Raw genomic sequence first — 57,671 nt, 5'->3', positions numbered from 1 at the left:
CTGGCCGGGAATGATCAAAGACAAAACATACACCCATGCGCACAAACCGCTCGCTGAACAGCATGAAGCGGTCGGTCATGCAGTGCGGTCGGTGTATCTGATGACCGGATTGGCGCACATTGCCCGTATCACCCAGGATGAAGAGAAGCGCCAAACCTGCCTGCGCATCTGGAACAATATGGTGCAGCGGCGGATGTACATCACCGGCGGTATCGGCTCGCAGGGCATCGGCGAGGCCTTTACTAGCGACTACGATTTACCGAACGACACCGCTTACGGCGAAAGCTGCGCCTCCATCGGCCTGATGATGTTCGCCCGCCGCATGCTGGAAATGGAAGGTGATGCGCACTACGCCGACGTCATGGAGCGTGCGTTTTACAATACGGTGTTGGGTGGAATGGCGCTGGACGGGAAGCACTTCTTCTACGTCAATCCGCTGGAGACGTACCCGAAAAGTATTCCACATAACCATATTTACGATCACATTAAGCCGGTGCGCCAGCGCTGGTTCGGCTGCGCCTGCTGCCCACCGAATATCGCCCGCACGCTGGTCGCCATTGGTCACTATATTTTCACCCCGCGACCGGACGCACTGTTTATCAACTTCTACGCCGGGAGCGAAGCGCAGTTCAGCGTAAAAGACCAGACCCTGGCGCTGAACATTAGCGGTAACTATCCATGGGATGAGCGGGTCACTATTCACTTTAGCCAGCCAAAGACCGTTGAACATACCGTCGCGCTACGTCTACCGGCGTGGTGCGAAACACCGCACGTGCAGGTCAACGGAGAAACGGCACAAGGCAGAGTGATTAAGGGCTATCTGCATCTGCGTCGTCAGTGGCAGCAAGGTGACATCATTACCCTGAACCTGCCGATGACGGTCCGTCGCGTTTACGCCAACCCACTGGTGCGCCACGCTGCGGGCAAGGTCGCTATTCAGCGCGGGCCGCTGGTGTACTGTCTGGAACAGGCGGATAACGGCGCTGAGTTGCATAACCTGTCGCTGCCAAAAGCAAGCGAGCTGCGTGAAATTCAGGGCGTCGGAGTGCTGAAGGGCAAAGTGTTGCTGCAAGCTGAAGGGCTGCGCGTGTTGACCGCTGAGAGTGACAAGCCGCTGTACAGCTTTGATAACCGTCAGACAACGGTCGAAAAGCAGACCTTAACGTTTATTCCGTGGTTTAGCTGGGCCAATCGTGGCGAAGGTGAAATGCGGATTTGGGTCGACGAGGCGTAACATAAAAATGCCGGATGGCGGCTACGCCTTATCCGGCCTACAACGATGGTGGACTGTAGGCCGGATAAGACGCAAAGCGTCGCCATCCGGCATGCCCTGACTTACCCTTCGTTGTGCATCTCGAGGTTTTCCGCTTCATTCTGACGCAATACCGCTTTAGCGTCATCATTGCGCAGGGAGTCGAGGAAATCGAGGTACTGTTGGTCAACGTCTTTGGTGACGTACACGCCGTTGAACACGGAACATTCAAACTGCTGAATATCCGGATTCTCTGCGCGGACGGCTTCGATCAGATCGTTCAGATCCTGGAAGATAAGACCGTCAGCGCCGATGATTTGGCGGATCTCGTCAACTTCGCGGCCATGAGCGATCAGCTCCGTCGCCGTGGGCATATCAATACCATAGACGTTCGGGAAGCGTATTTCCGGTGCCGCAGAGGCCAGGTACACTTTCTTCGCCCCGGCTTCACGCGCCATCTCAATAATTTGTTCAGAGGTGGTCCCGCGCACGATGGAATCGTCTACCAACAGCACGTTCTTATCGCGGAATTCAGCACGGTTGGCATTCAGCTTACGACGCACGGATTTACGACGCAGTTGCTGACCCGGCATGATAAAGGTACGGCCGACGTAACGGTTTTTCACAAAGCCCTGACGGTACGGTTTACCGAGAATCCGGGCAATTTCCAGCGCGATATCGCACGAGGTTTCCGGAATAGGGATCACCACATCGATGTCCAGATCTTCCCACTCACGAGCAATTTTTTCGCCAAGCTTGGTGCCCATATTCACGCGGGCGCTGTAGACGGAAATCTTGTCGATGAACGAATCAGGACGCGCAAAGTAAACGTACTCAAACAGGCACGGGTTGCTGACCGGATTATCCGCACACTGACGGGTAAACAAGTTGCCTTTTTCAGTGATATAGACCGCTTCACCCGGCGCAACGTCGCGCAGAAATTCAAAGCCAAGGGTATCCAGCGCCACGCTTTCAGAAGCCACCATATACTCGGTGCGGCCATCACCAATATCGCGTTTACCCAGCACCAACGGACGGATACCGTTAGGGTCGCGGAAGGCAACCATACCGTGGCCGATAATCATCGCTACACAGGCATAGGCACCACGGATCTGGCGGTTCGTCGCGGCGATCGCGGCAAAAATATTGTCCGCTTCCAGCGGGTAGTGGCGGAAGTTATCCAGCTCACTGGCGAAAATATTCAGCAGGATTTCTGAATCGGAAGTGGTGTTGATGTGGCGGCGCTTTTCTTCAAACAGCTTTTTACGCAGCTCATGGGCGTTGGTCAAGTTGCCGTTGTGGGCAAGCGTGATACCGTACGGTGAGTTGACATAAAAAGGTTGAGCTTCGGAGGCGCTGGAGCTGCCAGCAGTTGGATAACGCACATGACCGATGCCCATATTGCCCTGCAAACGCTGCATATGGCGAGCTTCAAAAATGTCGCTCACCATGCCGTTCGCTTTTCGCAAGCGGAAGCAGTTGTTGGCATCAATGGTGATGATGCCAGCGGCATCCTGGCCACGATGCTGGAGCACCGTTAACGCGTCATAAATCGACTGGTTTACCGGCATAACACCGGCGATACCGACAATACCGCACATACGTCTTTTCCTCGTTCAGCAACGACCCAAAATTTATACTTTGGGCAAGAAACTTGACGAGCTTTGCAGATAGTCAAAGAACCATCTGATGATGAAACTGAACTGCGGGATCAGCTGCGACTTACTCCAGTCTTCACTTTTCGACACACCGGTAAACGTATCGAGAAAGAACAGTATGGCGGCGACGATCAACGCTCCGCGCAAAGCACCGAAGCAGATCCCCAACACCCTGTCGGTACCCGACAGACCTGTTTTCTCCACCAGTTGGCCTATCACAAAGTTAACGATAGCGCCGACGATAAGTGTCGCGATAAACAGTATCGCGATAGCAATCCCATTTCGAACCAGTTCGTCTTCAAAGCCCGTAAACCAGACAGACAGGTAAGTGTAGTAATGGCTGGCGACAAAGAAAGCACAACCCCAAGTCACCAACGATAATGCTTCACGAACAAAGCCACGGATCAGGCTAACCAGACAGGAAAAACCAATCACCGCGATAATGGCGTAATCAATCCAGACCATATATGTCCCACGATTTTACGCCCTGTCGTCCTGTTCGGGGCGCATTCTAACAGAAAAAGAAAACGTTTGCGTAGGGATTTCCTTTCCACGCGTAAATAAAAATGGCGCTGAAAAAATCTTCAACGCCATCTAACTTTTTGCCTCTTTGGGCACTGCCGGATGGCGGTGTAAACACCTTATCCGGCCTACCTAAGCGTAGCGCCGTAGAGCGCAGCGCCATCAGGCAACGTCCCCTTAATTAGGGGTATACCCCATCACGACCCCACTCAAGCCGGAGATCTTCTGCAGTTCGCCAAGCGAATTTTTCAGCTTATCTCTGGAGGCGTCAGGCCCAACGAGAATACGGGTTATTTTACCCTGTACCGGCGTGGACGGGGAAGTAAATACCCGGAAACCCGCACCGCGAAGTTTACCCACGATCTCATTGACCTTGTCCGCATTTTTCAGCGCACCCAGTTGCACAACATACGCTTTGCCGGTCGGTGCCGGCGCTTCTGCGACAACCGGTTTCGGTGCAGGTGCAGCCGGTGTTGGCACTGGCGTCGCAACAACAGGTTGTGGCTTCGGTTTAGGTTTAGGTTGCTCGACCGGCGCAGGAATAGGATCAAACTCCGCGCCGTTAGCCACCGGCAGGCGCGACGGATCCAACGACGGCGCGGCAGCATCGCCCGCACGCACCTCTTCTGCTGCACCTTCCGGCGGCTGCGTCGGCAGCGCCTGCGTGGCAGCAGGCATCATATCCGGTTCATCGCGGTCACCAGGTTTTGGCACCAACGGAATGGCCGCGAACTCATCCTGATAATGTTTTTTCTGCCCGTCAAGCAACCCAGGAAGCACAATCACCCCGAGCGCAACCAGCACAATCGTGCCGACTAATCGATTCTGAAACTTACTCGCCACCGCTTCTCCCCACGTCTATCACTTCCATGACATGTGCGACAGTGTGAAACGATCCACACACCAACACGGTATCTTCTGGTTTTGCATCTGCCAACGCCGCACGCCATGCCTGCGCCACGCTATCATAGGCTTCACCTGTTCCCAGATGTTCCAGCAGTTGTTCTGCCGTCGCGCCTCGCGGCCCTTCCAGGGGCGCACAATACCACGCGTTTACCACACTTTTCAGCCAGGCCAGCGTACCAGCAATGTCTTTATCATGTAGCATACCGATAACCGCAAGCACGCGCCCGTTTTTCACTAACTTTTTCAGACGCCCGGTCAGATATTCTGCTGCATGAGGATTATGTGCGACATCAAAAATAACGCGCGGCGATTCGCTCACAATCTGGAAACGCCCCGGTAAAATGGCCTGCTCAATCCCCTCACGAATTGCTTGCCCGCTAACATCAAGTCCGCTTGCCCGTAGCGCAGCCAACGCCGTGGCGGCATTAGGTTGCGGCACCTGAGGTAACGGAAGATGCGTCAGCGTACCGTGACTGTCGGTGAAGGACCAGTCGCTTTCCGTCACCGTATAGCGCCAGTCGACGCCACAGCGCTGCAAAATAGCCCCGGTCTCTTGTGCCACATCGGCAATGGTGTAAGGCATTTCCGGTTCACCGACAATGGCCGGTTTTTCAGCGCGGAAGATCCCAGCCTTCTCACGACCAATGCTTTCGCGATCCGGCCCCAGCCAGTCAGTATGGTCAAGCGCAATACTGGTGACTACGGCGACATCAGCATCAACGATATTGGTAGCATCAAGGCGCCCGCCCAGGCCGACTTCCAGAATCACCACATCAAGCTTAGCCTGCTTAAATAACCACAGCGCCGACAGCGTACCGTATTCAAAATAGCTCAGCGAAATATCACCGCGTGCGGCTTCAATCTCGGCAAACGAGGCAGTATGGGCAGATTCCGCGAGTTCACGCCCCTGCACGCGAACACGTTCCGTGTAGCGCACCAGATGAGGAGAACTGTATACCCCGACTTTATATCCCGCCGCGGTCAGTACGGATTCCAGCGTACGGCAGGTTGTACCCTTACCGTTGGTGCCTGCCACCGTGAAAACAAACGGCGCGGGTTTCAGCACACCCAGATTTCGTGCAACCTGGCTGACGCGCTCGAGGCCGAGATCGATGGTTTTACTGTGCAGGTTTTCCAGATAAGAAAGCCACGACGCCAGGGGCGACGCGGCTTGGGGAATACGTTTATTGTCCATGATGCCTGTCAATTCGTCACGTTAATAAAAGCAAAAGGGCAGCGCCAACCGGCCTGCCCTTTTCTACTCGTCGTCTTTCACGTTGCAGGCGCGTTGGCTGTGCTCGCTCCCCCGAATCACTTAGCGGTGTAAGCTCATCGGGAATCACTCACCGTCTTCCTGCGACGCGAAATCCATAGAGTCCGTTATCAGGCCTCTGATTCCTGATCGGGTACCGGAGGTACCACTACGCCTTCAGTCGGCTCATCCGGATTCGGCGCCGGAAGATTCATCAGCTTCGCCAGAACGCTCGCCAGTTTCAGGCGCATTTCCGGACGGCGGACGATCATATCGATAGCGCCTTTTTCAATCAGGAATTCACTGCGCTGGAATCCCGGCGGCAGTTTTTCACGTACGGTTTGCTCGATAACACGTGGACCGGCAAAGCCAATCAGTGCTTTCGGTTCAGCAATGTTGAGGTCGCCCAGCATCGCGAAACTTGCAGAAACACCGCCCATGGTTGGGTCAGTCAGTACAGAGATATACGGTAAACCGCGTTCCTGCATTTTTGCCAGCGCCGCAGAGGTTTTAGCCATCTGCATCAGTGACATCAGCGCTTCCTGCATGCGCGCCCCGCCGGAAGCGGAGAAGCAGATCAGCGGACAATTGTCTTCCAGCGCCTGCTCAACGGCACGAACAAAACGTGCGCCAACCACAGAACCCATGGAGCCGCCCATAAACGCGAACTCGAATGCGGCTGCAACGACCGGCATACCGTGAAGCGTGCCTTTCATTACTACCAGCGCATCTTTTTCGCCGGTTTCTTTCTGCGCAGAAGCCAGTCTGTCTTTATACTTCTTGGAGTCACGAAACTTCAGCAGGTCTTTCGGCTCAAGCTCGCTACCCAACTCCACAAGAGAACCTTCATCTAACAGGCTATGCAGGCGATTGCGCGCCGACATGCGCATATGATGGTCACACTTCGGACAGACCTCAAGATTACGTTCCAGCTCAGCACGGTATAATACCTGACCGCAGCTATCACACTTGGTCCACACCCCTTCAGGAATGCTTGCCTTGCGGGTGGGAGTAATATTGCTTTTAATTCGTTCAATCCAGCTCATTGGTGACCTTTCTGCCTGAACCTTAGTCAGCTTTGTTATAAGGGGCGCATAATGCCATTTTTGCCCCCAACAGACCATGAATGTTGCACATTAAAACATAACAGCCCGAAACTTTGGACAAAAAAGTGGTCGAACCGCTGAGTTACTTTCTATTTTTGCGCCCTTGATGCTGCGCGTTTGTGACGAATCACTTCGATAACACCAGGCAATACGGAGAGGACGATAATCGCCACAATCAATAATTTCAGGTTTTCCTGCACCACCGGCAGATCGCCAAACAGATAGCCTGCGTAGGTGAACAGTAATACCCACAGCAGCGCGCCCGCTACGTTAAACAGTGCAAAATGACGGTAGGACATGTGTCCCATACCGGCAACAAACGGTGCAAATGTGCGTACGATAGGGACAAAACGCGCCAGAATAATGGTTTTACCGCCATGACGCTCATAGAACGCGTGGGTTTTATCCAGATAGCTGCGACGGAAAATTTTCGAGTTCGGATTGCTGAACAGCCTTTCGCCGAACACCCGACCGATAGTGTAGTTCACCGCATCGCCCACGATTGCCGCCACGATCATTAACGCCACCATCAGATGGACATTTAAATCATTAGTGGGCAATGCAGAAAGCGCGCCTGCGACAAACAGCAGCGAATCTCCCGGCAGGAACGGCGTAACCACCAGTCCGGTTTCACAGAACAGGATCAGAAACAGAATGGCATATACCCAGACACCGTATTCTGCGACCAACTCCGCCAGGTGCACATCAATGTGCAGGATAAAATCAATAAGAAAGTAAATCAGTTCCATAGTATGCCTTTATACGACTCAAATTAGTCCGCCAGAAATAGCGGGCCCATCGGCGGTTTTGGCAGGTCAAACCGGTCGGGGTAATCTACCGCCACCAGATACAAACCTTCCGCTTTCGCCGTTGCCGCTGCCAGCGTTCTGTCCTTCGCCGCTAACAGTTCTGCTATCCAGCTCTCCGGCTGGTTGTGGGCACCTACTTCCATCAGGCTGCCAACAATATTCCTGACCATATGATGTACAAAGGCATTCGCTTTAATATCTACCACCACATAAGGACCATGACGCGTCACGTTAATGTGCATCACGTTACGCCACGGTGTGCGCGACTGGCACTGCACTGCCCGAAACGAGGTGAAATCATTCTCCCCAATCAGGCATTGGGCCGCGCGATGCATACGTTCAGCATCCAACGGCTCATAGTAATGCGTCACGCCTTTACCCAGAACTGCTGGGCGCAACCGATGATTGTAGATGATATAACGGTAGCGGCGCGCCGTGGCGCTAAACCGCGCATGAAAATCATCCGGTACAGCTTTCACCCAACGCACGGCAATGTCACCAGGTAAATTCGCATTTACCCCCAGCGTCCATGCCGCATCTTTACGTTGCGCGGTGGTCTCAAAGTGCACCACCTGGCCCGTACCATGAACGCCAGCATCGGTACGCCCGGCACAAAATACCGTGATGCGTTCATTGGCGACCTGCGAAAGTGCTTTTTCCAGCTTTTCCTGAACGCTGCGAACTTCGTTCTGGCGCTGCCAGCCATAATATTTGCTGCCATCATACTCAATACCCAGCGCAATTTTATGGACGGGCAGCTGTTGCAGGTCAGACATTAGTACATATACTCCTGCACCAGTTTTTCAGCGATTTTCACCGCCATCAACGCGCCGCCAAAGCGTACGTTGTCTGCTACAGACCAAAACTGTACCTGTTCTGGCATACCGTAATCATTGTGCACGCAGCCTACCGAAAGATGTGGGCTACCCGACGCATCGCTGACCTGGGTTGGGAAATCGGTCGCTTCTGAAAGCACAATGTCCTCGCCGCGCTCAAACGCATCGCGCGCTTCTTCTGCTGCCAGCGGACGTAATGCTTCAAAGCTCACCATTTGCGCATGACCGTAGAACACCGGCGACTGTACGATGCTGGCGGAGATCATCAGCCCCTCGTCCTGCATGATTTTACGCACTTCATCAACGATACGACGCTCTTCACGCACACTGCCTTCGCGGTCTGGCAGCAACGGCAGCATGTTGAACGCCAGTTGACGGCCAAAGAAATCGTCGTCATCAACCGGAATACCGTTGAGCAGTTTCGCACTTTGCCCGGCCAGCGCATCTACCGCTTTTTTGCCATGAGCGGAAGCTGAGATAATATTGGTCACCGTAATACGCGAAAGGCCACCGTCGTCAATCAACGGTTTCAATGCAGACAACAGTTGGCTGGTCAGGCTGCCAGGGACCGCAATCACGTTGCGGTTGCGGTAATCTGCCAGTACGAACGGGTTCACGTCCGGTACCACCAGCGGGACGTCCGGCTCAAGCGCAAACAAACCGCTGCTGTCAATCACCAGGCAACCCGCATTGGTGGCTTCTTCTACCCATGCTGCGGTGGCTTCCACGCCCGCGACAAAAAAGGCCAGCTGCGCTTGAGTCCAGTCAAAGTCAGCGACGTCCTGGACAATGATTGATTTACCGTTAAAACGCAGGTGCTCACCCGCGCTTTCATTACGAGCCAGCGCATAGATCTCACCGACCGGGAACTGGCGTTCCGCCAGCGTGTCGAGCAGGGCTTCGCCTACGGCGCCCGTTGCGCCCAGAATGGCAATATTCCAGCCTTCAGACATGGTGATTTACTCCAGAAATACGTAAGCGTCCCTGTCGTATTATTCGACAGGGAGCATTAAGAAGACATTAATGTGCCGGGTGATGAACGGCGTTAAAACCCAGCTTACACAACAAGGTAGCGGCAGCGGCGTCGTCACACATGACGTACAAAGACGACCATTCACGGCGCTCAAGGTAATTTTTACGCAGTTTATCAAACTCACCCGGAATTCCAGCGACTTTACGCAGGGGCGCATCGTCGCGGCGCACATCATACACTAAATGCACCAGCCTTTTCAGCGTTGGCTGATCCAACGGGCCATGCAGCGTGATGCGTCCAAATTCCGGGGCAGGTAACAGGGTGCTCAGTGCAACGTGCTGTTCGTGGCCAATAAACTTGCTATAGGCCTCAAAGACCTGCGTGGTTCCCCGAGCCTTCCCTTCAAGGGTGTATCCTGCAATATGCGCCGTACCGATATCCGCTTTCTCGAGCAACGCGACATTCAGGTCCGGCTCGCCCTCCCAGACATCCAACACTACGCTCAGATGTTGCCCGGCATTAAGGCGGGACAGCAACGCGGTATTGTCGATGACCGGCCCACGGCAGGCGTTAATCAGGATGGTGCCCGGCTTCAGTCGGCCAATTAGTGCTTCATCAGCCAAATGCAGAGTCTTGTACGGACCGTCTTTAAACAACGGCGTATGGAAAGTCAGTACATCGGCGTGCTCAACCAGTTCGTTCAGCGAGCGGAAATCGCCCTCGTCTCCCCGGTCAGCACGCGGCGGATCGCAAAGTAACGTGCGGATCCCTAATGCTTCCAGTCGCGCCTGCAAACGCGCGCCCACATTGCCGACACCAACAATACCCACGGTGCGATCGGCTAACGCAAAACCATCGCGCTCCGCCAGCATCAGCAGTGCTGAAAAGACATACTCAACAACCGCAATCGCATTGCAACCGGGCGCGGCAGAGAAGCCAATCTCAGACTGTGCAAGCCAGGCTTCATCCACATGGTCAGTGCCCGCAGTTGCCGTCCCGACAAACTTAACCGGTTTTCCGCCAAGCAGTGCTTCATTGACCTTCGTCACCGAGCGCACCATTAAGGCGTCCGCATCATCCAGTTCTGCGACGGGAATCGGACGACCGGGAACCGCTTTTACCTCCCCCAAACGACTGAACAGTTCGCGGGCATAGGGCATATTTTCATCAACGAGGATTTTCACGTCTTTCGCACCTGTTTGAGAACGAGAGTTAACCGGGCAAGTGTGCCATAATCTCGCCGCCAGGCATACTGCGAGACCTGGCTAGCACAGTTTTAAGGAACAGAGATGATGCAGCCCATTTCAGGTACGCCCGCGCGCCCTCCCGGTGAAGGCCAAAACGCCCCTTCCGTTACGGGCGAACAACCGTTATCCACGCAACAACGTACCGTGCTGGAACGACTGATTACCCGTCTGATTTCACTTACCCAACAGCAGAGCGCTGAGGTGTGGGCCGGAATGAAGCACGATCTGGGCGTCAAAAGTGATACGCCGTTACAGTCACGTCACTTTCCTGCTGCAGAACAAAACCTGACCCAACGACTTGGGGTTGCTCAACAAAAGCATGTCAATCGTCAGGTGCTGGCGCAGCTTACGGAACTGCTGAGTCAGGGGAATAATCGTCAGGCAGTGAGCGATTTTATCCGTCAACAGTACGGACAAACGGCACTCAGCCAGCTCACGCCCGATCAGTTGAAAAATGTGCTGACGCTATTGCAGCAGGGGCAGCTTTCTATTCCGCAGCCGCAGCAACGCCCGGCAACCGCTCGCCCTCTGCTACCCGCCGAGCACAACACGCTGAATCAACTGGTTACAAAAGTAGCGGCCGCTACAGGAGAATCCGGCAAGCTGATCTGGCAGTCGATGCTGGAACTGTCTGGGGTAAAAAGCGGTGAGCTGATCCCGGCAAAACAGTTTACGCACCTGGTCACCTGGCTACAGGCACGCCAGACGCTGAGCCTGCAAAATGCCCCGACGTTGCAAACGTTGCAGGCGGCGCTCAAGCAGCCGTTAGAGCCAAATGAACTTGTGGCCATCAAGGACTACGCGCAGCAAACGTATCAGATCCAACCGCAAACGATTCTTACCACCGTGCAGATACAGGATTTGCTCAATCAAATCTTCCTGCGCCGCGTTGAGCGTGACAGGGAGCAGGAATTAAGCGATCCGCGCCACCTCCAGCCGATTTACAGCCCGTTCACGCCAGTGATTGAAACCGTTAAATCACTGTCGGCGCGACCGGGACTGCTATTTGCGGCTCTACTGGTTGTGTTAGCTATATTCTGGCTCGTCGTTTAGCTTTTGCGCAACGTCAGCAGCGTCACAACAATCCCCACCACCGCGGAAATCGCCCCGGCAAGGAATACCGAGGAATAGCCGTACGCGGTGGCCAGAACGCCCGCGACAGGACCGCTTACGCCGTAGGAGATATCCTGAAATGCGGCGTAACCACCGAGTGCAGTACCGCGTACCTGTGCAGGAACGCGCTTCACCACCTCTACGCCCAGCGCCGGGAAGATCAGCGAGCATCCGGCCCCGGTTAATGCTGCACCCAGCAGCGCAATCCAGGCCGTTGGCGCCTGCCAGAGCAGCAGCAGCCCCACGGTTTCAACCAACAAAGAAACCACCGCCACCTTCACGCCGCCAAACCGATCCGGCATCCAGCCAAATAGAATGCGCATGAGCACAAACGCACCGCCGAACGCGGTCAGGGTAAAACCTGCCATCGTCCAGCCGTTGCTGACAAAATAGAGCGAAATAAACGTGCCGATCACCGCAAACCCCACGCCCTGCAGCGCTAACCCCAGCCCCGGTTTCCAGATAAGCCCAACCACGCTCCATAGCGAAGGACGTTCCCCCGCATGGGCGGGCACTTTACGCACGGTGCCATTGAATGCCCATGCCAGCAGCGGCAATGCCATGGTGGTCGCCGCCAGCGCTGCAAAGCCAAAATGGCTGTGGATCAGCAGACCCAACGGCGCACCGGCCGCCAGGGCGCCGTAAATCGCCATCCCATTCCACGACATCACCTTGCCGGAACGCGTTGGCCCAACCAGCCCCAATCCCCAGGTCAGGGTGCCGGTCAACAACTGACTTTCGCCAAAGCCGAGGATCAGACGTCCGACAATCAACAACGCAAACTTTACTGGAACGGAAACGGGTAAAAGTGCCGCTAATAGCCACGCGACTCCCGCCAGTGCACAGGCCAACATCCCCTGCAGCACCGAACGTTTGGCACCGTATTGATCGGCTAAGCGCCCGGCGTAGCCACGTGTTAAGACCGTTGCCAGAAACTGGATGCCCACGGCAATGCCGACCATGGTGTTGCCATAGCCTAGCTCCTGGTGCACAAACAGTGGGATGACGGGTAAAGGTAGCCCGACCGTCATATAGGTCAGGAAAACGGCAAAAGCGATACGAAACAGCGACACATTCGCCGACGGTGTTTTTTCTTGTTGGGTTACTGCTGTCATGCGTTACTCCAGAATGCAGAGTAAGGCGAGGAATGCCCACGCCCCCCTCTACCTGACGATCAGGATTAAGGTGCGTTGGATAACGTTAAACGCTTACGCATTATCATGAGGATAATGTTGAACCTGGAGTCTGCCTGTGAGCGTCTTAACTTGTCAACCGGGAAGTTAATTAACCAGGATACAGAATTAACCCTCAGTTCAATAATATTAAATAATATTCAAGCTCAACACATTATTAAATTTTATAGCATTAACAGCAATTTAAATAGATACAGAGCAGGATTATAATACTCGGCAGTTATGCTCAATAACATACAAAATATATTTACAACTACACAGTGTCGACTACCTTGCATACGTCAATTCAGGTGGCTAAGCCGTCATACACTATTTACAGGAAGCAGTAATGAAAACGTTCTCGTTTATTGCTCTGATCCTGCTGCTGTGCGGTTGCGCCACAACCCACCACGACAGTACCGAGGATGTTAAACAGTTCTATCTCGCGTGGATGTCCGCATACACACAAGACCGGGATACATCCGCACTCATGCAACGCTATGTGGCTAAAGACGTTATCAACCGTCTGGCGATGATTGATACGCTGTATGAACAGGAGATTCTGGATGCAGACTACTTTATGTATGTGCAGGATTACGCCCCGGAGTGGATCCCGCAGTTACGGGTTGGGCAAGCTCGGCCCTTTCTTGGCGGTGAAAAAGTTGACGTTCAGTTAGGTACTGAGTCGGCACCTGTTTGGTTGGAGGTATATACACGCCGGGAGGACGGTCGCTGGAAAATTTATCGCGTCCAGGATGCAGGCAGTCATTTCGAATACCCGATCTACAGCGCCGGAGATATTACGTGGGCCAAAGCATGGTCTGCTGAAATCGCCCCGGAATACGAAAAAATGAATAAATAAAAGGGAGCCTGATGGCTCCCCTTCGATTCTGCGTTGCAGCCGGATAGCGGTATAACGCCTTATCCAGCCGACAAAGTCAGACTTACGCTTTCAACTTACGCTTTCAACTTACGCATAACCAGCGTGGCATTCGTGCCGCCAAAGCCGAAGCTGTTGGACATGACGGTCGTCAGCGCTTTTTCAGTCGGTTCGGTCACGATGTTCAGACCCGCCGCCTGCTCGTCCATCTCTTCGATGTTGATGCTTGGTGCGATAAAGCCGTGTTCCAGCATCAGCAGGGAGTAGATAGCTTCCTGCACGCCAGCCGCGCCCAGAGAGTGACCAGTCATCGCTTTGGTTGCGGAGATCGCCGGGCTGTTGTCGCCGAAGACTTCACGGATAGCGCCCAGTTCTTTCACGTCGCCTACCGGAGTAGAGGTACCGTGGGAGTTCAGGTAGTCGATTGGCGTATCTACGCCGTTCATCGCCATCTGCATGCAACGCACTGCGCCTTCACCTGATGGAGCCACCATGTCTGCGCCATCGGACGTTGCGCCGTAGCCAACGATTTCAGCATAGATATGCGCGCCACGTGCCAGAGCGTGTTCCAGCTCTTCAACCACAACCATACCGCCGCCGCCTGCGATAACGAAACCGTCACGGTTCGCATCATAAGTACGGGATGCTTTTTCCGGGCAGTCGTTATATTTGGTAGACAGTGCGCCCATGGCGTCGAACTCACAGGCCATTTCCCAGCACAGCTCTTCGCCGCCGCCAGCAAAAACGATATCCTGTTTGCCCAACTGAATCTGCTCAACCGCATTACCGATACAGTGCGAAGATGTCGCACAGGCGGAGCTGATGGAGTAGTTCACACCGTGGATTTTAAACGGGGTTGCGAGGCAGGCAGACACACCTGAGCCCATCGCTTTTGTGACCACATACGGGCCAACCGCTTTCAGGCCACGCGGGCTACGCATTGCGTCAGCGCCGAACACCTGAAAACGTGGGGAGCCGCCGCCGGAACCTGCAATCAGGCCAACGCGCGGGTTATTCTGGTAAACTTCTGCAGAGAGGCCGGCGTCAGCCACTGCCTGCTCCATAGAAAGGAATGCATAGATGGATGCGTCGCTCATAAAGCGCACAACTTTACGGTCAATGAGTCCAGTGGTATCCAGTTTTACGTTGCCCCAAACGTGGCTACGCATGCCGGAGTCCTTCAGCTCCTGAGAGAAAGTGATCCCTGAACGTCCTTCACGCAGAGATGCCAGGACTTCCTGCTGGTTATTACCGATGCTGGAAACGATGCCCAAGCCAGTAATCACTGCACGTTTCATTCAATACCTCTGTAAGTCGCACTATTTTAAAGTTTCGAGTGGCACAATAGCGTACACTTGTACGCCGAACAAGTCCGATCAGCCATTTTATGTGGAAATTTGCGCACTCAGGCACTCATCGTTAAGATCGAGACACAGCAAGCCAGACGAGTAACTTACGTGAAACAATACGCGATACAACCTGCCAACCTCGAATTCAACGCTGAGGGTACACCTGTTTCCCGAGATTTTGACGATGTCTATTTTTCTAACGATAACGGGCTGGAAGAGACGCGTTATGTCTTTCTCGGCGGCAATCATCTCGCGGACCGATTCCCCACCCATTCACGCCAGTTATTCATAGTGGCGGAAAGTGGTTTTGGCACTGGGCTAAACTTCCTCACACTCTGGCAGGCATTTACGACTTTTCGCACTGCGCACCCTGACGCTACCCTGAAAAGATTACATTTCATCAGTTTTGAAAAATATCCGTTGACGCGTGACGACCTGAAGTTGGCCCATCAGCATTGGCCGGAACTGGCTCCGTGGGCTGAGCCATTACAGGCTCAGTGGCCGCTACCGTTAGCAGGTTGTCATCGACTGCTGTTGGATGAAGGTCGGGTTACGCTGGATTTGTGGTTCGGCGATATTAACGACCTCACCAGTAAGTTGGATGAATCCCTGAACCAGCAGGTCGACGCCTGGTTCCTTGACGGTTTCGCGCCGGCAAAAAATCCCGATATGTGGACGCCAACGCTGTTTAACGCCATGGCCCGGCTGGCCCGTCCGGGCGGCACGCTGGCAACCTTCACCTCCGCAGGTTTTGTCCGGCGGGGCTTGCAGGACGCCGGTTTTACAATGCAGAAATGCAAAGGCTTTGGGCGCAAACGTGAAATGCTGTGCGGCGTGATGGAACAACACCTCACGTTCCCGTCACCCGCACCGTGGTTCTCACGCGCCAGCACGGAAAAACGGGAAGCGGCTATTATCGGGGGCGGTATTGCCAGCGCACTGCTGTCGCTGGCTCTCTTACGTCGTGGCTGGCAGGTAACGCTGTATTGCGCTGACGATAAGCCTGCGCAGGGCGCATCCGGTAATCGTCAGGGCGCACTTTACCCTTTACTCAGTAAACATGACGCCGCCATTAATCTCTTTTTCCCCACCGCATTTACCTTTGCCCGACGTCTGTATGACGCCCTGCCGGTGGATTTTGCCCACGACTGGTGCGGCGTAACGCAACTTGGTTGGGATGAAAAAAGCCAACAGAAAATCACCCAGATGTTGTCGCTTGCCTTACCCGACGACCTCGCGCTGGCCGTTGATGCTGAGCAGGTTCTGCAAACAACCGGCGTCGCAACCAACTGCGGCGGGATTCAGTATCCTGGCGGAGGATGGCTGTGTCCGGCGCAGCTCACCGCCGCCGTACTGGATTACGCCACGACGCTGGGATTACGCACCCATTACCAACATACACTGGCATCACTTGTACAGCAGGAAAACAGCTGGCAGCTTCAGTTTGCGACTGGCGAAACCGTCGAACACGAGGTAGTGGTGCTGGCGAATGGTCATCGCATAAATCGCTTTGATCAGACCCAACCGTTACCGGTTTATTCTGTCGGCGGTCAGGTGAGCCATATCCCCACCACGCCTGCACTATCGGCCCTACATCAGGTGTTGTGTTACGACGGCTACCTCACGCCGCAAAATCCGGCCAATCAGCATCATTGCATCGGTGCGAGCTATCGTCGTGGTGAGGAAGAGACAACGTATCGCGAGGAGGATCAGCAGCAAAACCGCCAGCGTTTACTCGACTGCTTCCCGCATGCCGCATGGGTAAAAGAGGTGGATGTCAGTGGGCAATCGGCACGCTGTGGCGTTCGCTGCGCCACCCGCGATCACTTACCGATGGTCGGCAATGTGCCGGACTATGAGGCAACGCTCAGCCAGTACGCCAATCTGTCAGAACACAAAGAGACCGCCGCGCGCGCACCGGTTTACCGTGACGTCTTTTTGCTGGGCGCGCTGGGCTCGCGCGGACTGTGTTCCGCCCCGCTGTGTGCAGAGATCCTGGCCGCGCAAATGAGTAATGAACCCATCCCAATGGATGCAGAAACCCTTGCCGCGTTAAATCCGAACCGTTTATGGGTGAGAAAATTAGTGAAGGGAAAAGCGGTAAAATCCTGAGGTCATCATTGCGGGCCGCATGAGTCGTTAACGGCATCCGGCCCGCAAGGCAATTATTGTTGTGTCGCCTTCTGGAACAACGTGTCCCACATCTCTTTTACTAACGCCTGGTCACGCGGCGAAAGTTCGCCCGCGCTGATGGCTTTTTCCAGGCTGCTGGTAACATTGGCGTACAGTGCCTCAGCGGAATGGTCATCGCCGCCGTCCAGTTCTGCCACAGCCAGCGTCAAGTGTCCACGCAAGTACCCACTGGCAAACAGCTCATCATCGCTGGCATGTTCTACCATATCGTCGATTAGTACCAGAATGCGTGATTCAAACTCCGCGATCATCTTATTTCCTCATTGTAAACGTGGCAGCCGCTTCAGTTGAGCGCTTCGGGCCACGGGAATTGTTCCGCCTTAAGTTCAGGCGTGTGATAATAATTCTGTAACGCACGAATAAAACGCGCCGGACGTTCAGGAATGCCGTTTTCCAGATACGCCATCACCTGAGCATGAACACGGCGCTGGAACACCACGCGATCCGGTTCAAAGTCCCCTTCCAGGTTGTCGCAGCTAACGTTAAACGGATAGCCCGCCGCCATGCAGAACAGCCAGTCAAATGCCTGGGGCTTCACTTCCACGTCTTCAAACTGACATTGTGTTTTAGCGTCACGCCCGTCTGGGCAGTACCAGTAACCAAAGTCGACCAGTTCACGGCGCGCTTTACCGGCAATGCACCAGTGTGAAATTTCATGTAGTGCACTGGCGTAGTAGCCATGGGCAAAAACGATCCGGTGATACGGCAATTCTGTATCTGCAGGAAGGTAGATCGGTTCGTCATCGCCTTTAATCAGACGGGTATTAAATTCATCGGCAAAGCAGCCGTTAAAAATATCAATTAACTGTTCATAGTGATGGGTCGTATTCATTAGTTCATCCCCAGCCAGTGGAGAATCTCCTGTCCATGATTATCATAAAGTAGCTTGGCGCTCATCACTGCGGAGACAATGACGATCATTGGCCGAATCAGTTTTTGTCCTTTGCTGAGGACCAGTCGTGACCCCATTCGTGCGCCAATAAATTGGCCGATGAGCATCACAAAACCGGTGGCCCAAATCACTTTGCCCCCCAGCGCGAACAGCAGCAGCCCGCCGATATTCGAGGTGGCATTCAAGACTTTGGCGTGCGCCGTGGATTTCGCCAGGTTGTAACCGCACAGCATGACAAAGGCCAGCGCGTAAAACGATCCGGCTGCCGGGCCAAAAAAGCCATCGTAAAAACCGACGCAGCCCCCGGCGACCAGCGCAAAAGGCAGGCCGTACAGCCGACGCTGTCGGTCTTCTTCACCCAGCTTAGGCATTAACAGAAAGTAGAGACCGATACAGATAACCAGAATCGGCAGGATCTGGCGCAAAATGTCCGACTGCACATGCTGGACCAGCAGCGCGCCGCTCATTGAGCCGATGAAGGTCATGGCGATATTAAGCTTCTGGTCGGCCAGGTTCACCACGCCACGGCGGATAAAATAGAGCGAAGCGGAGATGGACCCTCCGCAGGCTTGCAGTTTATTCGTTGCCAGCGCCTGAGCTGGCGGCATGCCTGCTGCCATCAGCGCAGGAATGGTGAGTAAGCCGCCGCCACCCGCCAGGGAATCAATAAATCCCGCCAGAATGGCCACAAAAAAAAGAACGCCCAACAGCAGCGGAGACACCATAAACAGATCGGCAAAATTATCCATTAAAGTACATGCTCATCCAGTAGCGCCTGGCAGGAAGGCGGCAACGGAGGCGGTGTCTTCTTCTCAGGCTTAGTGGTTCCCGGTTTAGGAGGTTCGAACCAGCTTTGCAGCTCCGCGCCACAGCCATCACCCGGTGGAGGTAACGGTTGATCTTCGCACTCAAGACTGTCGGCAGGACAACGTAACCGGACATGCATATGTGCACGGTGTTGGAACCATGGCCGCACTTTACGTAACCAGTCCCTGTCGCTCCCTGCATCCAGACAAAGTTGCTGTTTAATTGCCGGATTCACGAAAATACGCGTTACATCATTATCTTTTGCCGCCAGCCTGATCAGACTGAAAATCTCCGGCTTCCACAGTGACGGTACGACACGTTTGCCATCCTGAGCGACCAGATCCAGCGCCTGTGGTCGCAGCAGTTGCGACTGCGTCCAGCGCGTCTTTGGCAGTTGCAGGAAAATATCGACATCCAGCCCCGTCTGGTGGCTGGCGTGTCCGCCGTTGAAACGTCCACCGGCCGGCATACCCATATCGCCGATTAACACCGTCCCCAGTCCCAGATTATTGGCCTGGGTACTCAGACGCTGGATGAACGTCACCAGGTCAGGATGACCAAAATAGCGACGTTGATCGGTGCGCATCACCTGATAGTGTTCGGACTGTACGGGCAGCGTCTCTGCCCCCACAATGCAGCCATTGGAAAACGCGCCGATAGACTGCGCGCTACCTGCCACCGGGTGGGTAATTTTCTGCCAGGGCGTCGCCGCCAGGCAGGCCGAACTGGCAAACAGTGCCAGCGCCGCAAGTGCCGTTTTTTTCATTTCTTACCAGCGTGGAATGTCAGTCTTTACATCCGCATTCTGCGCCCGCTGACGCAGCAGGTGATCCATCAGCACAATCGCCAGCATGGCTTCTGCGATCGGCACCGCGCGGATCCCAACGCACGGATCGTGACGTCCTTTGGTTATCATCTCGACTTCTTCGCCAAAGCGGTTAATAGTGCGCCCGGGAACGGTAATACTGGAAGTCGGTTTCAGCGCCATATGTGCAACAATTTGTTGCCCGCTGCTGATGCCCCCCAGAATGCCGCCAGCATGGTTACTCTGGAAACCCTCTTTGGTGATTTCATCACGGTTCTGACTACCGCGCAACGCAACAACGTCGAAGCCGTCGCCAATCTCCACGCCTTTCACCGCATTAATGCTCATCAACGCATGGGCGATGTCAGCATCCAGACGGTCAAAAACAGGTTCGCCGAGACCGGCCGGTACACCGCTTGCAACCACGGTCACTTTTGCACCGATGGAGTCACCCTCTTTCTTGAGTGCGCGCATCAGTTCATCCAGCGCGGTGATTTTGTCCGGATCCGGGCAAAAGAACGGGTTTTGTTCGACCTGAGACCAGTCTTTAATTTCCAGCGGAATATTGCCCATTTGGGTCAGGCATCCGCGGATTTCTACGCCGAATTTTTCCGCCAGGTATTTTTTGGCAATCGCCCCGGCCGCCACGCGCATTGCCGTTTCGCGCGCGGACGAACGCCCGCCGCCACGGTAGTCACGCACGCCGTATTTCTGCTCGTAGGTGTAGTCGGCATGGCCTGGACGAAAAACATCCTTAATGGCGCCGTAATCCTGCGAACGCTGATCGGTATTTTCAATCAACAGGCCAATACTGGTGCCGGTGGTGACGCCGTCAAACACGCCGGAAAGGATTTTCACCTGATCCGGCTCGCGACGCTGCGTGGTGTAACGCGAGGTTCCCGGACGACGTCTGTCGAGATCGTGCTGCAGATCAGCTTCTGTCAGCGGAATACCCGGCGGAACACCATCAACGATACAGCCGAGCGCCAGCCCGTGTGATTCACCGAAGGTCGTTACGCGAAAGAGTTGTCCAATTGTGTTTCCTGCCATCACCGCTCCGTTATCGTTGTTGTGTGTGCGCGTGTCGTTAATCTTTATAGATGCTGAAATGTTCACGAGCGGCAATCAGCTGCGCTTTGGTCAGCATGAATACGCCATCACCGCCGTTGTCGAATTCCAGCCACGTAAACGGCACGTCCGGATATTGTTCCATCAGATGTACCATGCTGTTACCGACTTCACAAATCAGAATACCGTTGTCTGACAGGTAGTCCGGCGCATTGCCAAGAATGCGACGGGTCAGCTTCAGCCCATCACTTCCGGACGCCAGGCCCAGCTCAGGTTCGTGGCGATACTCATTAGGCAGATCGGACATATCTTCCGCATCCACATACGGCGGGTTGGTCACAATCAGGTCATACTGTACTTTCAGCAGGTCACGGAACAGATCGGAGCGGATCGGTGTCACGTGATTGATCAGACCATGCTCTTCAATATTGTGCTCGGTCACCGCCAGGGCGTCAGTGGAAATATCCACCGCGTCCACTTCGGCTTCCGGGAAGGCATACGCACAGGCAATAGCAATACACCCGCTGCCGGTACACATATCGAGAATGTGCTGCGGCTGCTCGCTGATAAGACCGGCAAAGCGATTATTGATCAGCTCGGCAATCGGTGAGCGCGGCACCAGCACGCGTTCATCAACATAGAATTCATGACCGCAGAACCAGGCTTTGTTGGTCAGGTAGGCAACCGGGATACGCTCGTTAACGCGGCGAATCACGCGCTCAACAATACGGTGGCGTTCGCTGGAGGTCAGGCGCGCAGTGCGCATATCTTCAGGAATATCCAGCGGCAGGTAGAGTGACGGCAGCACCAGTTGTACCGCCTCATCCCATGGGTTATCCGTCCCGTGACCATACCAGATATTCGCCGCGCTAAAACGGCTGACCGCCCAACGCAACATGTCCTGAATGGTATGCAGTTCACTCACTGCTTCATCAACGAAAATTTTATCCACGTATTCCTCCAGGGCATGCTCGTATTAAATTCGGCGGCTAGTTTGCCACGAAGACGGCGATAAATCAGCATTCACGCCGAGCCTGAGCGCGAAAATTGCGTTTTAAGCGATCGGATGCCCATCGAGTCGGGTTAAACTAACGGAAAATAAAAGATGAGACGCTCAAATGAAAAAGAAAACATCGCTCAGCGAGGAGGATCAGACGCTGTTTCGCCAGTTGATGACCGGCACTCGTCAAATTAAGCAGGACACGATTGTCCATCGACCACCGCGTAAAAAAATCACCGAGGTGCCGGTTAAAAGGCTGTTGCAGGAACAGGCTGATGCCAGCCACTATTTCTCTGATGAGTTTCAGCCGCTGTTGAACACAGAGGGTCCGGTCAGATATCTGCGGGCCGACGTCAGCCACTTTGAACTGAAGAAAATGCGCCGTGGTGACTACTCCCCGGAACTGTTTCTTGATTTACACGGGCTGACGCAACAGCAGGCTAAACAGGAACTCGGGGCGCTGATTGCCGCCTGTCGTCGTGAACACGTCTTCTGCGCCTGCGTCATGCACGGCCACGGAAAGCACGTTCTGAAACAGCAAACGCCGCTTTGGCTGGCGCAACATCCGCACGTGATGGCTTTTCATCAGGCGCCTAAAGAGTACGGCGGCGACGCCGCGCTGCTGGTGCTGATTGAAGTGGAAGAGTGGTTACCGCCCGAACTTCCCTGAGAACGGAAAACAGAAAGAGCCGCAGTTGCGGCTCTTTTTATTGCAGGCTCATGTCAAAGACGTTTTACCGGATGGCTGCGCTCGCGCTTGATCCGGCCAACGAAACGACTATATCGCTTTCGCCATCTTCAGATTACACGGGCTCATCTGCCAGTTGAAAACGCCCTTTCCGCTCTCATCAAGCGTGACGCTGGCAATCGCAGATGTGGTAAACATCGGCGGCGTTTCACCCGGACACAGCTCGGACACCAGATATCCCACCAAAGGCAGGTGAGAAATGACCAGCGCCGTAGCGACACCTTCATTGGTCAGTGCCTGTAAATAGGCGCTGACCAGACCGACATCGCCGCAGGGAGTCAGCTCCGGTAAAACATCCACACCGGTTGGCAGGTTCATACATTCCCCGACCACATCCAGCGTTTGTTCGGCTCGCAGGAACGGGCTCACCAGAACACGTTCGATATCCACTTTTTGACCTTTCAGCCAGTTCGCCATCAGGCGAGATTCGTCACAACCGCAGGAGGTTAAGGGACGAACCGAATCACTGGCGGCATCGAGGGCCGCGTCGCCGTGACGCATGATAAAAACTTGCATATTGCACCGCTTTTGTTAACCAGAAACACCAACACCTTTAGCCAACGCCCCTATTGGCGAGGGTAAATGTGTGGTGGCCGGCATTGTGCCTTATCCATTCACCGAATGAAACGCTGTTTTTTACCTTAATGGCGTAAGTATAGTCAATCTCTGTTTACATTTTGAGCTTAACTCGTACATTCGGTGCGGATTCATCTTACCTTTGACCTCATGAATTCAGGTCAGTTTCCCCGTGCTTCCAGAAACTATCTCCGCGTTCCGCCATCTGCAGTAACGGTTCACACGGCGTAAACCGGGAACCATACTGTGTAGTCAGTCGTTGCAGAACCGCAACCACTTCACCCGCCCCGAGGGAGTCCATATACCGGAACGGGCCGCCGAGGAATGGCGGAAAACCAATACCAAACACAGCGCCGATGTCACCATCGCGTGCGCTGCGGATAATCTTCTCATCGAAACAGCGTGCCGCTTCGTTGAGCATTAACATGACACACCGCTCTGCAATCTGCGGGCCAATGAGTTTGCTCTGCCCCTGGACGCCAATAAGCGTATAAATTGCAGGGTCGACCTGTTTTTTGCTTTTACGCCCTTTCGCACCATAAAGATAGAAACCCCGACCATTTTTTCTACCTTTGCGATCATCATTCAAAATTGAAGCAACAACATTTGCAGGTGCGCTAAAACGTTCACCGTAAGCGGCTTCCAGTACAGGTATAATTTTAGTGCCTGTATCAATTCCGACCTCATCCAAAAGTTGGATTGGCCCTACCGGAAAACCAAACTTTACCAGCGCAGCATCAATCTGCTCAACGCGCTCGCCCTCGGTCAATAAGCGGATAGCTTCGTTGATGTACGGAGCAAGAATGCGATTTACATAGAACCCGGCCTTATCCTGCACCACAATCGGCGTTTTCCCCTGTTTTTTCGCCAGTTTAACCGTGGTGGCAATAGTGCGTTCGGACGTAGTTGTATGAGGAATAACTTCCACTAGCGGCATTTTTTCTACCGGACTAAAGAAGTGCAAACCAATGACCTGCTCAGGTCGCGCCGCATTGGCCGCAATGTCGCCAATGGGTAGAGATGAGGTGTTGGAGGCAAAAATGGTATGAGGCGCACAATTGTGCTCAACATCTGCCACCATCTGTTGTTTCAACGCCAGATCTTCAAACACTGCCTCAATTACCAGATCTCGATGCGCAAAACCGCGAAAATCGGTGGTGCCTGAAATCAGCGCCAGCTGTTTGTCACGCTCGCCGGCTTTGAGATGGCGGCGGCGAACTTTTGTTTCAAGCTGATCCCAACTGTATTTCAGCGCGTGGTTGATTCCCTTAGCATTGATATCTTTTATACGCACCGGCAAGCCGCCTTTGCAGGCCGTCACGTAGGCAATCCCCCCGCCCATCAGCCCCCCGCCCAGAACCCCGACGCTGTTTAGCGGACCGGGTTGTACCTCGCTACCGGGATCTTTTTTCACGTCGGTGTTTGCAAAAAAGACGTTACGCAGAGCCTGAGACTGCGGCGTCATCGCCAGCTCACCAAACGCGCGGGCTTCGGCGTCATAGCCGCTGCTGCTGCCCTGCGCCAGACCAGTCTCGATCACCTCAAGAATACGATGGGTTGCGGGGTAATTTCCCTGCGTTTTCTGTGCGGTCTTTTTACCGACCATACGGAACAGCAGCGCCCGCCCCAGCGGTCCGGCCAGAATGCGTTCCCGTACCGGCAGGCTATGGTGTACCGAACTCTCCTTTTTAGCCAGTTCCACCGCCGCTTCTAGCAAAATGGTCTGCGGCACAACCTCGTCCACCAACCCCACTTTCAGCGCCTGTTTAGCGCGTAATTGTTTGCCGGTCAGGATCATGTCCAGCGCAGTGCTAACGCCAATCAGACGGGGCAACCGCTGCGTGCCGCCAGAGCCGGGTAACAGACCAAGCTGTACTTCCGGCAGGCCCAGCACGGTTTTAACGTCATCAGTACAAATGCGGCTATGACACGCCAGCGCCATCTCCAGACCGCCGCCCAGACAGGCTCCGTGAATGGCAGCGATAACCGGGATCGGCAACGCATTAATTTCCGCCATCATCTGTTGCCCCTGACGAGCCAGGGCTTCGGCTTCCTGCGCACTGCGGCAGTTGCCGATCATATTGATATCCGCCCCGGCGATGAAATTATCCGGCTTCGCCGAAATAAACACCACGCCACGCAGATCTTTGTTATCGCGAATTTGTTTCAAAATAGCCCGCACCTGAGAAGCAAACTCCGCTTTCAGGGTATTCATTTTCTCTCCGGGCACATTAATGGAGACCACCGCCACGTTATCCAGACGCACGTGTAGCGTAAAAGCCGATGCCATTTCCATTATTCCGCCTCCAGAACCATTGCCGCACCCAGACCACCCGCCGCACACGCGGTGACCAAACCAAACCCACCACCACGACGCCGTAATTCATGCAGCGTTTGGGTGATCATGCGCGCGCCGGTCGCGGCGAAAGGGTGTCCGTAGGCAATCGAACCGCCCAGCACGTTAAATTTGCTGTCATCCACTTCGCCAGTGGCATGTGCCCTACCCAGAACGTCACGAGCAAAACGTTCGCTGCCAAGCAGTTGAATATTCGCCAGCGTCTGCGCGGCAAAGGCTTCATGCATATCAATCAGCGTGAGATCGGCCAGAGTCAGGCCCGCGCGCTCCAGAGCCAACGGCGTCGACCACGCCGGGCCCAGCAGCATATCCTGCCAGACGTCGATGGCAGTAAACGCAAAACTGCGTAGATAGCCCAGCGGCACCAGTCCCAGCTCTTTCGCCCGGGACTCCGTCATCAAAATCACCGCAGCGGCGCCGTCGGTCAACGGTGTACTGTTTGCCGCCGTGACGGTACCGTGTTTACGGTCAAACGCCGGGCGCAGTTTGGCGTAATCCGCCAGCGTAGAGTTTCCGCGAATATTGTTATCTTCTGAGAAGGGATCTTTAAACGGCGGAGCATAGGTGGTCATCACCTCGTCTGCCAGTTTGCCTTCGGCCCAGGCCTGAGCGGCTCGCTGATGCGAACGGTACGCCAGCGCATCCTGCTGCTCACGCGTGATGCCGTAGGTTTTCGCCATTTGCTCTGCCGTATCCCCCATACGTAAGCCGGTGGAATACTCAGCAACTGCAGGTGGGACCGGCATCAGGTCGCGCAAACGCAGTCGGGAAAAAAGCTTCAGCCGCTGACCGGTGGTGCGGGCTTTATTGACGTCCACCAACACCCGCGCCAACTTTTTGCTGACGCCAATTGGCAGCACGGAAGAGGAGTCGGCCCCGCCAGCAATACCCGCACGGATGGTTCCTGCCATCAGGCTTTCCGCGACATTCGCCACCGCCTGAAAACTGGTGGCGCAGGCTCTGCTCACGCTGTAGGCATCGGTATGTACGTTCATCCCGGTGCCCAGCACAATTTCACGGGCGATATTGGGCGCTTCCGGCATTTGCACAACCTGGCCAAAAACCAGTTGCTCAATGGCATCGGCAGGAATTTCACTGCGCGCCAGCAACTCACCGACGACCATTTTTCCCAAATCAACGGCGGGAACGCCATGAAACGCGGTTGCCTGACGGGCAAAAGGCGTACGCAATCCGCTCACAATGGCGATGCGATCGCCCTGACGGGTAACCAGCGGTAAAGCCTGACTCATAACACTCCCCTGTTAAAAAATAAAATAAGTGGTCTGACCTGATCACAGTCTTAACCAATTTTTTACATTTAGCCAAGTGGAGAGAAATGAAAGTGGGAGCTATGGCACAGTGAATAATCACTGCTTGTTACGAAAATGCCCTTGTCAGAAGGTGGCAAGGGCACTGAAAGAAGGGATTAACGCAGACCCAGCTGGAAGATCAGGGTTTCGGCTTCACAGGCGAAAACAAAATCGATATCCAGACGAACACCCTCAGCTTCTTCAGTAAAGGTTGGGGTGATTTGGCAAGGCTCAGATTCTACGCCACGCGCCTTCTCGGTGAGAGCAGCCAGCGTTTCTTCTGCCTGTGCGCGAGTCGCGAACACACGGCTGTATGACGCGGTGCAATCGGTGTTGTCCATGATGGTACCAACATCCATACAGCAGCAAACCGGGGTTTCATCAGCACTGCATTTACTCATTGTAGATTTCCTCTGTATTCGCACCAAGGGTGCCAGATAAACGTTGGGGATATTTTACGCTCCCATTATCCTCCTCTCCAGTCGTTAATTGTGCGAAATGCGATAAGCGACCGAAATCACACTTAAAAATGATCCAAAACAAAAATCGCCCGAACAGGTGAGTGCGCATCCCCGCAATTTTGCCAGCTGGATCGCGTTTTTAAGATCATATTTGAAAAAACTTATAAACATACTTGCAACATTCTATCTGGTCGGACCTATACTCTCGCCACTGGTCTGATTTCTATGTGGTACCTCAGACCCTACACTTCGCGCTCCTGTTACGGCATGTAACATTGTTTGTATAAAAATAAATCGATGAGGTTATGGTCATGAGCCAGAAAACCCTGTTTACAAAGTCTGCTCTCGCAGTCGCAGTGGCAATTATTTCCACACAGGCCTGGTCTGCAGGCTTTCAGTTAAACGAATTTTCTTCCTCTGGCCTTGGCCGGGCATATTCGGGTGAAGGCGCTATCGCAGACGACGCAGGTAACGCCAGCCGCAACCCGGCACTGATCATGATGTTCGATCGCCCTACTTTCTCAGCAGGTGCGGTGTATATCGATCCAGACGTTAATATCTCCGGTAAATCGCCATACACCGGGCGCAGCACCAATGCGGACAACATCGCCCCGACGGCATGGGTTCCGAATGCGCACTTCGTGATGCCTATTAACGAGCAGTTTGGCTGGGGCGCGTCTGTCACCTCTAACTATGGTCTGGCGACCGAATTTAACGACAGCTACATTGTCGGTGAATACGGCGGCAAGACCGACCTTAAAACGGTCAACCTTAACCTCAGCGGCGCCTATCGCCTGAATGATAGCTGGAGCTTCGGCCTTGGTTTTAACGCCGTTTATGCTGACGCCAAAATTGAACGTTATTCCGGTGAAATGACCGCAGCATTACCGAAGGTCAGCCCTAAAATTGCAAGCATGGAAGGTGATGAATGGGGTTACGGCTGGAACGCGGGTATTTTGTATGAGCTGGATAAAGATAACCGCTGGGGCTTAACCTATCGTTCAGAAGTTAAAATCGATTTCGACGGTGATTATAAGAGCGGCATCAGAAGCCAGGCCAACGGCTTACCGGGTGCTGGCGTGACGTTCCCATGGGGTACAACCAACACGACCGTTCCGGGCGCATTGACGCTTAACCTGCCGGAAATGTGGGAACTGTCTGGCTATAACCGCGTAGCACCGCAATGGGCCGTTCACTACAGCATCGCTTACACCAGCTGGAGTCAGTTCCAGGAGTTGAAAGCAACGGGCACCAACGGACAAACATTGTTCTATAAAGAAGAAGGCTTCCGGGACTCTTACCGCCTCGCGCTGGGTACGACCTACTACATGGATAAAAACTGGACGTTCCGTACTGGTATCGCCTACGACGATAGCCCGGTTCCTGCGGATAAACGCTCCATCTCCATTCCAGACCAGGACCGCCTGTGGCTGAGCGCGGGTACGACCTACGCGTTCAATGAAGATGCGTCTATCGACATCGGTGCTTCTTATATGCACGGGCAGAACGTGACCATCAAAGAAGGTCCATATACCTTCGAATCTGAAGGTAAAGCCTGGCTGTTCGGTACCAACTTTAACTACGCATTCTGATTTTCTTCAGGCGTAAAAAAGGTGAGCTTTTTAGCTCACCTTTTTATTTGTACCTCTTCCTTATTCGGAATCGATATCTTTTAAATCATCCTGAATAGCTTGCGCGTTCGGGTTTTCTTCTGGTTTGAGTTTCCCGCCGTTCGCGATGAAGTCATGACGCTGGAAGTAAGCTTCACGCACCATAATGTACGGATCGGAAGATTGACGCAGCAGACCGTCGGAGTCGAGCAGTTGCGCGCGGGTTTCAATCCCTTCAATGGTCCATTTACCGACCGACAACGGCCAGGTCAGCCACGACAGAACCGGATACAGCGTATCCACCATATCACCACCGTCATCACGTACCGTGAAGCTGCCGTAGAACGGAAGCTGCATATACGGACCGTAACCTACATCATAGTGACCTAACGTACTGCCGAAACGATGTGGTTCAACGCGCTGCAGTTTTGGATTCGCCATGCCCGCAACATCGATAAAGCCGCCCATACCTAGCAAGGTGTTCAGGAAGAAACGGGTGAAATGCACCATCCCCTGATAAGGATCGCCCTGCAGGAAATAGTTGACCATTACGGCCGGCTCTTCGAGGTTGCCCGTAAAGTTGCTCAAACCGTTTCTGGCCGGCTGCGGAACATAATCACGCCAGGCTACAGCCACCGGTCGAACAACATACGGATCCAGCACATTAAAGTTGAAGTTGTACATGGTGCGGTTGAACCCTTCAAACGGATCCGAGCGCCCCTGCTGTTCTGTACCGGAGCTCGCACACCCCACCAAAAGTGTGGTTCCCAGCGCAAGCGCCGACAGGCGAAGCTTCATAAGTGTCTCCCTGTGTATTATGGCTATCGCTGATTGCCATCCATGACGGAACAATAAGGTATCCGCCGGTTTAGATGTGAGCGATTGTAACAGCACGTCAAACGATGTCTATATACCCTAACTTACTGATTTGATCATAGCCTGGTAAGGTAGACCTCGCGGTGTTTCTATTTTACCGAATCCGATAAATACAAACGTTACCATTTTTGCGATTTCAGAGTTTCTCCCGCCAGTTCCTGGATAAAAACCGCTACGCTTTAGCAATACGTGCTTATTCAGGACTCAAAAATGAATGACATCGAAAAAGAAAAAATTGATCAACACAGCAACGAACTCGAAGTAGAAAGTGAAGAGAAGTTGCAGGGTAAAAAGATAGAAGTCGACGAGGACCGACTTCCTTCCCGTGCCATGGCGATTCACGAACATATTCGCCAGGACGGGGAAAAAGAGATGGAGCGCGATGCGATGGCGCTGCTGTGGTCAGCTATCGCCGCTGGGCTATCGATGGGAGCCTCTTTACTGGCAAAGGGCATTTTTCACGTACAGCTTGAGGGCGTTCCCGGCGGGTTCTTACTGGAAAACCTCGGTTATACCTTCGGGTTTATCATCGTTATCATGGCCCGCCAACAGCTCTTTACCGAAAACACCGTAACCGCTGTCCTGCCGGTCATGCAAAATCCAACCCTCGGCAATTTTGGTTTACTGATGCGTCTGTGGAGCGTGGTCTTGCTGGGTAACATTATCGGCACCGGCATTGCGGCATGGGCGTTTGAATATATGCCAATTTTTGATGAAGAGACTCGCGACGCCTTTGTCAAAATTGGGATGGACGTTATGAAAAATAGCCCGACGGAGATGTTTTCCAACGCGATTATTTCCGGTTGGCTGATCGCCACCATGGTGTGGATGTTTCCCGCAGCGGGCGCGGCAAAAATTGTCGTCATTGTTCTGATGACCTGGCTTATTGCGTTGGGTGATACCACGCACATCGTCGTCGGCTCGGTTGAGATTCTCTACCTGGTCTTTAACGGCACGCTGCACTGGAGCGACTTCTTCTGGCCGTTCGCGCTTCCAACACTTGCCGGGAATATTTGCGGTGGGACATTTATCTTCGCGTTGATGAGCCATGCGCAAATTCGCAATGATATGAGCAATAAACGCAAAGAAGAGGCCCGATTAGAGGCTGAGCGGGAACAAAAAGAGCAGAAAAACCAGAAGAAACAATCCTGAATGGCGACTGTTTGAGCAGTCAGGCGGACACAGACTTACCGTTGCAGGTAAAAAACGCTATACTCGTGCCGCTTCGTCCCCTTAGTTAAATGGATATAACGAGCCCCTCCTAAGGGCTAGTTGCAGGTTCGATTCCTGCAGGGGACACCATAGCCTGCCATTTTATCCCCGACGCTTTGCAACTCCCCGCAATCTGGCATCCCCCCGGACGTTAAGGGTATAATCCTGAGAACTCTTTTTACTGGATTTAGAAACGAACATGACAAAACTCACCCTACAAGAGCAGATGCTTAAAGCTGGCTTAGTCACCAGTAAAAAAATGGCGAAGGTGCAAAGAACGGCGAAAAAGTCGCGCGTTCAGGCGCGTGAGGCCAGAGAGGCGGTTGAAGAAAATAAAAAAGCACAGGTTGAGCGTGATAAGCAACTCAGCGAGCAGCAAAAGCAAGCAGCCCTGTCGAAAGAATACAAAGCTCAGATTAAGCAGCTGATTGAAATGAATAAAATCACCATTTCAAGAGGCGATATTGGTTATAACTTTACCGACAACAATCTGATTAAAAAAATCTACGTTGATAAAGTTACCCAGACTCAGTTAATCAAGGGGCGTCTTGCCATTGCGCGTCTGGCCGCTGAAAGTGATCGCGAGAGCGAATACGCCATCATCCCGGCGGTGGTTGCCGATAAGATCGCGCAGCGTGACGCCAGCTACATTGTCTTAAATTGCGAATTGAGCCAGGAAGATAAGGACGAAGATGACCCGTACGCTGACTTTGTCGTACCTGATGATTTGATGTGGTAAGAGATATGGCCAGATAATTTTCTGGCCTCCGTTCGAATATTTCGATGAGCGCTAGAACTTATAGTGCTCTTTACTCAGCCCGTATTTTCGCATTCTCAGATACAGCTTCTTACGCGGAATTTGCAGATACTCTGCCACCTCATTAATCCGCCCCTGATGAATATTGAGCGCTTCCGTAATGATTTGTCGTTCATACTCTTCTACCCGACGATCCAGCGGGGTCGGCTCGGGCATATGCATCTGCGGGTTGGCAGTTTCAGCCAACGGGAGTAACCCGACGGCAAACAACTCTGCGGCATTTGCCAGTTCCCGTACATTGCTCAACCATACTCGTCGCCGCATGCCTTTTAGCAATTCCCCGTCGACTTCAGGCACGGGATGGTTTAACCGCAGACAGGCTTTATGCAGGTAGTGATGAAATAACGGCTCGATGTCGTCCGGGCGCAGAGACAGCGGTTGGCAGGCGATTTGCGTCATGGCAAAGCAATAATAGAGTTCTGCCACAATCTGGTGGGTTGCCGCCAACTCCACCAAGGACGTCTCCCCGATCCCAATCAAGCGAAAAGGACGCCGCTCTTGACTTTGCAACTGCACCAGATGGTGCTGCTGCTCGCGCGTCAGGCATTCAATATGGCTCAGTACCAGCGTTCCCCCTTGAGCCTGATCAATGAGCGCGTTGAGCTGAACCGCATTTCCGGATGTCAGGTCTGCACGTATAAATGGCCCGTGGACGTTACGTCCCAGCTGATGCAGATACCGCGCGCCCGTCATGCGTCCTGTTCCGGGTTCACCATAAAACCAGACGGCGATATCCGTTTCTGCCAGTTGCTGTAGTCGCTGGCGGAATTGCGTTGCCCAGTCACTGTATCCGACCAGTTCAACCTGTAATTTCTGCTGGCAGTAATGACGACGCGCAATTACGGACTGCCTCTGACGCAGGGCATCCTCAACCTGCGCCAGCAGCTTGCCAGGATCGACCGGCTTTTGCAGAAAGTCCCATGCGCCTTTCTTCACTGCATCCACCGCCATCGGGACATCGCCGTGTCCGGTGATCAGCAGGATCGGCAGTTGATTATCATCCTGATGAAACAGAGTCATCAGATCGATCCCCGAACAGCCCGGCATACATACATCGCTTAATACGATCCCTGGCCAGTCGGCAGGCATCAGATTTCTGGCGTCAAACGGATTGTTACAGGCCAGGACGCGATATCCTGCCTGCTCCAACAATAACGTGTAAGCATCGAGCACATCGGCATCGTCATCAATCAGCAGAACAGAACATTCATCACTCAACATCATTTACATCCGTCAGGTTGAATTGCAGGACTACGCAGGCATTGCGCTCCAGCGTTGACGCCAGGCGTAACTCACCGTTCATTTGCGTCATTAACGATACACAAATCGACAAACCAATGCCGAGACCCACATCCTTACTGGTCGTAAATGGCTTCAATAGCGACGGTAACAACGCCTGAGGCCAACCGGGTCCGTTATCAGCGATCAATACGCACAGCGTTTTGCCCTGAGCCCGCCAGCTCACCTCAATTTCAGCCGTAGCCGGACAGGCGTCGAGCGCGTTTGCCAGCACATTAACCAGTACCTGCTGGATCCTCACCTCATCACCGAGTACCCATACGGTCTCCGGCGGGAGCGTTAGCCTGCCCTGCTGTGGCTTATGACGCATGGCTAACAGTTCCCAAGCCGCACTAAAAGTTTGCCGCAAATCAACCGGATGCAACGGCGCCCCCGGCTCGGCCCGACGCGCAAACTGGCGCAGCGAGCGAATAATGGCATCAATGCGGGTAATCAGCCCTTGCGCTTTGGTTAAAGTGCTTCTTGCCTGCGCTGATTGTCCCTGTTCAATGGCCCTTCCCGCCGTGAACAAGTACATCGATAGCGCGTTCAGCGGTTGGTTTATTTCATGCGCCAGAGTGGTCATGGTCTGGCCGACCACCGCCAGTTTCGCCGTCTGAATCAGCTCATCCTGCGTGGCGCGAAGATCGGACTCAATCTCTTTACGCTCAGCCACTTCCTGCTCAAGCTGATTTTTTTGCGTATTAAGCTGCCCCAGCGTATGGCGTAGCAAGCCCGCGATGCGCCCTAACTCATCGCGACCATACACCGGGATAGTGGCATCCGTTCTACCGAGACCGATCTGCACCACGGCCTGATTCAGTGCGGTAAAACGCTTCACCAGTCGGGAGCGGATAAAGTAGTGGTTGAGCGTCCAGGCGAGAAGCAGCGCCAGTAAAGTCGCCAGCAGAATCAGTCCACCGCTGACGCGAACAATCTGCTCCAGGCGCTGATTAAACATCTGCATTTGCTGATGACTGCTGCCCAGTTGCGCCTCAAGCAAGGTACGAAAGCGCCCAAGCGTCGCTTCTCTGGCGTGATTAGCATCAACAAGGGCCTTTTGCGCCGCCACGTAGTCGCGCATTGTGTCGGGCATTTTATTTTTCATCATGCCAATTTCCAGCAACTCATCAATAGTTTGGCGCAACGTTATGGTACTGGGCCAGTCATCCAGCGTACGGATATTTTCATCCGCCGTTGTTTTCAAATTCGCCAGATAACGAATGTGGGTCTCCACCAACATACCGTCATCGCTACCGGACTTCAGCTCGTTCAGCCTGTCACGCAGATCGTCGACGATTTGATTCTCAATTCTCGCCAGTGTGTAAACCTGCTGCTGTTCGTTTTGCACTTCCCGGGCACGTTTCAGGTATTGCGCCGCATCACCATTTTTGGCCTCAATTTGATCCAGCAGAGTTCCCTGTTGCCAGGTAAAATCCTGCACCAGTGAGTTCAACTCGGTCGTAAAATCATCATGCAGCCAATCTATGCGCGCAGACAATTCACTTACTTTTTCTCGTACCAGAAACATGTTGTAGAGCACCCTGTCCAGCTCCGTCATCAGGGTACGGCTGTCTTGCAAAATGACCGCCAGTTGCTGCTGTTCCGCGGGCTGCAATCCACGGCTTAACGTCTCAATCTTATCCAAATGCTGGATTATCTGGTTGCGCAGTTGCAGTCTTACCGTGGTATTGGGAGCCAACAGGAACTCATTGAGCTGATCCACCACCAGGTTGAGATTGCCTTCAATTAAAAAAGCGGAATGGACGCGCGGGAAGTAGTCATCCAGCGAATAGCGGATCTGCGAGCTCTGCTCATGCCAGGAATACAGACTGACGCAACTCACGCTTAACGTCAGCAACGCCCCTGTCAGGAAGGCCCCGCGCAGACTGCTGCTAATGCTAAGCTGACGAAGACGTTGCAGTAACGACCCGCCCTTCATTTTAATTCTTCCAGTTTGGCGATAGCCTGGCGCTGGTTTTTGAGAAACCATAGCTGCCATTCCATCATCTGCTGTTCAGCAACGCTTTTATTCTCGAATTGCGCAAGCCAGGCCTCATCTTCACTACTGCTGGCGTCTATCGGGACGCTGGTCAATAACGCTCGTATTTCAGGGAGAGGCCGTTTTAGCCGCGCTTCGGCGCTATACAGCGCTCGCCAGGCATCCTTCAATTGCGCGAGACGAAAACTGATGGCGGTATCAAACATCCGCTGCACCAACTGCTGCCGCTTGAGGATCAGGCGATAATTTAGTGGTGCCTGGTCCATCAGAATGGCCTGCTGAGCAGCACGCGGATTATCGGCGGGCAACCGCGTGACCGGATATTTCCCGGTATTCGCATCGGCAAGGATCCGCTGCCCTTGAGGACTCAATAAATAGCGAATAAAACGACGGGCTTCACCGGCATGCTGGCTATTGTTCAACACCGCCACATAGGTTGGCGACACTGCGGAATGCGGAAAATAGTTAAACGCCAGATGCGGGTCGTTGAGCAGCAGATTGGCGTAATTATCAATCACCGGCCCAGCAACGCCTAATCCACTTTTAATTTTGTCAGCAACGCCGAAACTGCGCGAGGAAATCGTCACCAGATTGCCGGCACTTGCCAGCAGCGTCGCCCATCCTTGTTCCCACCCTTTTTGCTGCAGCAGTGATTCCACCATCAAATGGTTGGTATCCGAACGTGACGGGCTACTCATCAACAGCGCGCCCTGATACTGGGGGTGCGTTAAATCCCCCCAGTCAGTCGGAGCCGGTAAATGCCGCGCCGCCAGCGCAGAACGGTTAATCAACAGGCCAAAACCTGATATTGCCACCGCCACGGACGTAGAACGGATGGACTCCGGCACCAGGCGTTGACTCTCAGGCAGCGCATTATCAAAGGGAGCCAGCTTCTGATGTTCCTGCAAATGCTGCAACAGCATGGGAGAGGAGGTCAAAATCAGATCAACATTGTCCGCGTTCGCCGTATCGAGCAGTTGTTCCAGAGAGGCACTGGTGCGGTTTAGCGTACGAATCATTACCGACCCTGGCTCGGTTTGCCATTGCTGGATAATCCATGCCGTCGCGCCAGGGGAGAACGTCGTGGCCATGACGAGCTCTTTACCCTGTGCCTGGCTGGCCGTAGACAGCAACGTAAAACAAAGCGACAGGATGATCATCCGCCCCTGGTCGCAAAGCCTGTTTGTGATCCCGTTCATAAATACCAACATGTTCGAAAAATAATATTGAGACAAAACTTACCCGTTTACCCCAACTCAGGGGAAAGGTAAGGTGGTTATAAAAATAACCAAGCTGAAAGCGAAAGCATGGGTACAGAATACCTTAAATTACCGATTAAAATTGTTAGTACCCGCACATGCTGGCTATAAATTCCCGCTAAAAATAAAAAACACACACCTCTGTTAATTTAAAAGAGTCAAAATTAGTCATTCTTTGGTTAAGTTGAGTCAATACTGACACATTTCATCGAGTTGAATTCCATCATCGTTTATTTCACCCTGCACAACGAAAACTCCTGATATTCACATCAATATAAATTTAGGTGATGATATGCTTTCAATATTTAAGACAGGGCCATCGGCAAATAAAGTCCCGCCGGAGCAAGTCCAGGCGACATATGGTCGATACCGGATGCAGGCACTACTTAGCGTATTTCTCGGCTATCTTGCGTACTATATTGTACGTAATAACTTCACACTCTCTACGCCGTACCTGAAAGAACATCTGGATCTCAGTGCCACCCAAATTGGTCTGCTCAGCAGTTGCATGTTGATTGCCTACGGGATCAGTAAGGGTATTATGAGCAGCCTGGCCGATAAGGCCAGCCCCAAAGTCTTTATGGCATGCGGTCTGGTCTTGTGCGCCATCGTGAACGTCGGGTTAGGTTTCAGCACCGGATTCTGGATATTTGCCACACTGGTAGTGTTCAACGGCTTATTCCAGGGGATGGGCGTTGGCCCCTCATTTATAACTATTGCCAACTGGTTCCCACGTAAAGAACGTGGACGCGTTGGCGCCTTCTGGAATATCTCGCACAACGTTGGCGGCGGTATTGTCGCCCCGATTGTAGGCACCGCTTTTGCCATTCTGGGTAGCGAACACTGGCAAAGCGCCAGCTATATTGTCCCCGCCTGTATCGCCGTGTTATTTGCCTTTATTGTTCTAATGCTGGGTAAAGGTTCGCCACGTAAAGAAGGTTTACCACCGCTGGAAGAAATGATGCCGGAAGAAAAAGTCGTGCTCAACGCCCGACAGGTCACCCAGGCACCGGAGAATATGAGCGCCTTCCAGATCTTTTGCACCTACGTGCTGCGTAATAAAAATGCCTGGTATGTCTCTCTGGTGGACGTGTTTGTCTATATGGTGCGTTTTGGCATGATCAGCTGGTTGCCGATTTACTTGCTTACCGAAAAACACTTCTCGAAAGAACAAATGAGCGTGGCATTTCTGTTTTTTGAATGGGCGGCCATTCCTTCCACATTGCTGGCCGGTTGGCTTACCGACAAGTTGTTTAAGGGGCGCAGGATGCCGCTGGCAATGATTTGTATGGCGCTGATCTTCGTCTGTCTGATCGGCTACTGGAAAAGTGAATCCCTGGTGATGGTGACCATTTTCGCCGCCATTGTCGGTTGCCTGATTTACGTTCCTCAGTTCCTGGCATCCGTGCAGACCATGGAAATCGTCCCCAGCTTCGCCGTCGGTTCAGCCGTAGGGTTGCGCGGATTTATGAGCTACATTTTTGGTGCATCACTAGGAACCAGCCTGTTTGGTGTGATGGTCGACAAAATGGGCTGGCACGGGGGATTTTACCTACTGATGGGGGGGATCGTCTGCTGCATCGTGTTCTGCTACTTGTCTCACCGCGGCGCGCTGGAGTTGGAACAACAGCGAAAAGATGCCCAGCAAGAGGAAGCGGCTTTAGAGCTTGCTGATGCCCGGTAATCTGTCATCGCTGGCACTTCAGGATATGAATATCCTGGATGAAAAAACGTGTGACACTCATTTTGTTATCATCATTAATGACACGTCGATTTAATGCTTCCCGTCACCGACCATAAAGCGGATGATCAGCCCACAGGTCGGAGCCAGAAAAAGAAATATTCCCGTGACCATTTCATCACCATGAGTTAGCCACAGAGTAGTGAAGTAAATTAATGCCGCCAGGATAGCCATGCCGATTAAAGAACTGATTGATGCCAACGCGCCCAAAACCTGCCAGATATAGCAACTAACGCACAGAATGCTCAATATGAGAAAGGTCCAGAAATAGAGCATAGCGGTACCTCCTGTCTGCCGTAAAACGTCATGTAAGTCCTTACACTCCTTGAATTTATAGTCTAAGACAATTCCTATACACAGGCAATCCAGGCAACATTTTTGTTACAATAAATACGGCTATGGCGGCGAACCTCGACATCAGATGGACAGTTAACCAGCACAAAAACAACAGGTTATACCCCTCTCCCTATTTCAGTTTCTCTCTCGCATAAATATTTACGCTTATTGAGGATTTATCTCTGGCTGACATTAATCTCTAGGTGGTAAAGTATAAGCCCGATCATTCATGCCCCCCCATGGTTTTGTCCTGACTAAGTTTTACACTCTTTACAGGAACCATTGTCCTTCATGGTGGCCTAACGATCAGTATCAGAGTGTAACGCTGTCGACAAAGAATCTTCGCGATACATCTTATTAGTATCAACAACAGGTGCTTATGTTCCCCCAATGTAAATTTTCACGCGCGTTTTTGCATCCGCGCTACTGGCTCACATGGTTTGGTGTCGGTGTGCTCTGGCTCTTGGTGCAACTCCCCTACCCCGTATTGTGCTTTTTGGGTACGCGTACCGGAACGCTTGCTCGCCCGTTTTTAAAACGTCGTGAATCTATTGCCCGTAAAAACCTCGAACTGTGCTTCCCGAATCTGCCACAGGCAGAAAGGGACAGACTGGTCGAAGAAAACTTTCGTTCTCTTGGCATGGCGCTGCTTGAAACCGGCATGGCCTGGTTCTGGCCTGACCGTCGCGTGCGTAAGTGGTTTGACGTCGAAGGTCTCGACAACCTGAAGCGTGCACAGTCGCAAAACCGCGGCGTGATGGTAGTAGGCGTACACTTTATGTCACTGGAGTTGGGGGGCCGCGTGATGGGGCTTTGCCAACCCATGATGGCAACCTACCGCCCGCATAACAATAAGTTAATGGAGTGGATCCAGACCCGTGGTCGGATGCGCTCAAACAAAGCCATGATCGGCAGAAATAACCTGCGTGGCATTGTCGGCGCCCTGAAAAAAGGGGAAGCCGTATGGTTTGCTCCCGATCAGGACTACGGTCGCAAAGGCAGTTCGTTTGCACCCTTTTTCGCCGTCAAGGACGTCGCGACAACCAATGGTACCTACGTACTGTCACGTTTATCAGGTGCTGCAATGTTGACCGTCACCATGGTGAGAAAAACGGACAATTCTGGCTACCGTCTGTTTATCACGCCGGAGATGGAAGGTTACCCAACTGATGAGGGCCTGGCTGCGGCTTATATGAACAAAATAATTGAAAAAGAGATTATGCGTGCACCCGAGCAGTATCTCTGGATCCATCGTCGTTTCAAAACCCGCCCGATGGGTGAAGCCTCGTTATATACGTAAAAAGAAAGGCCAGATGGCCTTTCTTTTTTTCTGCGGCTGAATTACTTAATGCCCCATTTGTTCTGTAGTTCAGTCATCCGTTGACTGTATTCGCGGGAAAGACAGGCAGGCTTATCCTGCTCTTTCCAGCACTCGTTGCGGCCTTTGATCCAACCGCGCTGCTCGGCTTTCAGCGTCGAATCATTGTTTGATTTCACCAACGCCTGCTTGTAGATGCCATTCAGTTTCAAGTCCATTGCGGAAAGTGACGGGCTCTGACAAATAATGTCCTCCATACTTCCCTTGTCGACCGCGGCACAGGAGAAAGACGGGCCAACATTCACCGATTTTTTCGCCGGCGCATAGCTCTTCTCATCGTCAGGCTGGCAAATCCCGTGCTTACGATTAGGGCCAGTCCAGGAAACGGCCGGGCTACCGTCATCATTACGGGAAATAGAAACGGTATTTTTACCGCTTTTCGCTTCCCAGTAATTTTCGTTGAATGTCTTAACGGTGGCTTTCTCTCCATCAATCCAGACATTACCTTTACCATCACTATTCACACCACCAATACTTGCACAGCTGAAATTCAACGCCTGCGGAGCTGCCGCCATCGACGTCAGTGGGGTAAGAACGAGTGCTAACATCATTAATCTGGTCATTTTTAACCTTTTCATTATCAATTTTTGCGCAAAATTAGCCGCATTATGAGTATGGTGATATGAGAATTCTCTGAGTAATCAGCGCGTCGCTCAGTGGCGATTCATTGCTGAAGGAAATCAAACTGTCGCCGATTCACGACACATGTAAGTTATTAAAATTAAATAAAAAAATGCCTCTTGTCTCGCTTCATTTTTAGGCGTACATTAGCGCCGTCTGGAGCATTACAGCTCAGAATTCTGAGATGATGCAGCGAAACAAACGCGGGGTATTCTCCCTTTCGTTGACGCTGGAGTCAGCTCTCTATCAGGTAAGTGTATGTTCATTTAGGCGTGCTTTAATACGCGGAGTGATGAAAAGTGAAATATTTCTTTATGGGCATTTCATTTATGGTCATCGTTTGGGCCGGTACATTTGCCCTGATGATCTAAATTAAAAGATGCAGCAAAAAACAGGAGCCCACAGGCTCCTGTTTGCTTTTGTGGGTTAACCGTTTGGTTAATCAGCGCTTTCAGAGGCTGATTTCGTGCTGGAGGGCAGCAAACCATCTGCACGGAACATGGCTTTAATGCCTCGGATCGCCTGGCGAATACGGTCACGGTTCTCAATTAACGCAAAGCGCACGTGGGTATCGCCATAATCACCAAAACCCACCCCCGGTGACACGCAGACCTTCGCGTCATTCAGCATTTTTTTAGCAAACTCAAGCGAGCCCATTGCAGCATACTGCTCAGGAATTTTTGCCCAGACATACATCGATGCCTTCGGCATCTCTACCATCCAGCCCGCTTCATGCAGCCCTTTGACCAGCACATCGCGTCGACGCTTATACTGCTCTGCGATATCCCGTACGCACTGCTGATCGCCTTCCAGTGCGGCAATGGCCGCAACCTGCAACGGTGTAAAGGTTCCGTAATCGTGGTAGCTCTTAATCCGCGCCAGCGCATTAACCAGCGTTTTGTTACCCACCATAAAACCAATACGCCATCCCGCCATGTTATAGCTTTTCGACAGCGTAAAGAATTCAACCGCCACATCGCGGGCGCCAGGCACCTGCATGATCGACGGCGCTTTCCAGCCATCGTAGACGATATCGGCATAGGCGAGGTCGTGAACCACCAGCACGTCGTAGCGTTTAGCCAGCGCAACCACTTTCTCAAAGAATTCCAGCTCAACGCACTGCGCGGTAGGATTGGATGGGAAACCTAAGATCATCATCTTTGGTTTCGGGTAGCTTTCACGGATCGCCCGCTCCAGCTCATTAAAGAAGTCGACCCCTTCCACCAGCGGTACAGAACGCACCTGAGCCCCGGCAATTACGGCACCGTAAATATGAATAGGATAACTTGGGTTAGGCACGAGGACCGTGTCACCGTGATCAAGCGTAGCCAGCATCAGATGCGCCAGCCCCTCTTTAGATCCGATGGTCACAATGGCTTCGGATTCAGGGTCGATCTCGACATCATAGCGGTCCTGATACCAGCGGGAAATCGCCCGACGCAGACGCGGAATACCGCGAGAGGTTGAATAACCGTGGGTATCCGGGCGCTGGGCCACGGTACACAGTTTTTCGACAATGTGAGGAGGCGTAGCCCCATCCGGGTTCCCCATGCTGAAATCGATAATATCTTCGCCGCGCCGACGCGCAGCCATCTTCAGTTCAGCAGTGATGTTAAAAACATAAGGGGGAAGACGATCAATACGCGTAAAGCGACGTTCAGGGCGGGAGTCAGCCATAGTATCCTCAGATTCACGTTAGCGCCCGGACCGTCCGAGCGACGCTGCCACGATGGTGGCACGTTTAGAAAATAGCCTGAATAAATTCCTTCTGTCGAGAGGCAACGCAAAATATTTTCTCCTACCCTAAAAGAGGATCAATAAAAATAAACAGGGAAATAAACATTTTACGCGGTCTGCAAAAATCACCATTCATTAACATATTGAAGTTATAAATTTTACTCTGAAAATCAATCAATCCTGGAAAATTCGGAGAAACACACTTTTCCTTTACAATCCCCTTTTAATTATATGGTTTTTCCTCATTATCCCGGCGCAATGGGGATGCTGGTCATCCTTGCTCAGGTTACCTATCATAGAGGTTTAATCTATTCGCAAGAGTCACCCGTGCACGAAATATTCAATATGCTGCTGGCGGTCTTTGATCGGGCAGCGCTGATGCTGTTCTGCCTGTTTTTTCTGATTCGTATCCGCTTGTTTCGAGAACTGTTGCACAAGTCAGCCCACTCCCCGAAGGAACTGCTCGCCGTAACGGCCATTTTCTCTATGTTTGCCCTGTTCAGTACCTGGTCCGGAGTACCGGTCGAAGGTTCTCTGGTAAACGTGCGTATTATTGCGGTGATGTCGGGGGGGATCCTGTTCGGCCCGTGGGTTGGCATCATTACCGGCATCATCGCAGGTATCCACCGCTATCTGATCGACATTGGCGGCGTCACCGCCCTGCCGTGCTTTATCACCAGTATTTTGGCGGGCTGTATTGCCGGCTGGATCAACCGTAAAATCCCCAAAGCACAGCACTGGCGTGCCGGTATTTTAGGTGGGATGCTGTGCGAAACGTTGACCATGATTCTGGTGGTCGCCTGGGCCCCCACCACCGAACTGGGACTGGATATTGTCTCAAAAATCGGTATCCCGATGATTCTCGGCAGCGTCTGTATTGGCTTTATTGTGATGCTGGTACAAAGCGTCGAAGGAGAGAAAGAGGCCAGCGCCGCCAAGCAGGCCAAACTGGCACTGGATATTGCCAACAAAACCCTGCCGCTCTTTCGCCATGTCAACAGCGAGTCGTTACGTCAGGTATGCGAAATTATTCGCCATGACATTCACGCAGATGCGGTTGCCATCACCAATACCCAGCACGTTCTGGCCTATGTTGGCGTCGGGGAACTCAACTATCGCAATAACGATGACTTCGTCAGCCCCACTACGCAGGAAGCCATCAATCACGGCAAAATAATAATAAAAAACAATGATGAAGCGCATCGAACGCCGGAAATACACTCCATGCTGGTGATCCCGCTCTGGGAGAAAGGCGTCGTGACCGGCACGCTGAAAATCTACTACTGTCACGCCCATCAGATCACCTCCTCGTTACAGGAAATGGCGATCGGTTTGTCGCAGATTATCTCTACACAGCTTGAGGTTTCCCGTGCAGAGCAACTGCGGGAGATGGCAAATAAGGCAGAGCTACGTGCGCTGCAAAGTAAAATCAATCCCCATTTTCTGTTTAATGCGCTAAACGCTATTTCGTCATCGGTCAGGCTTAACCCAGATACCGCCCGCCAGCTGATTTTTAATTTGTCGCGTTATCTTCGCTATAATATTGAATTGAAAGACGATGAGCAGATCGATATTAAGAAAGAGCTGTATCAAATTAAGGACTACATCGCCATTGAACAGGCTCGCTTTGGCGATAAGCTAACGGTTATTTATGATATTGATGAAGAGGTAAGCTGCTATATTCCCAGCCTGCTGATTCAGCCGCTGGTAGAAAACGCCATCGTTCACGGTATCCAGTCGTGCAAAGGAAAAGGCGTGGTCACTATCAGCGTCGCAGAGTGCGGTAACCGGGTACGCATCGCCGTCAGGGATACCGGTCACGGTATCGATCCAAAAGTCATTGAGCGGGTCGAGTCCAACGAAATGCCGGGCAATAAAATCGGCCTGTTGAACGTGCATCATCGTGTGAAGCTACTCTACGGCGAAGGGCTTCATATCCGCCGCCTGGAACCTGGCACCGAGATTGCGTTTTATGTGCCCAATCAGCACTCCCCCGCTGCCGCACCGGCGACCTTATTGCTTTAACCAGGAGTGAAGTAGTGAAAGTCATCATTGTTGAAGATGAATTCCTGGCCCAACAGGAACTAAGCTGGCTGATAAAAGAACACAGCCAGATGGATATTGTCGGCACGTTTGACGACGGTCTGGACGTGCTGAAATTTCTGCAGCACAACCGCGTCGACGCCATTTTTCTCGATATTAATATTCCCTCGCTGGACGGCGTATTGCTGGCACAAAACATCAGCCAGTTCGCGCATAAACCCTTTATTGTGTTTATTACTGCATGGAAAGAACACGCAGTTGAGGCGTTTGAACTCGAAGCGTTTGACTACATTCTGAAACCGTACCAGGAGTCACGGATTGTCGGAATGCTGCAAAAGCTGGAAGCAGCCTGGCAGCAGCAACAAACGGGAACCCCACACATAACCCCCGTCACGCGCGAGAATGACACTATCAATCTGATCAAAGATGAGCGAATCATCGTGACTCCGATCAACGATATCTACTACGCTGAAGCACATGAAAAGATGACGTTTGTCTACACACGACGGGAATCGTACGTCATGCCGATGAACATCAGCGAATTTTGCAGCAAACTGCCGGCTTCACATTTCTTCCGCTGTCACCGTTCGTTCTGCGTGAATCTGAATAAAATCCGTGAAATCGAGCCGTGGTTCAATAACACCTACATTCTGCGGTTAAAAGACCTGGAATTTGAAATCCCGGTTAGTCGAAGTAAAGTGAAAGAGTTTAGGCAGTTAATGCATTTATAACACTTACCCCACAAAGAAAGAGCGCTGAGATTTAATGGCAAAGCTGACGGAAAAATATCAACGTGCATATCTGCGTGAATACGCGAAAGAAGCTGATCAAAATGCCCGGGTATGGATGGATACCGATGATTATTTAGCAGAATGTCTGGATACCCAGACGCAATGCCATAAAGATGCGTCACTGCAAGAGCAGATAAGGCTATGGCTTTTTATGCTGCGCATTAATCACAATCCTGATTTATTAGGATATAAAACGGCCATCCTCGCCAACGATATGGCATTACTGCACGCTGCGCTGCGTCAGTCAGCCATGATCAAACATACAACACTCGGCGTAGATTCCGGATGCGACCACAGTATAAACATCTGGACGACTCTCGATATTCTTGCTGCCGGCCTGTTTGCCCGCGTACCGCTGCTGTTACCTGAAAAATGGGGTCTCAGTGACAACGGTCACCCTGTTACTATAGCGATTGCTAATTTAGTCATGGCGCTGTGGTACAAACGAACTGATTTTGCGGCTGAAGCCAGTAAACGAGCGCAAAAGGTACTGGCGACGAAGCAGGCAGCCAGCGATGTGTGTATCCTCCGTTATCTGATGGCGCTCCTCGAGGAGGATGTGACAGAAGCGGGCGTGCAGCTCGATTTATATTGTAAAAGCGTACCAAAGTTGAAGGACGCGGGTCTTACTAAGCTCAATAAAATGTTCTGGCCATACGCACATGGGTTATACAACCTGGCGAGTGTGGTGTGGGGCAGCGAAAAAGCCAGCACAATGTCAAAACCAGAAGCTGACTGTTTTCTGGATGACCTTGCAGAATGGCAAATTCAGCATAACTACCATCCTGGCGCGCTTTTTTTTGAATATCCTCAGCCAATCGACGTCATTAATACTCTTATTTCGTGTACGCCACCTGAATGCGTTTTGCATCAGCCTTATCTCGAGACAGATAAAAAATACAGAGAAAAAAGATACCTGCACGGCGAAATGTTTGAACAACAGATGATAGCGATAGTACTGAACGAGATTGCGAGTAAAACTCACGGGACATAATGCGTTACCCTGACGGCGGCAGGCATATTATTTATAGTGTGCCGGATAGGTGTTAATAGACACCATCCGGCAGGGATTTTACAGAATATGCCCCAACGTCTGGCGCAGGTGCGCACCGGAACCCAGCAGACCAGGGTTATCATGCACAATCAAATACACCGGAATATCCTGTACGTAGGCTTTAAAACGACCTTTATCTTCAAAGCCACCGCGGAAACCCGATGCTTTAAAGAATTCAAGGAAGCGCGGCACAATCCCGCCGGCAATATAAACACCGCCAAAGGTCCCCAGCGTTAACGCCAGATCGCCACCAAAGCGTCCCATGATCACGCAAAACAGCGACAGCGCCCGACGACAGTCAGTGCACGAGTCTGCCAGCGCACGTTCGGTGATATCCTTCGGCTGCAGGTTTTCCGGCAGACGTCCGTCGGATTTGACGATAGCGCGGTACAGGTTCACCAGCCCCGGACCGGACAGCACGCGTTCTGCAGAAACATGGCCAATCTCAGCGCGCAGGACTTCAAGAATAATCGCCTCTTCTTCGCTGTTAGGTGCGAAATCTACGTGACCGCCCTCTCCCGGCAGGCTCACCCAGCGCTTATCGACGTGCACCAGATGCGCTACGCCTAAACCGGTTCCCGCACCGTACACGGCAATCGGTTTACCTTCTACCGGCTCCGTGCCACCAAATTGGATCAAATGCTCTTTTTTCAGCATCGGGATCGCCATCGACACGGCGGTGAAATCATTGATGATTTCCAGATGGCTAAAACCGAGATTCTTTTTCATTTCAGCAATAGAAAACGCCCAGGTATGGTTGGTCATCGCCACCCAGTCGCCGGTAATCGGACAGGCAATCGCAATACACCCGTCTTCGACGCTGACGCTATGCTCATCCAGGTACACGCGAACCACGGCCTCAAGGCTGGGGTAATCCAGTCCTGAATAGGTCTTAGCCTGCGAAATTTCACCGCTGGCAATGTCGCACAGAGCAAGACGCGCGTTGGTGCCGCCAACATCACCTACTAAAGCATATTTTGTCATTCTTCTACTGCTCCGCTAAAGTCAGAATAAATCTTTGCCACACTGTAAATTCATGGGGGCATAACAACAACGGCCTGAAGGCTGATGCCGGTAAAATATCGACCCAGATCACAGAATTACTTTATCGTTTCAGCACCATTTGCAGCGATGTCAGCAGGCAGGCTGTGCAAACTATGCTTATGACTCTATTTGAGGGAATAGAAAATGCTCCATCCGCGAGCCAGAACGATGCTGTTGTTATCCACTCCCGCACTGATCATTGGCGTTGCCTCAAGCCTGGTGCTGATCATCGTCATGAAAGTGGCCGCCGTTTTACAGCAATTTTTATGGGAGCGCCTGCCCGCCAGCATCGGCATTGCTCATGACTCTTCGCTGTGGATAATCGGTATGCTCACGTTGACCGGGATACTGGTCGGACTCGTCATCCGCTACAGCCACGGGCATGCGGGACCGGACCCAGCCTGTGAACCGCTAATCGGAATGCCGGTCCCCACGTCAGCACTGCCGGGCCTGCTGGCTGCGCTGATCCTCGGCCTGGCCGGCGGCGTCAGTTTGGGGCCTGAACACCCAATAATGACCGTGAATATCGCGCTGGCGGCGGCGATTGGCGTGCGTCTGTTCCCTCGAATTAATAAGCTGGACTGGACCATTCTCGCCTCTGCGGGCACCATCGGAGCGCTATTTGGTACGCCTGTCGCCGCGGCACTGATATTTTCACAAACGCTGAATGGCTCCAACGATGTGCCGTTATGGGATCGCCTGTTTGCGCCACTGCTGGCTGCTGCTGCCGGTGCACTGACGACTGACCTGTTCTTTCATCCGCATTTTTCATTGCCCATCGCCCAATATACTCAGCTACAGCTGACCGATATTTTTAGCGGCGCGGTGGTTGCCGCCATTGCCATTGCGGCAGGCATGGTGGCGGTGTGGTGTTTACCCCGTTTACATCAGTTGATTCATCGCCTGAAACACCCGGTACTGATTCTCGGCGTTGGCGGCTTTCTGCTTGGGATTCTGGGCATTATTGGGGGACCACTTACCCTGTTTAAAGGGCTGGATGAGATGCAGCAAATGGCGTTTAGCCAAACGCTGGGGGCATCAGACTATTTCATGCTCGCGGTGATCAAACTGGCGGCGTTAGTGGTTGCTGCCGCCAGTGGTTTTCGTGGAGGACGTATTTTCCCGGCGGTATTCGTTGGCGTGGCACTGGGATTGATGCTGCATGCCCATGTCGAAGCGGTTCCGGCAGCAATCACCGTCTCCTGCGCCATTCTGGGGCTGGTGCTGGTTGTCACCCGCGACGCCTGGCTAAGCCTGTTTATGGCGGCAGTGGTGGTCCCCGATGCCACCCTGCTGCCGCTGCTGTGCATCGTCATGCTTCCCGCCTGGCTGCTGTTGGCAGGTAAACCGATGATGATCGCCAACCGCCCCGATCAATAACTATCCCCCGTTACGGGCTTCCAGCGCACGGGTCACCGTGCGCAGAAGCTCAGGCAGATCGGCTTTTGGCAACATCACTTCAATTAACGAAAGCCGCTGCGGGCGCGCCAGCCGGGCCAGAACTTCCTCCAGCTGTACAGCCTGCGTCACGCGCCAGCACTCCGCCTGACACTCGCGGCTCAGCGCCTGTGGCACCTGCGTCCAGTTCCATCCGGCAATGTCGTTATAACGCTGGTTTGCCCCGTGAATAGCCCGCTCCACGGTATAGCCGTCATTATTGAGCAGCAAAATAACCGGCGTTTGTCCGTCTCTGAGCATCGTACCCAATTCCTGAATGGTAAGCTGGGCAGCGCCATCGCCAATAATCAGGATCACCCGCCGATCCGGGTATGCCGTTTGCGCTCCCAGTGCGGCGGGTAAGGAATAACCAATCGATCCCCACAGCGGCTGTACCAGTACTTCCGCCCCGGAAGGTAACGAAAGCGTAGCGGCACCAAATGCCGCAGTCCCCTGATCGACGAGGATAATGTCGTCAGGTGCCAGGTATTGCTGCACCGTGTACCAGAAATTTTCCTGTGTCAGTGGCCCCTTTTCAACTTGACGTCGCCCGACAGGCGGGCGTTCTGGCGGCAGAGAAAACGACAGCTCCAGGCACAGCTCCCGTAGCGTGGTAACCGCCTGCTCCATCGGGATGTTAAACCACTGGCTTCCCACACGTGAAGCATGCGGTTGAACCTCAATCGTGCGCTCCTGCGGCAAGCATTGCGTAAAACCGGCGGTTAGCGTGTCGACAAAACAGGTACCCACGCAAAAAACGGTGTCGGCATCTTCTATCGCCCGGCGCACATATTCACTGCTGGCCCCCGCGCTGTAGGTGCCAACAAACGCAGGATGACGTTCATCAAAAAGGCCTTTACCCATTAACAGTGTGGCATGAGCCATTGGCGTTTCTGCCATCCAGCGCTGCAAAACAGGCTGCAAACCAAAGCGCTGTGCAAGAAAATCCGCCAGCAACGCCACGCGCGAGCTGTCCAACAAGCGCTCACGGGCCTGATAGCGAAACGCCGCAACGACGCTACTTTCCGATTCACTCAGAGGAATAATCAGTCTGTCCTGTGGGGGCGTGGCGGGCTGTTTGGCGACATCGGCAGGCAACATCAGATACCCTGGCCGACGTTCGGTTAACATGACCCGTAGCACACGGTCAATTTCATAGCAGGCGTTTTGGGCATCAAGCACCGCGCTGGCCGCCGTTACCGCTTGATGCATGCGATAAAAATGCAGAAAATCGCCGTCGCCCAGGGTGTGATGCATCAGCTCCCCACGCCGCTGAGCGCCGCTGCACGGCGCACCCACTATCTGCAGCACGGGTACATATTCTGCGTAACTGCCTGCGATTCCATTAATGGCGCTTAACTCCCCAACGCCAAAGGTGGTGAGAAGCGCCCCTGCCCCGGCGACCCGGGCATAGCCATCCGCCGCATAAGCCGCATTTAATTCATTTGCGCAGCCAACCCAACGCACGTCGGGGTGGTCAATCACGTGGTCAAGAAACTGCAAATTATAATCGCCCGGCACACCAAAAAGATGGCCAACACCACACCCTGCCAGTCTGTCCAGCAGGTAATCAGCAACGGAATACGCGGTTTGCATGACAGCTATCCTTCTGACGGTAACCTCATGTTGAGTATCGAAGAACTGTGATGACTGTCCAGAAAACACGACGTGGGGGGGTGGAAAGCAGGATTTACAGTTTTGCCGGTGAAATACCATTGAAGAATCGACCGTGTAACCGTATACACTAAAACATATACGTCATCTTGATATCAGGAAGGGGTCTACATGGTTTATCACGCGGATGAAAATCGCTATCAGACAATGGAGTACCGCCGCTGCGGTCAGAGCGGACTCAAGCTACCGGTTATCTCTCTGGGCTTATGGCACAATTTTGGCGACACCACGCAGGTAGAAAACAGCCGAAGCCTGCTACAGCGCGCGTTCGATCTGGGGATCACCCATTTTGATCTCGCCAATAACTACGGCCCACCACCGGGCTCTGCCGAGCGAAATTTTGGCCGTATTTTGCAGGAAGATTTTTTACCGTGGCGGGATGAACTCATTATTTCCACCAAGGCGGGCTACACCATGTGGGATGGCCCCTACGGCGACTGGGGTTCGCGTAAATACCTGATTGCCAGCCTCGACCAGAGCCTGAAACGTATGGGTCTGGAGTACGTGGATATCTTCTACCACCATCGTCCCGATCCCGAAACGCCGCTCACAGAAACCATGAAGGCGCTGGATCACATTGTTCGCCAGGGAAAGGCGCTGTATGTCGGGCTGTCTAACTATCCCGCCGACCTTGCCAGACAGGCGATTGAGATCCTCGACGACTTAGGTACCCCGTGCCTGATTCATCAGCCGAAATATTCCATGTTTGAACGTTGGGTTGAAGGGGGATTGTTGTCACTGTTGCAGGAAAAAGGCGTGGGCAGTATCGCTTTCTCTCCACTGGCGGGCGGGCAGTTAACCGACCGTTACCTGAACGGGATCCCGGCGGATTCTCGTGCGGCAAGCGGTAGCCGTTTTCTCAACCCGGATCAGATAACGCCAGAGAAACTGGAAAAAGTCCGCCAGCTGAACGCAATGGCTGAGCGTCGGGGACAAAAGCTCTCCCAAATGGCCCTGGCCTGGGTGTTGCGAGAAGACAAAGTCACCTCAGTGTTGATTGGTGCCAGTAAAACAGCGCAAATTGAAGATGCTGTTGGCATGCTGGCAAACCGTCATTTGTCTGCAGAAGAATGCGCAGAGATTGACGCCATCCTGAATTGTTTGAAATAAAGACACATTTATTAACAAAAAGTGCTCTCTTTCATGATTTAAGAGTTCAGGCGATTAAACGGGGCTTTACTGCCCCGTAATATTGCATTAACAGGCCGGCTACGGCTCGATCGTGAAGGAGAGAAAAAATGTTCAGGTCACTGATTCTGGCTGCAGCCTTATTGGCTTTCACGCCGCTGGCCGCAAACGCTGGTGAAATCACCCTGCTGCCATCAATAAAATTGCAAATTGGCGATCGCGATAATTATGGTAACTACTGGGACGGCGGCCACTGGCGCGACCGGGGTTACTGGCACAATAATTATGAATGGCGCAAAAATCGCTGGTGGCGTCATGATAACGGTAATCATCGTGGTTGGGATAAGCGCAAAGCGTACGAGCGCGGTTACCGTGAAGGCTGGAACGATCGCGATGACCATCGCGGTCGCGGCAAAGGCCACGGACGTGGTCATGGCCACCATCATTAATGTAACAAAAGAGCCTGCGGGCTCTTTTTGCTTACAACCCGAGCGCAGTGCCTACCAGCAGCCAGAGATTTAGCGCCACCACCAGTACCACAATCATCCAGCCAACATATTTAACCCAGACGGTGTTAACTAAATCCCCCATTAACGTACCGTTACTGGTGAATATCAGGAGTGGTACCAGCGCCAGCGCGATACCGAAACTCAGCAACACCTGGCTCATGACCAGAATACGGGTGGGATCCAGTCCCATCAGAATGACGATGAATGACGGCATCATAGTAACCGTACGACGAACCCACAGCGGGATATGAAAACGGATAAACCCCTGCATCACAACCTGTCCGGCCAGCGTGCCGACAACCGTTGAAGAAAGCCCCGCCGCCACCAGGCTGAGACCAAATACCGTCGCCGCCGCATGACTCAACAACGGTTCCAACGTCAGATAAGCCTGATCGAGATCGGTAATGCCGGTATGACCGCTGAAGTGAAAGGCTGCGGCAGCAGTAGCCATCATTGCCAGATTGACAAACCCGGCAATGGTCATGGCGATAGCCACATCCCACTTAGTTGCCGCGTAGCGCTGTTGCCGTGTCCCGCCATGCAGATGCTGAGTTAAAGAGGAGTGCAAATAAATGACGTGCGGCATAATGGTCGCGCCGAGTACGCCGGCTGCCAGAAAGACCGCCTCAGAGTTCGGCAGACTGGGAATGATCATGCCCTTACTCAGCTGCGCCAGATTCGGCTGCGAGAAGATCAGTTCGACAATATATGCCGCGGCCACAAACAACAGTAATCCACCAATTACTTTTTCCAGTGGTTTTTGCCCGCGACGTTGCAGCATCAGGATTAAAAATGTGGCGATACCGGTCAGCACCGCCCCCTGTAACAGCGAAACGCCGAGGATCAGCTTAAAGCCAATCGCAGCACCGATAAATTCAGCAAGGTCGGTCGCCATGGCAATGATTTCAGCCTGCACCCAGTAAAACCACACCACCGGACGTGGGTAGTGATCGCGAATTTGCTCGGCGAGATTTTTTCCAGTAGCAATCCCCAGCTTGGCCGACAATACCTGAATCAGCATTGCCATCAGGTTGGCCCAGACGACGACCCACAGCAGTTTATAGCCAAAGCTAGCCCCTGCCTGGATGTTGGTGGCAAAGTTACCGGGGTCGATATACCCGATAGCCGCGATGAATGCAGGTCCCATTAACGCAAGTTTCAGCTTGCGTGCTGCCCGTCCACTGCTTGTCTCAACGCGATCGTTCGTCATTTTCGTGCCTCAAAAACATAGCCTTTGCTATGTTTCAAACTACGCCAGTTGAGAATGATTATCAAATTCATTTTGATGGATAAAAATGATTTCTTTGATAGCGTTGGTCTATAAATAGATCAGGGAACTGGAACCGCAGATGAGATGTTTAATTAATGTTATGAGATTAGCACAATGACATAACTTTTCACTTCCATACTAAACATCACGGAAGTGTATTACCGATCACTAATTTTGAATCTCGTCACAGGTCCTTATTATAGTGTGTGTTTGATCTCGTTTTCTTTGGTGTTGTTGCATAGAATGTGCACGGAAATTAAACCTGCCTCATATTTGGAGCAAATATGGACCGCGTTCTTCATTTTGTCCTGGCCCTTGCCGTGGTTGCGGTACTCGCACTGCTGGTAAGCAGTGACCGTAAACAAATTCGCATTCGTTATGTTATTCAATTACTTGTTATCGAAGTGTTACTGGCGTGGTTCTTCCTGAATTCTGATGTCGGGCTGGGCTTCGTGAAAGGCTTCTCCGAGATGTTTGAAAAACTGCTCGGTTTTGCTAATGAAGGGACAAACTTTGTCTTCGGCAGCATGAACGATAAAGGCCTGGCATTCTTCTTCTTGAAAGTACTGTGCCCAATCGTCTTCATTTCCGCCCTGATCGGTATTCTGCAGCATATCCGCGTTCTGCCTATTATCATCCGCGCAATTGGATTTTTGTTATCCAAAGTCAACGGTATGGGCAAGCTGGAGTCCTTCAACGCCGTCAGCTCGCTGATCCTGGGTCAGTCTGAAAACTTTATTGCCTATAAAGATATTCTGGGCAAGATGTCACGCAACCGCATGTACACCATGGCAGCGACGGCAATGTCCACCGTTTCCATGTCCATCGTCGGCGCGTACATGACCATGCTGGAACCAAAATACGTTGTTGCTGCATTGGTTCTGAACATGTTCAGCACCTTTATTGTACTGTCGCTGATCAACCCTTACCGCGTGGATGCCAGCGAAGAAAATATTCAGATGTCTAACCTGCATGAAGGACAGAGCTTCTTCGAAATGCTGGGTGAGTACATTCTGGCAGGCTTCAAGGTCGCGATTATCGTGGCAGCAATGCTGATCGGTTTCATCGCGCTGATTGCCGCGCTGAACGCCTTGTTTGCCACCGTCACCGGCTGGTTTGGCTACAGCATCTCCTTCCAGGGCATCCTGGGCTACATCTTCTACCCGGTTGCGTGGGTGATGGGTGTGCCGTCCAGCGAAGCGCTGCAGGTGGGCAGTATCATGGCGACTAAACTGGTTTCCAACGAATTCGTGGCCATGATGGACCTGCAGAAAATCGCGTCTACGCTCTCTCCACGCGCGGAAGGTATTCTGTCTGTGTTCCTGGTCTCCTTCGCTAACTTCTCTTCCATCGGTATCATTGCAGGCGCAATCAAAGGCCTGAACGAAGAGCAAGGCAACGTGGTATCCCGCTTTGGTCTGAAGCTGGTATACGGCTCTACGCTGGTGAGCGTACTGTCCGCATCCATCGCAGCACTGGTGCTGTAAGACAGTAGCATCGCAATCGTAGTGACTCAGCCGGGGAGATTCTCCCCGGTTTTTTTATGTCCGTCATTTGGTGATCTGACAGAGGAAGCAGAGGATCGTGCAGGAAGTAGAAACAAAAAACCCCCGCTTTTCAGCGAGGGTCTTAATTTTGGTGGAGCTAAGCGGGATCGAACCGCTGACCTCCTGCATGCCATGCAGGCGCTCTCCCAGCTGAGCTATAGCCCCACGATGCCTTTACGTACCAAATTTAGTGGGATTAAATTTGGTGGAGCTAAGCGGGATCGAACCGCTGACCTCTTGCATGCCATGCAAGCGCTCTCCCAGCTGAGCTATAGCCCCGTCACGTAAAGCTTGTCGAGTTGACGGGCGGCATAATATGAATTCCCTTCGCGCGTGTCAACGGCAAAATTAACTCACTGAATTCAATCGCTGAAAAAGCAGGCAAATGAAGAACATTGCGCAACAACTCGCATTCAGTAGTTAAACGCGTCACGGTTTCTAGTAAAATGGTGCTATAAACTGAACCACTAATTAACCCCACGACTACTCAGGGAATCGTTATGTTCAAGGAACGGATGACGCCAGAAGAACTTGCTAATCTGACCGGTTACAGCCGGCAGACCATTAATAAATGGGTGCGCAAGGAAGGCTGGGCTACGTCACCAAAACCGGGCGTTCAGGGCGGAAAAGCTCGTCTGGTTCACGTCAACGAACAAGTTCGCGAATACATTCGCAGTGCAGAGCGTTCAGCTGAAGGTTTATCAGACAACTTATCTTTAGCTGGCGACTCTTCTATTGAAACACTGCTGATCACCCTCGCGAAAGAAATGACGCCAGCAGAACAGAAAATGTTTACGTCATTGATCCTGCGTGAAGGCATTACCGGTTTGTTACAACGCTTAGGGATCCGCGACAGCAAATAATATGAAAAAATTACGCAGCAAAATGACCACCGAAGAGCTGGCTGAATGTCTCGGAGTCGCGAAACAAACGGTCAATCGTTGGATCAGAGAACAAAACTGGAAAACCGAAAAGTTTCCCGGTGTGAAGGGCGGTCGCGCAAGGCTTATTCATATTGATGCCGGCGTGCGGGAATTTATTCTCAATATCCCAGCTTTTCGCAAAATCCCGGAATTTTATCAGGCTGAAGAACCCGTTGCAGAATACACGCACGTTGTCCGTAGCCACGCCTGTCGCCAGATAATCAGCGCGTTGGATAACATGTCACCAGCGGAACAAGAAAAACTGGCGCTGTTTCTTTCGCGCGAAGGTATCCGTAGTTTTCTCACCCGTCTGGGCATTGATGAATCCGAATAAATGCCAAAAAAAACGGCAGGATCTGCGCCTGCCGTTTTGTTGTCTCTCTGACTGTCTTACTGCTGCTTTTCACGCTCAGCAATAAACGCCAGCGCTTTGTTAATACGTTCAACGCTGCGGGATTTACCAATCGCATGCACCGTAACGTCTAATCCTGGAGACTGGCCTGCACCGGTAACCGCAACGCGCAGCGGCATACCGACTTTACCCATCCCCACTTCCAGCTCATCAGCGGTAGACTGAATGGCGTGATGTACGTTTTCAGCGGTCCATTCGGTGATGGCAGCAATTTTATCACGCACCACTTCCAGCGGCTGACGCGCAACCGGGCGCAGGTGTTTCTTCGCAGCATCCGCATCGAACTCAGCAAAGTCTTCATAGAAGTAGCGGCAGCTCTGCGCCATCTCTTTCAGGGTTTTGCAGCGCTCGCCCAGCAGTTTTACCAGCTCGGACAATTGCGGACCCACGCGGGTATCGATATTTTCCTGCTCAATGTGCCACTGCAGATGCGTTGCCACATATTCAGGTGCCAGAGTGTTAATGTAGTGATGGTTCAGCCACTGCAGTTTTTCGGTATTGAATGCGCTCGCCGATTTGCTTACCGCACCAAGAGAGAACAGCTTGATCATCTCTTCGCGGGTGAAGATTTCCTGATCGCCGCTGGACCAGCCCAGACGCACCAAATAGTTCAGCAGCGCTTCCGGCAGGTAACCATCGTCGCGATACTGCATCACGCTGACCGCACCGTGACGTTTGGACAGTTTTTTACCGTCGTCGCCGTTGATCATCGACACGTGCGCGTAAACCGGCACCGGCGCGTTCAGCGCCTTCAGGATGTTGATCTGACGCGGGGTGTTGTTGATATGGTCTTCACCACGAATAACGTGGGTAATTTCCATATCCCAGTCATCAACAACCACACAGAAGTTATAGGTTGGAGAACCATCGGTACGGCGGATGATCAGATCGTCGAGTTCCTGGTTGCTGAATTCGATCGGTCCACGGATCTGGTCGTCAAAAATAACGGAACCGTCCTGCGGGTTGGCAAAACGCACCACGCAAGGTTCGTCATCGGCGTGATGTTCGTGGCCGTGGCGGCAGCGACCGTCATAACGTGGCTTCTCACCTTTCGCCATCTGATCTTCACGCAGCTGTTCCAGACGCTCTTTGGAGCAATAGCATTTATACGCTGTACCCGCTTCCAGCATCTCATCAATAACGGCGTTGTAGCGATCAAAACGTTTGGTCTGGAAGTACGGACCTTCATCCCACTCCAGATTCAGCCAGTTCATGCCATCCATAATGGCTTCGATAGCTTCCGGCGTGGAGCGTTCGAGATCGGTGTCTTCAATACGCAGCACAAACTCACCGCTATGGTTACGTGCAAAAAGCCAGGAATAAAGAGCAGTACGCGCACCGCCGACGTGCAGATAACCTGTCGGGCTAGGCGCGAAGCGAGTTTTGATTTTCATGAAATGGCCTTACGTTTATAAAGATGCCGACAACCGGCAAATCCTGGGAAGATTATCAGGCCCGTATTCTATCACCGTGGTCTGATTCCTCAATGTTGTTCAGGTTGGAACATCACGCTTTGCCATTTTCGTATACAAATCATGCCGCATGGACTATTTTGCGATCGTTTTGTTTAAATTTACGACGAACGAACAATTTCTTTAGAAAATGCGTTGACTCATTTTCAACTCTCCCTATAATGCGACTCCACACAGCGGGGGTGATTAGCTCAGCTGGGAGAGCACCT

At 52.6% G+C, this 57,671-nt stretch carries 52 protein-coding genes and 3 tRNA genes (1 of these 55 running past the window's edge); 21 read left to right on the top strand and 34 right to left on the bottom strand.

Annotation, left to right across the window (positions count from 1 at the left end):
- Positions 1-1,234, top strand: partial view of a glycoside hydrolase family 127 protein gene (locus FDW88_RS04770; protein WP_137362125.1) — the 3' portion only. The gene continues 734 nt to the left of window position 1, outside the view; the window shows 1,234 of its 1,968 coding nt (coding positions 735-1,968); the start codon falls outside the window, past its left edge; the stop codon is at positions 1,232-1,234.
- Positions 1,235-1,335: 101 nt separating this feature from the next.
- Here the strand turns inward: FDW88_RS04770 and purF are convergent, their stop codons facing one another.
- The 9 genes from purF to pdxB form a co-directional block, all read right to left on the bottom strand.
- A complete protein-coding gene (purF, locus tag FDW88_RS04765; protein ID WP_096756346.1) occupies positions 1,336-2,853 on the bottom strand; it encodes an amidophosphoribosyltransferase in 1,518 nt (505 codons plus the stop codon).
- A gap of 33 nt (positions 2,854-2,886) precedes the next feature.
- On the bottom strand, positions 2,887-3,375 hold the full coding sequence (gene cvpA, locus FDW88_RS04760; RefSeq protein ID WP_096756345.1) for a colicin V production protein: 489 nt from the start codon (positions 3,373-3,375) through the stop codon (positions 2,887-2,889).
- A gap of 234 nt (positions 3,376-3,609) precedes the next feature.
- A complete protein-coding gene (gene dedD / locus FDW88_RS04755) occupies positions 3,610-4,275 on the bottom strand; it encodes a cell division protein DedD (protein WP_137362124.1) in 666 nt (221 codons plus the stop codon).
- On the bottom strand, positions 4,265-5,533 hold the full coding sequence (gene folC / locus FDW88_RS04750; protein WP_137362123.1) for a bifunctional tetrahydrofolate synthase/dihydrofolate synthase: 1,269 nt from the start codon (positions 5,531-5,533) through the stop codon (positions 4,265-4,267). The genes dedD and folC overlap by 11 nt, the downstream gene beginning before the upstream one ends.
- 188 nt (positions 5,534-5,721) lie before the next feature.
- On the bottom strand, positions 5,722-6,636 hold the full coding sequence (gene accD / locus FDW88_RS04745) for an acetyl-CoA carboxylase, carboxyltransferase subunit beta (RefSeq protein ID WP_096756342.1): 915 nt from the start codon (positions 6,634-6,636) through the stop codon (positions 5,722-5,724).
- A 149-nt stretch (positions 6,637-6,785) separates the two neighbouring features.
- A complete protein-coding gene (locus FDW88_RS04740; protein ID WP_096756341.1) occupies positions 6,786-7,445 on the bottom strand; it encodes a DedA family protein in 660 nt (219 codons plus the stop codon).
- Positions 7,446-7,468: 23 nt separating this feature from the next.
- A complete protein-coding gene (gene truA, locus FDW88_RS04735; RefSeq protein ID WP_096756340.1) occupies positions 7,469-8,281 on the bottom strand; it encodes a tRNA pseudouridine(38-40) synthase TruA in 813 nt (270 codons plus the stop codon).
- On the bottom strand, positions 8,281-9,294 hold the full coding sequence (locus FDW88_RS04730; RefSeq protein ID WP_137362122.1) for an aspartate-semialdehyde dehydrogenase: 1,014 nt from the start codon (positions 9,292-9,294) through the stop codon (positions 8,281-8,283). Before FDW88_RS04730 ends, truA begins: the two co-directional genes overlap by 1 nt.
- 67 nt (positions 9,295-9,361) lie before the next feature.
- Complete coding sequence (gene pdxB, locus FDW88_RS04725) at positions 9,362-10,498, bottom strand: 4-phosphoerythronate dehydrogenase PdxB (protein WP_137362121.1); 1,137 nt, start codon at positions 10,496-10,498, stop codon at positions 9,362-9,364.
- A 108-nt stretch (positions 10,499-10,606) separates the two neighbouring features.
- Between pdxB and flk the strand changes: the two genes are divergently transcribed.
- Positions 10,607-11,614 carry a flagella biosynthesis regulator Flk gene (gene flk / locus FDW88_RS04720; RefSeq protein ID WP_137362159.1) on the top strand — a complete coding sequence of 336 codons (1,008 nt, stop codon included), beginning with the start codon at positions 10,607-10,609 and terminating at the stop codon, positions 11,612-11,614.
- Here flk and FDW88_RS04715 read toward each other — a convergent pair.
- On the bottom strand, positions 11,611-12,789 hold the full coding sequence (locus FDW88_RS04715; protein ID WP_137362120.1) for an MFS transporter: 1,179 nt from the start codon (positions 12,787-12,789) through the stop codon (positions 11,611-11,613). The two genes, flk and FDW88_RS04715, sit on opposite strands and share 4 nt — an antisense overlap.
- A gap of 406 nt (positions 12,790-13,195) precedes the next feature.
- Here FDW88_RS04715 and FDW88_RS04710 point away from each other — a divergent pair, with 406 nt between their 5' ends.
- On the top strand, positions 13,196-13,708 hold the full coding sequence (locus FDW88_RS04710; RefSeq protein ID WP_137362119.1) for a YbjP/YqhG family protein: 513 nt from the start codon (positions 13,196-13,198) through the stop codon (positions 13,706-13,708).
- A 95-nt stretch (positions 13,709-13,803) separates the two neighbouring features.
- Here FDW88_RS04710 and fabB read toward each other — a convergent pair whose 3' ends face one another.
- Complete coding sequence (gene fabB / locus FDW88_RS04705) at positions 13,804-15,024, bottom strand: beta-ketoacyl-ACP synthase I (RefSeq protein WP_096756333.1); 1,221 nt, start codon at positions 15,022-15,024, stop codon at positions 13,804-13,806.
- A gap of 159 nt (positions 15,025-15,183) precedes the next feature.
- On the opposite strand from fabB, the gene mnmC reads away from it, so the two are divergent.
- Complete coding sequence (gene mnmC, locus FDW88_RS04700) at positions 15,184-17,187, top strand: bifunctional tRNA (5-methylaminomethyl-2-thiouridine)(34)-methyltransferase MnmD/FAD-dependent 5-carboxymethylaminomethyl-2-thiouridine(34) oxidoreductase MnmC (RefSeq protein ID WP_137362118.1); 2,004 nt, start codon at positions 15,184-15,186, stop codon at positions 17,185-17,187.
- Between the two features lie 53 nt (positions 17,188-17,240).
- Here mnmC and FDW88_RS04695 read toward each other — a convergent pair whose 3' ends face one another.
- The 6 genes from FDW88_RS04695 to prmB are packed head-to-tail and all read right to left on the bottom strand — an operon-like array spanning position 17,241 to position 21,792.
- The gene (locus tag FDW88_RS04695; protein WP_096756331.1) at positions 17,241-17,519 is read right to left on the bottom strand and encodes a YfcL family protein; all 279 of its coding nucleotides are present in this window, start codon (positions 17,517-17,519) and stop codon (positions 17,241-17,243) included.
- Positions 17,520-17,551: 32 nt separating this feature from the next.
- Positions 17,552-18,100, bottom strand: coding sequence for an elongation factor P hydroxylase (locus FDW88_RS04690; RefSeq protein WP_115257889.1), 549 nt, complete (start codon positions 18,098-18,100; stop codon positions 17,552-17,554).
- Positions 18,100-18,909 carry a sulfite exporter TauE/SafE family protein gene (locus FDW88_RS04685; RefSeq protein WP_096756329.1) on the bottom strand — a complete coding sequence of 270 codons (810 nt, stop codon included), beginning with the start codon at positions 18,907-18,909 and terminating at the stop codon, positions 18,100-18,102. Before FDW88_RS04685 ends, FDW88_RS04690 begins: the two co-directional genes overlap by 1 nt.
- Entirely contained in the window at positions 18,909-19,733 is an 825-nt protein-coding gene (gene mepA, locus FDW88_RS04680; protein WP_137362117.1) for a penicillin-insensitive murein endopeptidase, read from the bottom strand. The genes FDW88_RS04685 and mepA overlap by 1 nt, the downstream gene beginning before the upstream one ends.
- Before the next feature lie 3 nt (positions 19,734-19,736).
- On the bottom strand, positions 19,737-20,822 hold the full coding sequence (aroC, locus tag FDW88_RS04675; RefSeq protein ID WP_096756327.1) for a chorismate synthase: 1,086 nt from the start codon (positions 20,820-20,822) through the stop codon (positions 19,737-19,739).
- A 37-nt stretch (positions 20,823-20,859) separates the two neighbouring features.
- The gene (gene prmB / locus FDW88_RS04670; protein ID WP_115257887.1) at positions 20,860-21,792 is read right to left on the bottom strand and encodes a 50S ribosomal protein L3 N(5)-glutamine methyltransferase; all 933 of its coding nucleotides are present in this window, start codon (positions 21,790-21,792) and stop codon (positions 20,860-20,862) included.
- 166 nt (positions 21,793-21,958) lie between these two features.
- Here prmB and smrB point away from each other — a divergent pair, with 166 nt between their 5' ends.
- Positions 21,959-22,510, top strand: a complete 552-nt coding sequence (smrB, locus tag FDW88_RS04665) for an endonuclease SmrB (RefSeq protein ID WP_096756325.1) — start codon at positions 21,959-21,961, stop codon at positions 22,508-22,510.
- A 108-nt stretch (positions 22,511-22,618) separates the two neighbouring features.
- Here smrB and sixA read toward each other — a convergent pair whose 3' ends face one another.
- The 4 genes from sixA to FDW88_RS04645 all read right to left on the bottom strand — a co-directional run bounded on the left by sixA (position 22,619) and on the right by FDW88_RS04645 (position 27,231).
- The gene (gene sixA, locus FDW88_RS04660) at positions 22,619-23,104 is read right to left on the bottom strand and encodes a phosphohistidine phosphatase SixA (protein ID WP_137362116.1); all 486 of its coding nucleotides are present in this window, start codon (positions 23,102-23,104) and stop codon (positions 22,619-22,621) included.
- Between the two features lie 208 nt (positions 23,105-23,312).
- A complete protein-coding gene (fadJ, locus tag FDW88_RS04655) occupies positions 23,313-25,460 on the bottom strand; it encodes a fatty acid oxidation complex subunit alpha FadJ (RefSeq protein ID WP_137362115.1) in 2,148 nt (715 codons plus the stop codon).
- Positions 25,460-26,770 carry an acetyl-CoA C-acyltransferase FadI gene (gene fadI, locus FDW88_RS04650; protein WP_137362114.1) on the bottom strand — a complete coding sequence of 437 codons (1,311 nt, stop codon included), beginning with the start codon at positions 26,768-26,770 and terminating at the stop codon, positions 25,460-25,462. The genes fadJ and fadI overlap by 1 nt, the downstream gene beginning before the upstream one ends.
- A gap of 176 nt (positions 26,771-26,946) precedes the next feature.
- Positions 26,947-27,231: a YfcZ/YiiS family protein gene (locus tag FDW88_RS04645; RefSeq protein ID WP_115257884.1), complete on the bottom strand. Its 285-nt coding sequence runs from the start codon at positions 27,229-27,231 to the stop codon at positions 26,947-26,949.
- Between the two features lie 371 nt (positions 27,232-27,602).
- Between FDW88_RS04645 and fadL the strand changes: the two genes are divergently transcribed.
- Positions 27,603-28,883, top strand: coding sequence for a long-chain fatty acid transporter FadL (fadL, locus tag FDW88_RS04640; RefSeq protein WP_115257883.1), 1,281 nt, complete (start codon positions 27,603-27,605; stop codon positions 28,881-28,883).
- Positions 28,884-28,943: 60 nt separating this feature from the next.
- On the opposite strand, the gene mlaA is transcribed toward fadL, so the two are convergent.
- On the bottom strand, positions 28,944-29,699 hold the full coding sequence (gene mlaA, locus FDW88_RS04635) for a phospholipid-binding lipoprotein MlaA (RefSeq protein WP_096756318.1): 756 nt from the start codon (positions 29,697-29,699) through the stop codon (positions 28,944-28,946).
- A 288-nt stretch (positions 29,700-29,987) separates the two neighbouring features.
- Between mlaA and FDW88_RS04630 the strand changes: the two genes are divergently transcribed.
- The 3 genes from FDW88_RS04630 to FDW88_RS04620 all read left to right on the top strand — a co-directional run bounded on the left by FDW88_RS04630 (position 29,988) and on the right by FDW88_RS04620 (position 31,728).
- Complete coding sequence (locus FDW88_RS04630) at positions 29,988-30,929, top strand: formate/nitrite transporter family protein (protein WP_137362113.1); 942 nt, start codon at positions 29,988-29,990, stop codon at positions 30,927-30,929.
- 75 nt (positions 30,930-31,004) lie between these two features.
- A tRNA-Arg gene (locus tag FDW88_RS04625) sits at positions 31,005-31,079 on the top strand.
- A gap of 109 nt (positions 31,080-31,188) precedes the next feature.
- Positions 31,189-31,728, top strand: a complete 540-nt coding sequence (locus FDW88_RS04620) for a DUF2058 domain-containing protein (RefSeq protein ID WP_096756304.1) — start codon at positions 31,189-31,191, stop codon at positions 31,726-31,728.
- A 51-nt stretch (positions 31,729-31,779) separates the two neighbouring features.
- Here FDW88_RS04620 and pgtA read toward each other — a convergent pair whose 3' ends face one another.
- Genes pgtA through pgtC form a run of 3 tightly spaced genes read right to left on the bottom strand, consistent with a single transcriptional unit; the run spans position 31,780 to position 36,246 of the window.
- Positions 31,780-33,027 (bottom strand): two-component system response regulator PgtA, encoded by a 1,248-nt coding sequence (pgtA, locus tag FDW88_RS04615; protein WP_115257857.1) that lies wholly within the window; start codon positions 33,025-33,027, stop codon positions 31,780-31,782.
- On the bottom strand, positions 33,017-35,026 hold the full coding sequence (pgtB, locus tag FDW88_RS04610) for a two-component system sensor histidine kinase PgtB (protein WP_137362158.1): 2,010 nt from the start codon (positions 35,024-35,026) through the stop codon (positions 33,017-33,019). Before pgtB ends, pgtA begins: the two co-directional genes overlap by 11 nt.
- Positions 35,023-36,246, bottom strand: coding sequence for a phosphoglycerate transport regulator PgtC (gene pgtC / locus FDW88_RS04605; RefSeq protein ID WP_137362112.1), 1,224 nt, complete (start codon positions 36,244-36,246; stop codon positions 35,023-35,025). The genes pgtB and pgtC overlap by 4 nt, the downstream gene beginning before the upstream one ends.
- Positions 36,247-36,637: 391 nt before the next feature.
- On the opposite strand from pgtC, the gene pgtP reads away from it, so the two are divergent.
- Positions 36,638-38,029, top strand: a complete 1,392-nt coding sequence (gene pgtP / locus FDW88_RS04600; protein WP_096756290.1) for a phosphoglycerate transporter PgtP — start codon at positions 36,638-36,640, stop codon at positions 38,027-38,029.
- Between the two features lie 90 nt (positions 38,030-38,119).
- On the opposite strand, the gene FDW88_RS04595 is transcribed toward pgtP, so the two are convergent.
- Positions 38,120-38,362: a YfdY family protein gene (locus FDW88_RS04595; RefSeq protein ID WP_115257853.1), complete on the bottom strand. Its 243-nt coding sequence runs from the start codon at positions 38,360-38,362 to the stop codon at positions 38,120-38,122.
- 439 nt (positions 38,363-38,801) lie between these two features.
- On the opposite strand from FDW88_RS04595, the gene lpxP reads away from it, so the two are divergent.
- Positions 38,802-39,722, top strand: a complete 921-nt coding sequence (gene lpxP / locus FDW88_RS04590; protein ID WP_096756288.1) for a kdo(2)-lipid IV(A) palmitoleoyltransferase — start codon at positions 38,802-38,804, stop codon at positions 39,720-39,722.
- A 41-nt stretch (positions 39,723-39,763) separates the two neighbouring features.
- Here lpxP and FDW88_RS04585 read toward each other — a convergent pair whose 3' ends face one another.
- On the bottom strand, positions 39,764-40,378 hold the full coding sequence (locus FDW88_RS04585; protein ID WP_096756287.1) for a lysozyme inhibitor LprI family protein: 615 nt from the start codon (positions 40,376-40,378) through the stop codon (positions 39,764-39,766).
- Between the two features lie 342 nt (positions 40,379-40,720).
- Between FDW88_RS04585 and ypdK the strand changes: the two genes are divergently transcribed.
- Positions 40,721-40,792 (top strand): membrane protein YpdK, encoded by a 72-nt coding sequence (gene ypdK, locus FDW88_RS04580; protein ID WP_010723117.1) that lies wholly within the window; start codon positions 40,721-40,723, stop codon positions 40,790-40,792.
- 67 nt (positions 40,793-40,859) lie between these two features.
- Here the strand turns inward: ypdK and alaC are convergent, their stop codons facing one another.
- Positions 40,860-42,098 (bottom strand): alanine transaminase, encoded by a 1,239-nt coding sequence (alaC, locus tag FDW88_RS04575; RefSeq protein WP_115257850.1) that lies wholly within the window; start codon positions 42,096-42,098, stop codon positions 40,860-40,862.
- Between the two features lie 387 nt (positions 42,099-42,485).
- On the opposite strand from alaC, the gene FDW88_RS04570 reads away from it, so the two are divergent.
- From FDW88_RS04570 to FDW88_RS04560, 3 genes are read left to right on the top strand one after another with little or no spacing between them, the layout of a single operon-like run.
- Positions 42,486-44,183, top strand: a complete 1,698-nt coding sequence (locus tag FDW88_RS04570; protein ID WP_115259914.1) for a sensor histidine kinase — start codon at positions 42,486-42,488, stop codon at positions 44,181-44,183.
- 14 nt (positions 44,184-44,197) lie between these two features.
- Complete coding sequence (ypdB, locus tag FDW88_RS04565) at positions 44,198-44,932, top strand: two-component system response regulator YpdB (protein WP_115257849.1); 735 nt, start codon at positions 44,198-44,200, stop codon at positions 44,930-44,932.
- 34 nt (positions 44,933-44,966) lie between these two features.
- Positions 44,967-45,986: a hypothetical protein gene (locus FDW88_RS04560; RefSeq protein ID WP_137362111.1), complete on the top strand. Its 1,020-nt coding sequence runs from the start codon at positions 44,967-44,969 to the stop codon at positions 45,984-45,986.
- 78 nt (positions 45,987-46,064) lie between these two features.
- Here the strand turns inward: FDW88_RS04560 and glk are convergent, their stop codons facing one another.
- Positions 46,065-47,030, bottom strand: a complete 966-nt coding sequence (gene glk / locus FDW88_RS04555; protein ID WP_096756277.1) for a glucokinase — start codon at positions 47,028-47,030, stop codon at positions 46,065-46,067.
- Between the two features lie 204 nt (positions 47,031-47,234).
- On the opposite strand from glk, the gene FDW88_RS04550 reads away from it, so the two are divergent.
- On the top strand, positions 47,235-48,470 hold the full coding sequence (locus FDW88_RS04550; protein WP_115257846.1) for an ion channel protein: 1,236 nt from the start codon (positions 47,235-47,237) through the stop codon (positions 48,468-48,470).
- Here FDW88_RS04550 and FDW88_RS04545 read toward each other — a convergent pair whose 3' ends face one another.
- On the bottom strand, positions 48,471-50,123 hold the full coding sequence (locus tag FDW88_RS04545; RefSeq protein WP_137362110.1) for an alpha-keto acid decarboxylase family protein: 1,653 nt from the start codon (positions 50,121-50,123) through the stop codon (positions 48,471-48,473). It abuts the gene before it with no gap.
- A gap of 189 nt (positions 50,124-50,312) precedes the next feature.
- On the opposite strand from FDW88_RS04545, the gene mgrA reads away from it, so the two are divergent.
- Entirely contained in the window at positions 50,313-51,311 is a 999-nt protein-coding gene (gene mgrA / locus FDW88_RS04540; protein WP_096756274.1) for an L-glyceraldehyde 3-phosphate reductase, read from the top strand.
- 128 nt (positions 51,312-51,439) lie between these two features.
- Positions 51,440-51,778, top strand: coding sequence for a DUF2502 domain-containing protein YpeC (gene ypeC / locus FDW88_RS04535; protein WP_096756273.1), 339 nt, complete (start codon positions 51,440-51,442; stop codon positions 51,776-51,778).
- 31 nt (positions 51,779-51,809) lie between these two features.
- On the opposite strand, the gene FDW88_RS04530 is transcribed toward ypeC, so the two are convergent.
- Positions 51,810-53,048: an Nramp family divalent metal transporter gene (locus FDW88_RS04530; protein ID WP_117343677.1), complete on the bottom strand. Its 1,239-nt coding sequence runs from the start codon at positions 53,046-53,048 to the stop codon at positions 51,810-51,812.
- A gap of 344 nt (positions 53,049-53,392) precedes the next feature.
- Between FDW88_RS04530 and nupC the strand changes: the two genes are divergently transcribed.
- The gene (nupC, locus tag FDW88_RS04525; protein WP_115257842.1) at positions 53,393-54,595 is read left to right on the top strand and encodes a nucleoside permease NupC; all 1,203 of its coding nucleotides are present in this window, start codon (positions 53,393-53,395) and stop codon (positions 54,593-54,595) included.
- A gap of 149 nt (positions 54,596-54,744) precedes the next feature.
- Here nupC and FDW88_RS04520 read toward each other — a convergent pair.
- A tRNA-Ala gene (locus FDW88_RS04520) sits at positions 54,745-54,820 on the bottom strand.
- A 38-nt stretch (positions 54,821-54,858) separates the two neighbouring features.
- Positions 54,859-54,934, bottom strand: a tRNA-Ala gene (locus FDW88_RS04515).
- Positions 54,935-55,155: 221 nt separating this feature from the next.
- Between FDW88_RS04515 and FDW88_RS04510 the strand changes: the two genes are divergently transcribed.
- Positions 55,156-55,518: a YfeC-like transcriptional regulator gene (locus FDW88_RS04510; protein ID WP_096756266.1), complete on the top strand. Its 363-nt coding sequence runs from the start codon at positions 55,156-55,158 to the stop codon at positions 55,516-55,518.
- Between the two features lies 1 nt (position 55,519).
- Positions 55,520-55,912 carry a YfeC-like transcriptional regulator gene (locus FDW88_RS04505; RefSeq protein ID WP_096756265.1) on the top strand — a complete coding sequence of 131 codons (393 nt, stop codon included), beginning with the start codon at positions 55,520-55,522 and terminating at the stop codon, positions 55,910-55,912.
- A 56-nt stretch (positions 55,913-55,968) separates the two neighbouring features.
- On the opposite strand, the gene gltX is transcribed toward FDW88_RS04505, so the two are convergent.
- Positions 55,969-57,384: a glutamate--tRNA ligase gene (gltX, locus tag FDW88_RS04500; RefSeq protein ID WP_115257841.1), complete on the bottom strand. Its 1,416-nt coding sequence runs from the start codon at positions 57,382-57,384 to the stop codon at positions 55,969-55,971.
- Positions 57,385-57,671 lie beyond the last annotated feature (287 nt).

It is taken from the genome of Citrobacter sp. wls829 (assembly GCF_005280825.1).
GTDB lineage: Bacteria > Pseudomonadota > Gammaproteobacteria > Enterobacterales > Enterobacteriaceae > Citrobacter > Citrobacter gillenii.
This window is presented reverse-complemented; position numbering and strand designations above follow the sequence as displayed.

Coding starts and splice junctions, on each gene's coding strand:
- FDW88_RS04620 (WP_096756304.1), top strand. CDS start 31,189: ATGACAAAACTCACCCTACAAGAGCAGATGCTTAAAGCTGGCTTAGTC.
- accD (WP_096756342.1), bottom strand. CDS start 6,636: ATGAGCTGGATTGAACGAATTAAAAGCAATATTACTCCCACCCGCAAG.
- FDW88_RS04560 (WP_137362111.1), top strand. CDS start 44,967: ATGGCAAAGCTGACGGAAAAATATCAACGTGCATATCTGCGTGAATAC.
- lpxP (WP_096756288.1), top strand. CDS start 38,802: ATGTTCCCCCAATGTAAATTTTCACGCGCGTTTTTGCATCCGCGCTAC.
- flk (WP_137362159.1), top strand. CDS start 10,607: ATGCAGCCCATTTCAGGTACGCCCGCGCGCCCTCCCGGTGAAGGCCAA.
- pgtA (WP_115257857.1), bottom strand. CDS start 33,027: ATGTTGAGTGATGAATGTTCTGTTCTGCTGATTGATGACGATGCCGAT.
- FDW88_RS04550 (WP_115257846.1), top strand. CDS start 47,235: ATGCTCCATCCGCGAGCCAGAACGATGCTGTTGTTATCCACTCCCGCA.
- FDW88_RS04730 (WP_137362122.1), bottom strand. CDS start 9,294: ATGTCTGAAGGCTGGAATATTGCCATTCTGGGCGCAACGGGCGCCGTA.
- ypeC (WP_096756273.1), top strand. CDS start 51,440: ATGTTCAGGTCACTGATTCTGGCTGCAGCCTTATTGGCTTTCACGCCG.
- alaC (WP_115257850.1), bottom strand. CDS start 42,098: ATGGCTGACTCCCGCCCTGAACGTCGCTTTACGCGTATTGATCGTCTT.
- FDW88_RS04715 (WP_137362120.1), bottom strand. CDS start 12,789: ATGACAGCAGTAACCCAACAAGAAAAAACACCGTCGGCGAATGTGTCG.
- glk (WP_096756277.1), bottom strand. CDS start 47,030: ATGACAAAATATGCTTTAGTAGGTGATGTTGGCGGCACCAACGCGCGT.
- FDW88_RS04740 (WP_096756341.1), bottom strand. CDS start 7,445: ATGGAACTGATTTACTTTCTTATTGATTTTATCCTGCACATTGATGTG.
- fabB (WP_096756333.1), bottom strand. CDS start 15,024: ATGAAACGTGCAGTGATTACTGGCTTGGGCATCGTTTCCAGCATCGGT.
- mlaA (WP_096756318.1), bottom strand. CDS start 29,699: ATGAAGCTTCGCCTGTCGGCGCTTGCGCTGGGAACCACACTTTTGGTG.
- gltX (WP_115257841.1), bottom strand. CDS start 57,384: ATGAAAATCAAAACTCGCTTCGCGCCTAGCCCGACAGGTTATCTGCAC.
- smrB (WP_096756325.1), top strand. CDS start 21,959: ATGAAAAAGAAAACATCGCTCAGCGAGGAGGATCAGACGCTGTTTCGC.
- FDW88_RS04545 (WP_137362110.1), bottom strand. CDS start 50,123: ATGCAAACCGCGTATTCCGTTGCTGATTACCTGCTGGACAGACTGGCA.
- mepA (WP_137362117.1), bottom strand. CDS start 19,733: ATGAAAAAAACGGCACTTGCGGCGCTGGCACTGTTTGCCAGTTCGGCC.
- FDW88_RS04585 (WP_096756287.1), bottom strand. CDS start 40,378: ATGAAAAGGTTAAAAATGACCAGATTAATGATGTTAGCACTCGTTCTT.
- FDW88_RS04630 (WP_137362113.1), top strand. CDS start 29,988: ATGAATGACATCGAAAAAGAAAAAATTGATCAACACAGCAACGAACTC.
- FDW88_RS04505 (WP_096756265.1), top strand. CDS start 55,520: ATGAAAAAATTACGCAGCAAAATGACCACCGAAGAGCTGGCTGAATGT.
- purF (WP_096756346.1), bottom strand. CDS start 2,853: ATGTGCGGTATTGTCGGTATCGCCGGTGTTATGCCGGTAAACCAGTCG.
- nupC (WP_115257842.1), top strand. CDS start 53,393: ATGGACCGCGTTCTTCATTTTGTCCTGGCCCTTGCCGTGGTTGCGGTA.
- FDW88_RS04595 (WP_115257853.1), bottom strand. CDS start 38,362: ATGCTCTATTTCTGGACCTTTCTCATATTGAGCATTCTGTGCGTTAGT.
- cvpA (WP_096756345.1), bottom strand. CDS start 3,375: ATGGTCTGGATTGATTACGCCATTATCGCGGTGATTGGTTTTTCCTGT.
- FDW88_RS04710 (WP_137362119.1), top strand. CDS start 13,196: ATGAAAACGTTCTCGTTTATTGCTCTGATCCTGCTGCTGTGCGGTTGC.
- FDW88_RS04695 (WP_096756331.1), bottom strand. CDS start 17,519: ATGATCGCGGAGTTTGAATCACGCATTCTGGTACTAATCGACGATATG.
- fadL (WP_115257883.1), top strand. CDS start 27,603: ATGAGCCAGAAAACCCTGTTTACAAAGTCTGCTCTCGCAGTCGCAGTG.
- folC (WP_137362123.1), bottom strand. CDS start 5,533: ATGGACAATAAACGTATTCCCCAAGCCGCGTCGCCCCTGGCGTCGTGG.
- FDW88_RS04510 (WP_096756266.1), top strand. CDS start 55,156: ATGTTCAAGGAACGGATGACGCCAGAAGAACTTGCTAATCTGACCGGT.
- FDW88_RS04685 (WP_096756329.1), bottom strand. CDS start 18,909: ATGGATAATTTTGCCGATCTGTTTATGGTGTCTCCGCTGCTGTTGGGC.
- fadJ (WP_137362115.1), bottom strand. CDS start 25,460: ATGGAAATGGCATCGGCTTTTACGCTACACGTGCGTCTGGATAACGTG.
- FDW88_RS04530 (WP_117343677.1), bottom strand. CDS start 53,048: ATGACGAACGATCGCGTTGAGACAAGCAGTGGACGGGCAGCACGCAAG.
- aroC (WP_096756327.1), bottom strand. CDS start 20,822: ATGGCAGGAAACACAATTGGACAACTCTTTCGCGTAACGACCTTCGGT.
- sixA (WP_137362116.1), bottom strand. CDS start 23,104: ATGCAAGTTTTTATCATGCGTCACGGCGACGCGGCCCTCGATGCCGCC.
- mgrA (WP_096756274.1), top strand. CDS start 50,313: ATGGTTTATCACGCGGATGAAAATCGCTATCAGACAATGGAGTACCGC.
- fadI (WP_137362114.1), bottom strand. CDS start 26,770: ATGAGTCAGGCTTTACCGCTGGTTACCCGTCAGGGCGATCGCATCGCC.
- pgtC (WP_137362112.1), bottom strand. CDS start 36,246: ATGATCATCCTGTCGCTTTGTTTTACGTTGCTGTCTACGGCCAGCCAG.
- FDW88_RS04645 (WP_115257884.1), bottom strand. CDS start 27,231: ATGAGTAAATGCAGTGCTGATGAAACCCCGGTTTGCTGCTGTATGGAT.
- FDW88_RS04690 (WP_115257889.1), bottom strand. CDS start 18,100: ATGAATACGACCCATCACTATGAACAGTTAATTGATATTTTTAACGGC.
- pgtP (WP_096756290.1), top strand. CDS start 36,638: ATGCTTTCAATATTTAAGACAGGGCCATCGGCAAATAAAGTCCCGCCG.
- pgtB (WP_137362158.1), bottom strand. CDS start 35,026: ATGAAGGGCGGGTCGTTACTGCAACGTCTTCGTCAGCTTAGCATTAGC.
- truA (WP_096756340.1), bottom strand. CDS start 8,281: ATGTCTGACCTGCAACAGCTGCCCGTCCATAAAATTGCGCTGGGTATT.